Origin of the sequence: Lacticigenium naphthae DSM 19658, assembly GCF_000425865.1 — a bacterium.
Lineage (GTDB): Bacteria > Bacillota > Bacilli > Lactobacillales > Carnobacteriaceae_A > Lacticigenium > Lacticigenium naphthae.
Genome location: NZ_AUEG01000010.1, coordinates 1 through 57671 on the forward strand (window position 1 = coordinate 1; position 57671 = coordinate 57671).

Below are 57671 nucleotides of genomic sequence, written 5' to 3' on the forward strand. Positions count from 1 at the left end.
CTTCTCGCCATTCGTTGTTACTACTAAGCGCTGACGAGACCTCCCCGGGTAAGAACGACAACCTTCTGCTCATGTCACTGCTCCATTTACTGTACAGGATTCGGGCAGTATCGGACTTCGCTTTGTTTGGCAAGCTCATCCGTCCTGATTCAGCCTTTGTATGAAGTTTCTGTTCGTCAGTGCAAGCATTTGCGTCCGTCTTCCTTCAGATTCCGCCTCACGGCGGACACCCTTGACTTTCGCTAACAGTTCCTACTGCCAAGTCTGTAGTGGACTTTCACCACCAAGTTGTCGCCCATGCCGGGCGCACCAAATAATGCCGACTTCTCTTTTTGAGAAATCGGCATCTTCTTTATTCATTCTAAGCTATCAGCTTAGCGTGATTCTTTTGGTGGTTGGCACACATCGCATTTGCGTTGGTTTTTATTTTTAAATTTTGTAAATGTTTTTTCGAACTTGTTTCCACAGGCACATTCAAATTCTAACTTTTGAGAAAAGCCATGATATTCAGTGGATAATAACTTACTGTCTGAATTTTTCTCTACAAAATCATTGATTTTTTCGATCGTCCAGCGTTTGTTCATTCTCTTACACCTCCATATTTAGCAAAAAGCGGAGACTTGTTGGCATCCGTCCTTATTTCAAATCTCATTTCTCTTAAGTTCTTCATTATAGCACGAGCTAGCATACAATTAAACAGATAGAATGTGTCAATTCGCACACTGCTCTATTTAAGAACAGTAGCTTAGTCTCTATATCTCAAGGCTAATCCTTTAAGGAAGTTCCGTGCATATCTGTCACCGCATTCTTGATAATTGCGGTGATTTTCTTTTCTCAGTACAGCACTTAACTCTCCTTTTGATAGATTTACGTCGACTTCATTCAGAATATCTAACACGTCTTCATTTTTAAGAAGTAAGGCTATTTTAACTTTTTTCAGCAAAATGTTATTGACATCTTTATGGTTTTTCAGCGAAAAAGTCATTGGCATCGGTTCACCAGTTTTTGATTTTTGATGCCCTCTTTTATAGACAATCAATCCATTCAAAAAAGATTCCAGCATTTTATCTGTTAAATCCTTATTGTAAATATTTTCGGAGAATTCATCCTCTTCCTTCTCTTGCTTTTCCTGTTGTTTAGAAAAGAGCTGACGAACTTCATCTAGCGAAATATCCATTTCCCCTAATTTAAAAATATCTACCACTTCTGAATCCTTTAAATCTAGCGCATAGCGCAGACGTAGCAATCGGTCATTATTATTCATTATGTTTAACACCTTCCTGACATACAGTTTATCAATTGTATGATTTCTTTATACATTATACCGATAATATACTTCAATATAAAATGAATTCTGCATTGATTAAATATTTACCCCTACTTTTTTCTTTTTAATTACCTCTAGCATTTTCTCATTTGTATTCACTTTACTCACCACCATTATCATAAAAATTTCACTCTAAGTTAGTAAGGAGGTGCACTTGATCGCTCCATTTCAATCCATTCAACTTGACAATATCAGCTTGAATCGATGATAAAAAAAGAACCCTCTCTAAAATGTTTACTTTAGAGGGGATTCTTTTATATGTGGATTTTAATGTGTCATGTATCCATTATCGATTACCAACTGTTCACCAGTAATCGTTCTTGCTTTATCACTGGCTAAGAAGACTACTCCATTTGCAATATCTTCTGCGTCAGAGATATGATTTGGTAAAGGCGAATTTTCTTTGTTTTTCTCCCAAAGTTCTGGATTAGCATCAAAAACTTCTTGAAGCATGTCAGTCTGGATGCCACCTGGGTGAACCGAATTCGCTCTAATATTATCTTTGGCAAAATAATGAGCAACATGTCGTGTTAACGCGGTTACACTTCCTTTAGAAGCACCATAAGCTGCGTCTCCCCCATCTGCTGCACCTGAAGCCAAAGCTCCAATTGAAGAAATGTTAACAATTGAACCTGAGCCATTTTCTTGCATCTTAGGAATTGCATATTTAATCCCTAAGAAAGTCCCAAGCGAATTTACAGAATGAACATTCATGTATTCTTCGCCACTCAATTCTAGAATACCTTTTCTTGACATGATTGAAGCATTATTGACCAAGATATCTAATTTCCCGAATTCCTCTACTGTTTCGTTGATCAATTCTTGCCAGGCTCCATCATTAGAAATGTCTAATACCTTTCCTCTGGCATTGTCGCCAAATTGCTCCATTGCTTGCTTTATTTTATCTTCTTGAATGTCTATACCAACAACCGTAGCTCCTTCATTGATAAATAATTCGACGATTTTAGTGCCCAGACCTTGAGCAGCTCCTGTAACTATTGCTACTTTGTTTTGTAATGATCCCATATCTCCACACCTTTCGTATATGATAACTATAGCTTAGCATACAAAGCAAACATTTAAAATAAAACGTTTTCAATTAGAACGGATAATAATCTGGTCAGGTCTCGCTAGTTCTTCTCATTTATTTTTTACACCATCAATCATATCTTTTATTGGGAGGTTGACGAAAAGAAATATTCTTTTGTCTTTTCATTTAGTTAGGAGCGTATTTTACTTAAAGTAGAAAATAGCATTCTTCTTTAAGATTTTGCTGACAATTTTCACTATTAAGTTACCTTGTTCAAAAAAATGTGTGTATTCCATAGTCAATAAATTTACAGTGCTGATACTAAAAAAGAATCGAAGTAGTAATATTATACTTATATTGCTTTTAAAAAAGGGTCCTTCAATTTACAAATTTTAACCCTAGGTGTTGATCTATAAAAAAGGGAGTAAAAAAAGAAAGTCAGTGAGAAAAACTCACTGACTCTCTTTTCATTATGGTTCATGCTGTTTTTAGATTCGTGGTGCTTTACGGGCTTTTTTTCAAACCTGGCTATTTACGTTCTCTCGTACGCGAGCCATGTGTTAAAAGAGCTCCTTCTTACAAAACTCTACGAAATTCTATTTATTGAGAATTTTTTCAAATCGGCTTACTTGATATAAATATGTGGACCTTTTCGCATGTTCTTGCGGTCATTTTTCGGCGTGTCGGTTTGTATAGATTTTCCGCCGCCAACTTTTTTCTTTTTAATTATCTCTAGCATTTTTTCTTTTGAATTCATTTCTCATTCCACCTTTACGAGCCACTTTCTTTGCATAGTGTACCATATGAAATTGTTTCTAGCTATTCTTTCAAAAAAGAAAATATTTCTACTATATATTTTAAAATATATAGTGCAATCCAGTATATATTTTTTGCGTGTTGAAAGCTACTTTTTTAGATAACACTTTTAATACTATTGACACATCTATGTACGACCACAGATATTGGACCTTTCTGGAAACAGTAAAATTACACTGCTATGACTCACTATTATTCAAAATTATAGTTCCTTCTTAATGAAAGATTAGGCGCATAACCCTACTCGAATCCTTATCAGATCTTATTCCTGATTCTTTTCATTGATTTAGCTGAGGTTGGTCCTATTTAGCATCACTCATTATTATTTTCTCTTGAGCTAGCCAATCTTTGCTGCATTTATCACTACCCACTGATATATTTCATGAAAATGGATTAGCATCGTTAGATAAATATAACTAAAAAAAGAAATCCTTTATCCTATAACAGAACAAAAAATTGCGTGTTAAAATAGAATAGTAAAGTAAAGCAATTTAATGAAAGAAGGATGAATACATGAAGCAAGTTAAACTAACTACTCTGACTACAAAAGGCGGCTGCGGTTGCAAGATCGGCCCGACGGAATTACATGAGGTCCTTCATGCTCTTCCAACACAGAAAAAAAACCCCAATTTGCTAGTCGGTTTAGATACCGGGGATGATGCAGGCGTCTATAAATTAACAAATGACCTTGCTATTGTTCAGACGCTCGATTTCTTCACTCCAATCGTTGATGATCCATATGATTTTGGTCAGATTGCAGCCGCGAATGCCCTAAGTGATGTATACGCAATGGGGGGCACACCGATCACAGCACTGAACATCGTTGCTTTTCCCATTTTCAACTTGGATAAAGCAATCTTGACAGAAATCTTACGCGGCGCTAGCGACAAAGTGCAGGAAGCAAACTGTAGCCTCGTCGGTGGTCACTCAATCGATGACCAGGAACCTAAATTCGGTCTTTCCGTCACTGGAACGATTCATCCAGATCGTATCTTGACCAATGCCGGCGCAGAAAAAGGTGATAAACTGATTCTCACAAAACCTATTGGTGTAGGGATTTCAACGACCGCAATCAAAAACGGTTTACTATCTGAAGAAGAAATAAACCGCGTCACAAAAGTCATGGCCTTCTTAAATAAAAAAGCGGCAGAAGTTATGAAAGACTTTGACGTGCATGCTTGTACAGATATTACCGGCTTTGGTCTTTTGGGTCACTTGACTGAAATGGCAACCGAAAGCCATCAAGCGATTACTATTAACATAGACGCTGTCCCCATCTTGCCGCGTGTCAGAGAATTGGCTGAGCAAGGCGTTATTCCCGGAGGTTCCAGAAACAATCTGAAACATGTGCAAGAATCTGTTCATTTTGATGAACACTTGGATGATATCTCCCGGATCATTCTAGCAGATGCTGTAACTTCCGGCGGTCTGCTACTGTCTATTGGAAAAAAGGATTCCTCAGCACTGCTCGAATCACTTAATGCTGAAGGCATCGATGCGAAAATGATCGGAGAAGTTACAGTCGGCGATACTGGTCACATATACGTTAAGTAAGAAAGGACTCGATTATGTTTACAGATGTCACACCAGCTACTCTCTTTCAACTGAAACAAAAGGGCCACACCATTGTCGATGTGCGTTCACCAAAAGAATTTGAAGAAGCAACGATTCCCGGAGCAATCAACATTCCTCTTTTTTCAAATAACGAGCGGGCGACTGTCGGAACAGCCTATAAGCATGAAGGACAGGAAATGGCAAAGAATGTTGGGCTAGAAATTTTCTCCAAAAAGCTCCCTGCCTTCATCGAAGAATTTAGCCAATTAAAGACTCCTATCACTGTGTTCTGCTGGCGTGGTGGTATGCGAAGTAAAACAGCGGCATCAGTTGTGGATTTAATGGATATTCCGATTAGCCGTTTAACTGGCGGCATCAAAGCTTATCATGAATGGAATATAGAACAGCTTAATACACTCTATTTGCCACCCCTGATTGTCTTAAACGGACATACAGGAAACGGGAAGACACATATTCTTCACCAGCTGAAGGAAGAAGGCTATCCTGTCATTGATTTGGAGGGCATGGCCAATCATCGCGGTTCGATTTTTGGTCATATTGGTCTCGAACCAAGCAATCAACGAACGTTCGATCTGCTGCTAGGTGAAGCTTTGATAAAATATAAAGATGAACCATTCATACTCCTTGAGGGAGAAAGCTCACGAATCGGCAAAGTCATCATTCCCGATCGCTTCTATCAACATAAAGAAACAAGTCCTCAGTTGTTTCTTAACCTTCCTATAGCTGAGAGGGTACGGAATATTTTAGTGGATTATTCGCCTCAAGACTATCACAATCAGTTCGTTGAATCATTTAGATTGATCAAGCGTCGTATCCACACACCTGTGGCGCACGCGACGGAACAGGCACTTGTAAACAGAGATTATCCTGCCGTTGTCGAGAACCTGTTACTATATTATTATGATCCGCGGTACACTTATTCGACCACTTGTTCAGAAAACCTGATTACACCAATTGATGCACTCTCAGTAGAAGACGCGAAAGAAAAAGTAAAACAATTTCTTTCGTCTAAACATTCAATTCATAATAGGCTCCTTTATTAAGACCATCCCTAGTGTTTCTGTGCTTATATTTAATTGTCTCGGTTCGCAAAACAGCTCATTCCTCAATCATACTGGGAAACTAAAGGTTTTACAATTAGGGACGTTAGCGAGACAAAATCTCACTAACGTCCTTTTGTTACTATTAGAAAACAAGTGAAGAACGACAGACCACTTTTACTGGCCTAATTGTAGTTGGCTTAGAAACAGGTATAAAGAATTAGATAATTACAGTGTTAAAAATAAAACCCAGAGAGATTCGAATTCAAACCTCTAGTGATCGTAACCTCTTGATAGCCTTTTTTTCTGATGGATAACCAGGATGTTATTTAAAAGTGGTGAATCGTTCTGCATCTAGTCGCACGGTTTCTTCCACTGTTTCCGCTGCCTTACCAACGGATAGAATAAGGACTGGCACATAGCGTTCTTTGTCTAAATCGAACGCCTCTGCTAACTGATCGTATTCAAATCCACCGATTGGATTTGTATCATAGCCGTGGCTTCGTGCAATTAACATGAACTGCATAGCGGCTAAATTAGAATCAAGTCTCACTGCCTTTTTCATCTTCTCTTTATTGAAACTTTTATATTGAGGGATGATTTCAGCCAGCTGCTCATCTCTCTCTTGTTTTGACATTTTTCCTTCTTCCACTGCTTTATCATAGATTTCTTCTCCGTATTCATAACACTGCAAATCCCCGAATATTAAAATCATCGCTGATGACGTATCGTTTTGTCTCGTATTCCATCGAACCAAAGGCCGTAACTTTGCTTTCCCTTCCACACTGTCCACCACGACAAACCGCCAAGGCTGCAAATTCAATGATGACGGAGCTCTTGTTGCTTTTTGAATCATTTCAAGCATCTCTTCACGGGGGATTTTAACATCCTCATTGTACACTCGTATAGTTCTTCGCCCTAAAGTGACATCTGAAAAATCGTTATTTTTTAACATAGTATATCTCCTCGTTAAATAGACTTAGTCAATATTTTTATGTTGTCTTTTGAAGTTCATTCTATCATAAATAATAGTTTGTAACTCCTTATGCAATCCATATCTTCTCAATCCGTGAGCTTTTGCATCAGAGATCCTTTAGATTCCTTCTCACAACGGACACCCTTGTCATTCACTAACAGTCCCTATCGCCAAGACTGTAGTGGAGTTTCACTACCAAGTTATCACGATGTCGGATACACTAAAAAAAGACACCTTCCAAAAAGGAAAGTGTCTTGAAATATTGATAGAATAACAAATTAACGTTTTGAGAATTGTGGTGCTTTACGAGCTTTTTTAAGACCTGGTTTTTTACGTTCTTTCATACGTGGGTCACGTGTTAAGAGACCTGCTTCTTTCAAAGCGCCACGGAATTCTGGATCTACTTGTAATAAAGCACGAGCGATACCATGACGAGCTGCTCCAGCTTGTCCTGTAAATCCGCCACCTTGTACGTTTACGCGGATGTCGTAGCTTTCTAAAGTATCTGTAGCTGCTAAAGGTTGTTTAACCACTACATGTAAATAAGGGAATGGAATATATTCTGTGATATCTTTTCCATTCATAACGATTTTACCAGTTCCTGGTGTTAAGATTACGCGAGCTGATGAGTTTTTACGACGGCCTGTGCCGAAATATTGTACTTTAGCCAATGAATTTCCCTCCTTAAATCAAGTTTGTGATGTCTAAGACTTCTGGTTGCTGAGCTTGGTGATTGTGTTCAGGTCCAGCAAATACGTGTAATTTCATGCCTTGAGCACGACCTAAAGTGTTTTTAGGTAACATGCCTTTAGTAGACATTTCGATTAATCTCTCAGGTTTTTGAGCACGTAAAGTACCAGCTGATACTTGTTTCAAACCGCCTGGGAATCCAGTGTGATGAGAATAGATCTTATCACTAGCTTTTTTACCTGTTAATTTGATTTTTTCAGCATTGATAACAATTACATTGTCACCAGTGTCAATATGTGGTGTGAACATTGGTTTATTTTTACCACGTAAGATAGATGCAACGACAGTTGATAAACGTCCCATTGGGATGTCAGTAGCGTCTACTACATACCATTTACGTTCGATTTCGCTAGGTTTAGCCATATAAGTTGTACGCACGATGTTTTCCTCCATTACTTTTTATCTGTTTGTTTGTTACACAACAAGTTTCCGGGGCTTATCATGGTGGCAAACAATACCATTTACCATGTTACCTCGAATAGGTCAAAAAGTCAATAATTGATTTCTCTTTTTTTATAAAACACTGATTCTCCAAAAGTGCCCGCTTAAAGTGAGAGGATTAAATATTCTCTCTATCTTCCACTTAATGGATTGCGCGATATTTTATTGAAATCTGCATGGACAAAGGAGTTCGTCGCCAAGGATAAAAACAAAGCGCCAAAAGCTGTCATGATGAGTCCACTCATCCAAGGTGTTACTATGAAGCCATTGAAATCGAAAGCCAAGCCCAGTTCTATCCATTCAGTTTGACTCAATCCGCCCTTTTCCAGCATGATGGTTCTAAAAAAAGCAGTTGTATATGTCATGGGATTGAAGTACGCAACCATACGTAGAACTTCCGGCAAAAGAGCAAGCGGAATATACGCTCCGGATAAGAAAGTAAAAGGCAGCACGACAGCCTGTTGGACGACTTGAAATGTGGAAGAGCTTTTCACCATCGAAGCTAAGAATAATCCTAGCCCAGAAAAAACCAAGCCGACCAGCATCAATGCCAGTAAGACATAAATAAGAGTATACCAATAGTCAAAGCTCAAGCCGGTGAAGAAACCGAGGATCAAAATCAAAATGCCTTGTGTGGTCGCTATTGTGGCAGCTGACAAAATTTGTCCTAGGGCCACTTGGAAACGGCTAGTCGGACTCACCAGGATCTCTTTCATATACCCTGAAACAGTATCATCGATCGTTGAGGTGGCAATATTCAAAGAGGTTTGGAACACCGTTGCTACAATGATTCCTGCAAGTAGAAAAGCGATGGGATCTTCTACTTGATCTGTTTTAAAAATGGAGTTGAAAACGTAAAGAAAGAAGAATGGAATGACCAAAGACGTGACGAGTTTCACCCGGTCACGAACGAATCCTCTGATATTTCTTAGCCATAGGGCAGTGATCGTTCTCATTCTGAGACCTCCTCTCTTATTTCTTTACCTGTGATTTCTAGGAAAACATCATTCAGTGTCCCTTTTTTGATCTCCAAATCGTTTATTTTATTTTTGAATTGTTCAATAAACTTCAGAAACTCTTGAATAGCATCGCTAGCGATAGCGATATGAAAAGTCCCTTTTTCTTTTTTATATGAATAGTCTGCTCTTTTCAACGCTGCTTCAAAAGTATCCGGATTGCTTACTTTCACGATGGCTTTATCTTTTGTGTACCGCCGTTTCAAGTTCTCCGGTGTATCGTTTACCCTGATCTTCCCATTATCCATGATGGCCACGTGATCACAAATTTCTGCTTCATCCATATAATGTGTCGTCAAAAATATGGTGATGTTTTTTTCTTTTTGGAGTCTGGTAATGTATTCCCACATCCTATTTCGTGTTTGCGGATCTAAACCGCTCGTCGGTTCGTCTAAAAAGAGAACTTTTGGATAATGCAACAGCGCGCGAGCAATTTCAACGCGTCTCTTCATCCCACCTGACAGACTGGACACGCTTTTGTGTTGCCAATCAAGCAGATCGACAAGGGTCAATACAAAACTGATCCGCTCTTTGACCTCTTGTTTGGGGACGCTGTAGAACACACAATGCATCTTCAAGTTTTCATTCACCGTCATTTTTTCATCTAGTGTCTGTGACTGAAAAACTACCCCGATGGCTTTGCGGACTTCATCTTTTTCTTTTGAAACATCTTTCCCATCGATCAACAAGGTGCCGGCTGTCTTCTCCATCATCGTGCACAATGTATTGATCGTCGTGCTTTTGCCCGCTCCATTCGGTCCCAGAAAGGCAAAGATACTGCCTTCTGCAACTTCAAAAGAGATAGCATCTACTGCTGTAAACTCACCATATTTTTTAGTATAGTTCTTCACTTCAATAATCGGGTCCATGATCTCTTCTCCTCTTTGTTGTGCGCATCAACCTAGTCACTGTGATCCATCAGCTGCTCATTCAAAAAAATCTATGCAATGTATCCTCTGAGTTTTTTGACAAGCGGATTCTCTTTGGGTTGTTTTAGAATAATATAAGTATAGCGAATCTTATTGTTTTTTGGAATTTCCCTGTTTGTTCCGTGTTGCGTGCTTCAAAAAATCGGGGGCTCGTTAAAAAACACGAACATTTAACAAAAAAATGGGTAAATCATCCTTATTTATTTTACACGGTATCATCCTGTAGGTATACTAGATTAGTGGTTTTCATATATGTTAACCAAAAGAATGAGCGATAAAAATGATATATATAGGAGAGATCAATTTGGAAAGAGTAGTAGGAACAGTCACACGTGGATTACGTAGCCCGATAATCAATGAAGGGGATTCGATTGAAGAAATCGTAGTCGATACCGTCCTCCGTGCAGCAGAAGTCGATGGATTTTCCATTCAGGATCGGGATATTGTAACCATCACGGAATCTATTGTGGCACGCGCTCAAGGGAACTATGCTTCTCTAGACGCCATCGCAAAAGATGTTCAGGCAAAATATCCAGACGGTACTGTTGGGGTCATTTTCCCCGTACTCAGTCGAAACCGTTTTTCAAATATTCTTAGCGGCATCGCACGTGGGGCTAAACATGTTGTCTTGATGTTGAGTTATCCGGCTGATGAAGTGGGCAATCAATTGGTCACTTTAGATGAATTGGATGAAAAAGGCATCAATCCTTGGATAGATACCTTAACGGAAGCCGATTTCCGGAAGCATTTCGGTTATCAAAAACATACGTTCACGGGCGTGGATTACATTGAATTCTATAAAGAACTGATCGAGGGCGAAGGCGCTACTTGTGAAGTGATCTTTTCTAATCAAGCCACAACGATTTTAGACTATACTTCCCATGTCTTGACTTCTGATATCCATTCACGGCATCGTACAAAACGAATCTTGAAAAAAGCAGGCGCAGAGACTGTTTATGGTTTAGATGACATCTTATCTGCATCTATAGACGGAAGCGGCCACAACAAAGATTTCGGCCTCTTGGGATCAAACAAGGCAACAGAAGAAACAATCAAACTCTTTCCGAATGAATGTCAGCCGATGGTGGATGCGATCCAAAAAACATTGTTTGAAAAAACAGGAAAAGTTGTGGATGTCATGGTCTATGGTGACGGTGCATTCAAAGATCCTGTCGGTCAGATTTGGGAGCTTGCTGATCCAGTTGTTTCTCCTGCCTATACTATTGGACTAGAAGGAACACCGAATGAAGTAAAACTGAAATATTTAGCCGATAATAATTTCGCTGCTTTACGTGGCGAAGAATTGAAACAAGCAATTTATTCTCATATTCAAAACAAGGATGCCGATTTAGTGGGCCATATGGAAGCGCAAGGAACTACACCGCGTAAATTGACTGACTTGATCGGTTCATTGTCCGATTTAACTTCTGGGAGTGGCGACAAAGGGACACCCATCATTTATATCCAAGGATACTTTGACAACTTCACCCATTAATGAAAAGAAAAGCAGGGTCAGACCGGTCTGATCTCTGTAGAAACAAAGTACAGCCTACCCATTGCACAATGGGTAGGCTGTACTTTGTTCTGCACTTAGGAACTCGGATTAGTACGTTCTATCGGATGCATCGATACGTTTTAGTCTAGAATCTTCAGGAGTTGAACAGGATTTAGACAAAACTCCTTTAGATCAGCTATGAATCTAAAGGAGTTTTTCCAAAAACACTGGTTACTTCTGAAGTTACGTACGTTATCATCAGAAGGTTCCGGATATATTCACTAAACTTCTGATGATAAATCGAGTCGATCTTTTGATCGATTAAAAAAGACAGCCCCAGCCAGAAAATGGGCTGGGGTTGTCTTTTTTTCTTCTATTTTTTCGACAAAGTCACAGTGAAGGTGGCGCCTTTTCCTTCTTGGCTTTCTACTGTGATCCTACCACCATGTGCCAGCACAATGCTTTGGGCAACTGCGAGCCCGATGCCCTGTCCCTCTTGTGTGCTATTACGCGAAGGATCGGATTGGTAGAAGCGTTCAAAAATCTTTTTCTGATCGCTCGGGTTGATGCCTACGCCCGTATCTGTTACCTGTACCTGCACTTCGGATGCTTTATCCACTACAGCCACTTGGATTTTCCCACCGCTGCCGGTAAACTTCAGGGCATTGTTCACGAGGTTGGTCAAGACTTGACTCAGTTTATCTGCATCACCAGGCACTGTGACCGGCGGACCCGTGGCCGTCAACTGGACACCTTTTTGCTCCGCTTGAATACTGAATAGTTCAACGGTTTTTTTCGCCAGTTCAAATAGATCGGTCGCTTCTAATTGTAACGCCTCGCGCTCCTGTTCCACATCATCCAGTTGATCAATGGTCTGGATCAGACGGGCAAGTCGCTGTACTTCCCGGTTCAGAATTGCTAACCGGTCCGGCGTCACTTCCCATACGCCATCTATCATCGCTTCGATAGTACCTTGCAGCGTGGTCAAGGGGGTACGCACCTCATGAGCCAGATCCGAAGTCAATTGATTGCGGATCGCTTTTTGGAGTGCCAGTTGTTCTGCTAGTTGATTGACATTTTCTTTCAGCACCGCTAGTTCCCTGATGGATTCATTTTCAGCTAACCGCTGCTCGTAGTGTCCATCAGCGATGGATTGCGTGATGCGGCTGGTCTCTATAAGCGGCTGACTGATGCGCTTAGACATTTGATAAGCTACGATGCCAGCAATCCCTAAAGCTACGACACTCATTCCCACAAGAATGAATAGTAAGTCGTCGAGAAACTGTTCTTCTTCTTGGCTATAATTGATGACACCGGGGTAGCGAAGAGCTACAGTCCCGATCGTTTCACCGTCCACTGTCAGTGGGATCTCTTCTTCTAACCAGTCTTCACTTGTTGCGAGACGATTGCTGCCTTGCATCATGCCCATTCCGCGTCCGTTCATCATACTTTCGGTCTGATCATAGATTTCTTCGCCTGCTGGGGAGTACAGGGTGAACAGCACTTGTGCTTGCATCCCGCCCCAATTCATCGCTTCGAGTGTGTCTTCGTTCCATTCATCATTTTCTAAGTAAGCTGCTTCCAGTTCTTGTATCAACGTATCCCGTTCGCTGGCCATCCGCTCGGTCAGATAGGTATCAAAGCGGTTTTCCGTTAAGGTCAACGTGACGAAGCTAAATAAAAAAAGGAGGAGAGCCACTCCTCCTAAGAAAAGAGTAAAAAGCGTTTGAAATAAAGTACGCTGCTTTTTCATTGGTCTCCTCCAAATCGATAACCTGTTCCGTGAACGGTTAGTATATAGTGTGGCTTTTTCGGATTTTTTTCTAGTTTCGCCCGCATGTTTTTGATATGCGAATCGATCACACGGTCCAAGGCACTGGCTTCCAATCCTTTAATGGATTCCAGCAGTTGTTCGCGTGTGAATACTTGCTGAGGGTGAGAAGCCATCGTTTTGAGGAGGCGGAACTCTGTTGTGGTTAAGGAAACAGCGTCGCCCTCGACTTTCACTTCCTGTGTCTTGGGAAAAATAATTAATTTATCATTGTGAAATGACCATTTTTCTACGCCATTTGCTGGATTAAATCGACGCGAAACGGTTTCGATCCGAGCCATTAATTCTTTGGGACTGAAGGGTTTGACGATATAATCATCGGCGCCCATTTTTAAGCCTTTGACAACATCTGCTTCTGTCGATTTTGCCGTCAACAATATGATCGGTACAGTGGAGGACAGGCGGATTTTTTCGCAAATTTCCCAACCCGATAAATCTGGAAGCATGATGTCCAAGACAACAAAATCAATGTCTTGAAAATAAAACTGCTCCAGTGCTGCTTCTCCATTCTCTGCCCGTATGACTTCATGGCCACTTTTCTCCAGATAAGCAGCCACAATATCCAAAATCGATCGTTCATCGTCTACCGCCAAAACTTTCATGTGCATCCCTTCTGACTGACTAAAATTTCAGCTCACTTCCGCGCTGATCGATACTTTTAGTTTACTACACATGCAACGAAAAATCTTCGCCGCGCTTTCTATTGCCCATATCCATTTCCTTTTGTGTTTCTCTTATTCGTTCGTATCTTCTTCTACCGCTTCTTCTTCAAGTGGATTCCAATCAGGGTGAACTTCCTGTATTCTTTCTTGTCTGAATGCATCTCTTTCTTCGATCCATTCTTCATAGTCTTCCTCGCTCATCTCAGGAGATTCACCATCAGCAAAACGACCACCCATCATTCCACCAAATTGACCATCTTCTCCAAAGCGCGGACCATTAGCAGAACCTTTTCCTTCTTCGCTTCCTCTAAATCCACGACCGCCCTGCATCATGCCATTTCCTTGACGCGTAGTCATTCTTTCTTGCCATTCTTCTTCTGAAATATTATTTTCTTCCATCAATTGTTGACGTTCTTGATCTGTGATCTGTTGACCGCCTCTAGCAAATCCAGCTCCAAATTCTTGGATACAGTCCCCGGGGTTAAACCCTGTTGCATCTGCCTCATCAGCCAATACAGAATCATCCATGCGCAATGCGAAAGCACCGACTGCAGTTAAACCGAGAATACTCAATACCGTTGCTTTTCTTTTATTATTGTTTTTCATTTAAATCTCCTCCTTCTATCTTATCTACAGTATAGAAAACAAATATGGAGAAATAATGGATTTTAGAAAAAACTTCTACATAAAGTAAAAAGAGTAGAACTCATCGATCGAGTCCCACTCCTTTTTTCACTTAGATTCAGTTGTGTAATAAACTTCTTCCATGCGCAAGCCTTTTGGCGATCCCGTAGGCCCGGCTAGATTCCGATCTTTCGCTTCTAATATACGCGGGATATCTTCCAGCGGCCGTCTCCCATCGCTCACTTGCAAAACCGTTCCCATAATGATACGGATCATATTGTAGAGAAAGCCATTTCCTCTAAAAGTAAAGATCCATTCATTTGTGTCTTCATCGATCCGACACTTTGCTTCATAAATCGTTCGCACACGATTATCCGTTTCTGCCCGTGTAGAAGAGAACGTGGTGAAGTCATGTTCGCCCACAAAATAGCTCAACGCTTTATCCACTTGTTCTTTGTCCATCTGGTAAGGATGATGATGTGTATACCGCTGTGTGAATGGATTAGCTACAAGGGAGTTATCTACCCGGTAGACATATTGCTTTCCTTTCGCACAAAATCGAGCATGAAAAGAAGGATCCACTATTTCCCCCGCAAAAAAAGCCAACGCATCACTCGTTAACGTATTCAATGCCCGTTGCATCGCATCCACAGCTAAATATTGCGGATAATCAAAGTGGATCACCTGCGCTCTAGCGTGTACACCCGCATCTGTTCGTCCAGCTCCATGGATCCGCACAAAAATCCCTTTTGTCATTTTCATCAAGGCCGCTTCGATCTCACCTTGAATCGTGTAGCGATCCGGCTGAAACTGGAAACCAGAAAATTCAGTGCCATCGTAACTCAGTAAAAATTTGTACCGTACAGTTTCCATGTATTTCTCCTTCCAAAATAAACCAGCGGGTCACGTTCGAACTGCTGAACACTCCCCTGAATTGAAAAAGGCAGCAGCAGAGTGGCTACAGCCTTTGTATTTAAGCTTTTAAGATATAGAGCATTACAGCCAACAAACCAAACGAAACCATCACGAGCGTGTCTTTTTGGGTCCATAAGAGCTGACGATAGCGTGAACGTCCCTCGCCACCTTTATAGCCTCTGGCTTCCATAGCCGTAGCTAGTTCTTCTGCTCGATTAAATGAACTGACGAACAATGGGATCAGCAGCGGAACAATGGACTTCATTTGTTCAAAAACATTTCCTTGACCAAAATCGATCCCGCGGGCGCGTTGGGCATTCATGATTTTTTCCGTTTCATCCATTAGCGTTGGGACAAAGCGTAACGCTATCGACAACATCAACGCGATTTCATGTACCGGCATTTTCATGGCTGCAAATGGACGCAATAAAAATTCAATAGCATCCGTTAAAGACAACGGCATAGTTGTCAGTGTCAATAACGTAGACATAAAGATGATCAATATAAACCGGACAAAAATATAGACCCCATTGATCAATCCTTCTTTAGAAATCACTAACGGGCCCCAGTCCACATAAACGGTCTCTCCTCCAGTAAAGAGCACTTGCAACACTACCGTAAATAAAATCAGCCAAATCAAAGGGCGAACTCCATTCACAAAAAAATTCCGGTCGATTCCAGATAAATAAATAGCCAGTAACGTAAATAAAGCTAAAACACCATACGTAAGCCAATTATTCGCGAGGAAAATAATCACAATAAAACTGATTGCCCCCAGAAGTTTTGTGCGTGGATCTAAGCGGTGAACAAAGGAATCCCCTGGGATATAGCGTCCAAAAATCAGCTTTTCCATCATAAGGAATCACCTTCCGCTCTTCCCTTTGACCCTTTTTGCTTGTGGGTTTTCATAAATACGGCAATTTCTTTTGCCAATTCATCAGTTGTCAGGGGTAATTGCTTGAATTCCCACCCGAATTTTTTTTGAATCGTATTGGCAAATTTCACAGCAGCAGGTACTCCGAGTTGTTTCGATTCTAACCATTCGGCTTGTTGAAATATCTCTCTTGGGTGTCCTTCTTTTTTAACGGTCCCCGATTCCAAAACGATCATGTGATCAGCATAATCCGCTACGTCATCCATCTGATGTGTCACGAGGACGATCGTAAGCCCCTGGTCTTTGTGTAAGCGATAGAACACGTCCATGATATCTTTTCGTCCCTGGGGATCTAATCCTGCCGTTGGTTCATCTAAAACCAGGACCTCCGGCTCCAATGCCAATACACCAGCAATAGCGACTCTTCGCATTTGTCCGCCTGATAAATCGAACGGCGAGCGGTCTAAAAACGTTTCGTCCAATCCGACTAGTGGCAGTATCCGTTTGGTGATGGCTTCCGCTTCCGCTTCACCCACGCCAAAATTCTTCGGACCAAAAGCAATATCTTTTCCAACGGTTTCTTCAAACAACTGGGCTTCTGGGAACTGAAATACGATCCCGACCTTTTTCCTTAATCCTTTTAGATTCTTGTTGTCTGTTGTTGGCGTAATCGTACGATCCCCAATTTGAACGCTACCTTCTGTAGGTTTCCTCAGGGCATTGAGGTGTTGCAAGATAGTGGACTTTCCACTTCCCGTATGACCGACAATAGCAGTATAACTTCCGTCTTTGATAGACAACTGAATATCGTATAGGGCTTTACTTTCAAAGGGAGTCCCTTTTTGGTACGTATAGCCTACATCTCGGAATGTAATGTCCATAAAAAGTCAACCATCCCTTCTTCAGTCAAATACTCGTTCGGGACATCTAAGCCCTCTTTTTTCAACGAAGCTTTTAGTCTCTCTGGGAAAGGTAAATCCAATCCCATTTCAATCAATTGTTCGCCATAAGAAAAAATTTCTTCAGGCGTTCCTTCACGGACTACTTTTCCTTCTTGTATCACTAAGACACGATTAGCCGCTGCGGCTTCATCTATATCATGCGTGATAGACAAGACAGACAAATTTTCCCGTTTCTTGACGTCTTTGACTGTGCTTAATACTTCATTTCTTCCTTTGGGATCCAGCATACTCGTTGCTTCATCTAAAATAATGATTTCAGGTTGCAAAGCAACAATTCCAGCTATCGCGACGCGTTGCTTTTGGCCACCCGAAAGGCGAGCCGGTTCTCTATCTGCAAAATCGGTCATTTGGACTTTATCCAATGCATAACGAATTCGTCTTTGCATTTCTTCACGAGGAATTCCCTGATTCTCTAATCCGAATGCGACATCGTCTTCCACAGTGGAGCCTACAAACTGATTGTCAGGATTTTGAAAGACCATCCCTACTTTTGCCCGTATGTCCCATATATTTTCTTCATTCAAAAGCAAGCCACTCACAGTGACTTCCCCAGTATCTGGTTCGATCAATCCATTGATTGTTTTCGCTAATGTAGATTTCCCGGAACCATTGGGACCAATGATGGCTACCCATTCTCCCCGTTCAATAGACAAAGAGATCCCGTTTAGAGCAGGACGCTCTTCTTCTTCCAAATAACGAAACATAATATTATTTAATGTAATTATATTATCCATTAGACATTCCTCTATTTTATAGTATTCAATCGTTACTAGACTACCAAAAAAACCGTGAAAGAACAATAGAAAGAGAATAGATTGCCCTTCCTATGTATTTGCTCTATTGACACATCTGTTGTTACTTAAGAAAATAGCATATGAATCTATAAAAAAGCACCCCTATCACAATCGGATAAAGGTGCACGGAAACTGTGTATTCTTACGAATAAAAAAACACCTTGTAATGAATTAGCTCTCCCCAAAAAGCTTTGCTTTTAGGGAGAGTTAGAGCTAGACTCGGTCGTCAGACCAACATCATAACACTCTTTCATTCAAAAAGTGATTCACATTGTTGCTATTTATATTATTTTTGCGAAGTTTTTACGCTTCAGTAGAAGCAAGTGGTCCATCAACAAACTCTAATACAGCCATTGGTGCGCCATCTCCACGACGAGGTCCAGTTTTCAACACGCGAGTGTATCCGCCTTTACGTTCGTTAAAACGTGGTCCTAAGTCATTGAATAACTTTTGTAAAACAGTTTGTACGATGATTTCTTCATCATTTTCTTCAACAGTTGCTAATTCATTACGAACAAATTGTGCAGCTTGACGACGTGCATGTAAATCTCCACGTTTAGCAAGTGTGACCATTTTGTCAGCAAGTGAACTAACTTCTTTCGCACGTGTTACGGTCGTAATAATGCGTTCGTTGATGATCAAATCAGAAGTTAAATCACGAAGCATCGCTTTACGTTGTGAGCTTGTGCGTCCTAATTTACGGTAACCCATTGTACATATCCTCCCTTGTTCTCGAAATTAGTCTTCTTGACTTAAACCTAAATCGAGTTCAGCCAACTTGAGTTTTACTTCTTCCAAAGACTTGCGTCCTAAATTACGAACTTTCATCATCTCTGGTTCTGTTTTATTTGTCAATTCTTGAACCGTATTAATTCCAGCACGCTTCAAGCAGTTGTATGAACGTACGGAAAGATCAAGTTCTTCGATTGTCATTTCAAGCATTTTTTCTTTTTGCGTTTCTTCTTTTTCAACCATGATTTCAGCATCTCGTGCTTGTTCGGTCAAATTAACGAAGATATTCAAATGTTCAGTCATGATTTTAGCAGCCAAGCTGACTCCTTCTTCAGGAGCGATAGAACCATCTGTCCATACATCTAATGTAAGTTTATCAAACTGTTGTTTTTCCCCTACAAGAGTGTTTTCTACTTGATAATTCACGCGACTAACTGGTGTATAGATAGAATCAATTGGTAGAACACCAATTGGCATATCATCATGTTTGTTGTGTTCAGCGCGTACATATCCTCTGCCTTTTTTAGCAGTCATGCGGGCATGGAAATGTCCACCTTCGGAAACTGTACAGATATATAAATCAGGATTCATGATTTCTACATCACTATCGTAGATTATATCAGCCGCTGTAACTACAGCCGGACCTTCAATATCGATTTCAATAGTTTTTTCATCTTCTGAATACAATTTGAGTGCTAATTTTTTTAGATTTAGAATAATCGCAGTCACATCTTCAACTACTCCATCAATGGCAGTAAATTCATGCAATACACCATCGATTTGTAAAGTCGTGACAGCAGCACCCGGCAGGGATGATAGTAGAATACGACGAAGAGAATTCCCCAACGTAGTTCCATATCCGCGTTCAAGCGGTTCGACAACAAACTTGCCATATTTGGCATCTTTACTGATCTCAACTGTATCTATATTTGGTTTTTCAATTTCGATCATCCTGTCAATTTACCCCTTTCAAAAACGTGTACTCACGCGGTGGCATGCAAGCCTGCAACAATATTAAAATGGTTCGTTCTCTTTTAAACGCGACGACGTTTAGGAGGACGGCAGCCATTATGCGGAACAGGAGTTACGTCACGAATAGCTGTAACTTCTAAACCAGTTGCTTGAAGTGAACGAATTGCAGCTTCACGTCCAGAACCTGGTCCTTTAACAGCAACTTCTACAGATTTCATGCCGTTTTCCATTCCGCCTTTAGCAGCAGCTTCAGCAGCCATCTGGGCAGCAAATGGAGTGGATTTTCTTGAACCTCTGAATCCTAATGATCCAGCTGAAGACCAAGAAATAGCGTTTCCGTGCACATCGGTAATCATAACGATTGTATTATTGAACGTTGAACGAATATGAGCAACACCGTGTTCAATATTCTTCTTTACTCGACGTTTACGAGTTTGACCTTTTTTTACCATGAAGGTTTACCTCCCTACTTAATTAGTTTTAATTATTTTTTCTTACCAGCGATTGCTGTTGGTCTACCTTTACGAGTACGCGCATTGTTCTTGGTATTTTGACCACGAACCGGTAATCCGCGACGGTGACGTAAACCTCTGTAAGATCCGATTTCGATTAAGCGTTTAACGTTTTGGTTCACTTCACGACGAAGATCTCCTTCAACTTTTAGCTTATCTACTTCAGAACGAATAGCATCTAATTGATCGTTAGTTAATTCGCGAACACGCGTTTCTTCTTCAACTCCCGCTCTATTTAAAATTTCTTGAGCGCTTGTTTTACCGATACCATAGATGTAGGTTAATGAAATGACGATATGTTTGTCACGTGGAATATCCACACCTGCTATACGAGCCATATTTTTTGCACCTCCTGTTAATTAATTACTCAAGTTAACCTTGACGTTGTTTATGCTTGGGATTTTCGCAAATCACCATAACGCGGCCTTTACGGCGGATAACTTTACATTTGTCACACATTTTTTTAACTGATGGTCTTACTTTCATGAAAATTCCCCTCCTCATTCATTAGCGGAGTCAAGTGTTATTTGAAACGGTAAGTGATACGTCCGCGAGTTAAATCATAAGGTGATAACTCTACAGTCACTTTATCTCCAGGTAAAATACGTATATAGTTCATGCGAATCTTTCCGGAAACGTGTGCGAGGACTTCATGCCCGTTTTCAAGTTCAACTCGAAACATTGCATTTGGCAAAGTTTCCAAGACTTTTCCCTCAATCTCAATTACATCGTCTTTAGCCACTCTTGGTCTCCTCCTTTTTCACTGCTTTTCTTTACGCAATAAATCGTGAGCGCTAGTGCCCTCACATACTATTTTTTTTATTGTACGTTCGGCGACCATAAAACTGGCGCTCGAAAAATTGTACCACACACGTTTAAAAATAGCAAATTTCGATTAAAACAGCCTATGGAAGTATAGATAAACCGAAGAATTATTTTTCTGTAGCCAAGATGTTTTGGATATTAGTATAAACGTCTTCTGGATCTTCTTCACCATCCACCGTGTGCACTATTCCGCGTTCAGAATAAAATGACAACAATTTTTGTGTCAATTCTTCGTTGACTTTAATTCTATTCTCAACAGTTTCTGGTTTGTCATCGTCTCTTTGATAGAAATCAGTTCCACCACAACGGTCACATACACCTTCAACTTTTGTTGTTTGATTGATTTTGTGATACGTTGCTCCACAATTTGAGCAAATATAACGGCCAGTTAAACGTTCCATTAAAATATCTTTACTTACTTCAATGTAGATAACTGCGTCCAGAGATTTGTTCAAGCTAGCAAGATTTGTTTCCAATGCATTGGCTTGGTTCAATGTGCGCGGATATCCGTCTAAAAGAAATCCATTTTTTGTATCAGCTTCTTGAAGCCGTTCTTTAACAATTCCATTTGTGACTTCATCTGGAACTAATTCACCGGCATCCATGAATTTTTTTGCTTCGAGTCCTAAAGCTGTTTCGTTTTTAATTGCTGCACGGAACATATCTCCAGTAGAAATATGAGGAATAGAATATTCATCAACAATTCGTGCGGCTTGTGTCCCTTTACCAGCTCCGGGTAATCCCATTAAAATAAGGTTCATTTGAGTTCCTCCCTTAAATTGGCAGAATGCACGTGCTGAGGCGTTCCTCAACACTGCCTTCTTATTGAATAAAGCCTTGGTAACTTTTCTTACTCAATAATCCTTCTAATTGTCTCATCGAATCAAGTGCGACACCGACAACGATAAGTAGACTTGTACCACCTAAAGCAACAGATGATGGAAGATTCCATATATTTGATGCAATGATGGGGATCAGAGAGATACTACTTAAGTAAATCGCTCCAACCGTGCTTAAACGTACAAGTAACTTACTGACGAAATCTTCCGTTGGTTTCCCAGGACGGACACTTGGTATATATCCACCTTGTTTTTGCAAGTTCTCAGCAACTTTTTCAGGATTGACCTGAATAAATGCGTAGAAGTAAGTGAATACAACAATTAAAACAGTATAAAATACGGCCCCTAGAGGCTCTTCTAAATTAAAGACTGAATTAAGTAATTGATACCAAGCAGTATCAGCACTCCCTTGAGCAAAATACCCAAGAATAATTTGAGGTGTCATTAAAAATGAACTAGCAAAGATGACCGGAATCACCCCAGCAGAATTCACTTTCAAAGGTAATAAAGCTCCCTGCTTAGAACTAGCAACACGTTTTGTATACTGAACAGGAATGTTCCGACGTGCATTTTCCACGTACGTTACTAAAACTACAAGAAGCACGACTCCAATTACAATAACAATTGAGAAAAGGATAGCTCCTAATAATTCATCACCCGCATTACGGATCTGTGTACTATAAAAAGTCATAATATCAGAAGGCAAACGTGCAATTATTCCTGAAAAGATAATTAATGATGTCCCATTTCCAAATCCGTGGACAGTAATTTGTTCTCCGAGCCACACTACAAACATCGTTCCAGCTGTTAAAACAACTGCAATGGATAAGTAAGTGCTAACTCCCGGATCACGAACTAAGCCAAGACCTGTTAAAGCATTAAAACCATAGGATATCCCAATTGCCTGAACAAATGCTAATACAATTGTCAGGTAACGGGTTGCTTGATTCAGTTTTCTACGACCAACTTCACCTTGTTCAGCCCATTCTTTAAACTTCGGAATAATATCCATCTGTAAAAGTTGGACAACAATGGAAGAAGTGATATATGGCGAAACACCAAGAGCAAATATAGAATAACTACTCAGTGCACCACCACCAAAAGTATCAAGCAAATTGAACAGACCAGTTCCGGACAAATTTTCTAAAGCACTAGCATCAACACCAGGAACAGTAACATGAGTACCTAATCGAAAGACAACTAAAATGCCTAAGGTAAACAAGATCCTGCTTCTAATATCTGTTTCTTTAAAAGCGTCCTTCAACAGTCTGATCATTAAATCACCTCGGTAGTTCCACCAGCAGCTTCAATTGCTTCTTTTGCTGCTTGAGAGAATTTATGAGCTTTAACCGTTAATTTACGATCAACTTTTCCTCTTGCAAGGACTTTGATTCCAGATTTTTCGTTCTTAATGATTCCTTGTTCAACAAGTAAAGCAGGAGTCACTTCAGAACTTTCTTCAAAGCGATTCAATGTATCTAAATTAATGATCGAATATTCTTTGCGGTTAATGTTAGTAAACCCACGTTTAGGTAAAGTTTGGAACAATGGTGTTTGTCCACCTTCAAATCCTAAGCGTACGCCACCACCTGAACGGGCTTTTTGACCTTTTTGTCCACGTCCAGAAGTTTTTCCGTTACCAGAAGAAGTTCCGCGACCAACACGGTTACGTTTTTTACGAGAACCTTCTGCAGGTTTTAATTCATGGAGTTTCATAAGCTTGGCACCTCCTTAAAATAATCTTAATACTATTAAACTTCTTTTACGTTTACTAAATGTGAAACTTTGTTGATCATACCTCTCACTGCTTCGTTGTCTGGTTGTACAGCTTTAGAATTGATTTTTCTCAATCCTAAATTTGTAACCACATCGCGTTGAGACTGAGTACGACCGATCAGACTACGTTTTAAAGTAATTTCTAAATTAGCCATTTTTTTCGATCTCCTTATCCAAGTAATTCTTCAACAGTTTTCCCGCGAAGTTTTGCAATGTCTTCCGCACGTTTTAATTGGCTGATACCATTAAATGTTGCGCGGATCATGTTAATTGGAGAGCTAGAACCGATAGATTTACTGGATATATCTTGAACACCAGCTAATTCTAGTACGGCACGAACTGGTCCACCAGCAGAAACTCCAGAACCGGCTACAGCAGGTTTCATGATGATTCTTCCGCCACCATGACGTCCGATTGCTTCATGCGGAATAGATGTTCCGACCATAGGTACTTGAACAAGATTTTTCTTAGCTGCTTCGATAGCTTTACGAATAGCTTCAGGAACTTCTTGGGCTTTACCTGTTCCAAATCCAACGTGTCCATTTTTGTCTCCAACCACAACTAGTGCTGCGAAACGTAGACGACGTCCACCTTTAACAACTTTAGTAACACGGTTGATAGTAACCACACGATCTTCTAAGTCAAGTCTTGATGGGTCAATATAAGTCATGTAAAGATTCTCCTCCTTTTCTTAAAAGTCTAATCCATTTTCACGAGCAGCTTCAGCTAAAGCTTTCACTCTCCCGTGGTATTGATAGCCTCCACGATCGAAAACTACTTTAATGATTTTGTTTCCTTTTGCACGTTCTGCAACTAAATTACCTACAGCACTTGCTTGGTCCACTTTAGACTCACCTGAAACTTCTTTATCTAATGTAGATGCACTTGCGAGCGTCACACCCGCTACGTCATCAATCAATTGAGCGTAGATATGTTTATTTGAACGAAATACATTCAAGCGTGGGCACTCAGCAGTACCAGAAAGATTTTTACGTACACGACCATGTCTTTTTTGACGCAGTTTGTTTTTATCTGGTTTTGAAATCACAATTGTCACCTCTTTTATTTGATTGTTAGGCAACTAGGCGTTTATTTCCCAGTTTTACCTTCTTTACGACGTACATATTCACCTTCATAACGAATTCCTTTACCTTTATAAGGTTCAGGTGGACGAACAGCACGAATGTTAGCAGCTAATGCGCCAACGCTTTCTTTGTTTGCACCTTTAATAGTAATACGAGTATTAGAAGGTACTTCAACAGTTAATCCTTCTTCAGCTTCAAACTCAACTTGGTGAGAAAGACCTACGTTCAAGATTAATTTTTGACCTTGTAATTGGGCACGGTACCCAACCCCGTTTAACTCTAGTGCTTTGGTGAATCCAACAGTTACACCTTCGACCATATTGTTTACGACCGCACGAGTTGTTCCGTGGATAGTTTTAGCTTGTTTTGATTCATTTGGACGAGTGAATGCGAGCTCATTGTCTCCAACATTCATCGTGATTAATGGACTAATTGAACGAGATAATTCTCCATTAGGTCCTTTAACCGTTACGTTTTCGCCGTTTTGTGTAACAGTAACTCCTTCAGGAATTGTAATTACTTTATTTCCGATACGACTCACAGTAAGGCACCTCCTTCATTTTGTTCTATTTTTACCAAACGTATGCGAGGATTTCTCCGCCGACATTTTTAGCTCTTGCTGTTTTATCTGTAACGACACCATTTGATGTTGAAACGATAGCAATACCTAAGCCATTTAATACTTTCGGTATTTCTTCTGCATTCACGTATACACGCAAACCAGGTTTAGAAATACGTTTTAAGCCAGAAATAACACGTTCATTATTTTGACCATATTTTAAGAAAATACGGATAACACCTTGTTTATCATCTTCTAGGAATTCGACATCTTTGACGAATCCTTCGTTTTTCAAGATGTTGGCCATCTCTCTTTTCAATTTTGAAGCAGGTATTTCTACTGTCGTATGACGTGCTGAATTTGCATTACGTATACGAGTCAGGAAATCTGCAATAGGATCTGTCATGACCATTCGTTATAAGCCTCCCTTGTACAAGTTTTCTTCTGTTTACCAGCTTGCTTTTTTCATTCCAGGAATTTGCCCTTTGTAAGCAAGTTCGCGTAAGCAAATGCGGCAAAGTTTAAATTTTTTATAGACTGAGTGTGGACGTCCGCAACGTTCACAGCGGGTATATTCCTGAGTTGAAAATTTGGCTGGTTTCTTGTTTTTTTCAATCATTGCTTTTTTAGCCATTTCTACAGTACCCTCCTTGTTTTATTTTTGGAATGGCATTCCCATTTGACTGAGCATTTCACGTGCTTCTTCGTCAGTTTGTGCAGTTGTTACAATAACGATATCCATTCCGCGGACTTTGTCAACTGTGTCATAGTCAATTTCTGGGAAAATCAATTGTTCTTTTACTCCTAAAGTGTAGTTTCCACGTCCGTCAAAAGCATTTTTGCTAATACCACGGAAGTCACGCACACGAGGAAGAGATACATTAACTAATTTATCTAAGAAATCATACATGCGTTCTCCACGTAAAGTTACTTTAGTACCGATCGGCATTCCTTCACGTAAACGGAAAGCAGCAATAGATTTTTTTGCTTTAGTTATGATAGGTTTTTGACCAGCAATCAATGTTAATTCGTCGACAGCCTTATCAAGATTTTTAGCGTTTGATACTGCATCACCAACACCCATGTTTAAAACAATTTTATCAACTTTAGGTGCTTGCATGATAGATGAATATCCAAATTTTTCCACCATTGATGGACGTACTTCGTTCGTATATTTTTCTCTGAGGCGGTTCATTCGGTAATTACCTCCTTCCTAATTTCATTAATTATAAAGCTTCACCAGTTTTTTTGGCGTAGCGAACTTTCTTACCATCTTCAAATTTATAACCTACACGTGTAGCTTCATTATTTGATGGGTCAATAAGCATAACATTTGAAACATGAATAGGTGCTTCAGTTTCTAAAATGCCGCCTTGTGGGCTTGTATTGCTCGGTTTGTTATGTTTCTTCATGATGTTGAGACCTTCAACGATCACTTTATCTTTTTTAGGAAAAGTTTTAATTACTGTTCCTTCTTTGCCTTTATCTTTACCAGTTATAAGTTTTACTTTATCTCCTGTTTTAATGAACATGTTTACTCGTACCTCCTTACGCCGGATGTTTTTATTAAAGAACTTCTGGAGCTAATGAAACAATTCTCATGAAGTCATTGTCGCGCAATTCGCGGGCAACTGGTCCGAAGATACGTGTACCACGTGGTGCTTTATCATCACGAATAATTACACAGGCATTTTCATCAAATTTGATGTAAGAACCGTCTGCACGGCGTTTTCCTGATTTTGTACGAACAATAACTGCACGAACGACTTCACCTTTTTTGACAACGCCATTTGGTGTTGCATGTTTCACTGTTACGACGACCTGGTCGCCAATGTTTGCTGATTTGCGGCCTGAACCACCCAATACTTTCACGACTAAGACTTCGCGTGCACCTGAGTTGTCAGCCACTTTCATACGACTTTCTGTTTGAATCACGTTGGGATCCTCCTCTCGTACTCAAAAAATTATACTCTTTTTTTTTTGAAAATCAAAGAACGATTGCTTCTTCTACAACTTCTAGTAGACGGAAACGTTTGTCTTTTGACAATGGACGTGTTTCCATTATTTTGACGATGTCGCCTATTTTAGCGGTATTGTCTTCGTCATGTGCTTTAAATTTAGTTGAATATTTCATGCGTTTACCATACATCTTGTGTTGTTTTTGAGTAGAAATTTCTACTACGATGGTTTTATCCATTTTGTCAGAAACAACGCGACCTTGATAAACTTTACGATTATTACGTTCTGCACTCATTGGGCTTTGTCCTCCTTTTACATTCATTCAAAGTCATGCAACTTATTTTTGCAATTCTGCTTGACGCAGTGCAGTTTTGATGCGTGCAATCGATTTGCGGACTTCATTAATGCGTGCGGTGTTTTCTAATTGACCAGTTGCTAATTGAAAACGTAAGTTAAATAATTCTTCTTTGAATTCATTTTCTTTTTCAATCATTTCAGCAGTGGATAAATTTTGGATTTCTTTAGCCTTCATTCGATTCACCACTTTCTTCGCGTTTTACTACCTTAGTTTTCATAGGTAGTTTGTGTGAAGCCAAACGCAACGCTTCACGAGCTACTTCTTCAGATACGCCCGCAATTTCAAACATGATTTTACCACGTTTTACTGGTGCGACCCATCCATCAGGAGCTCCTTTACCAGAACCCATACGGACTCCGATTGCTTTGGCTGTCACTGGTTTATGAGGGAAAATTTTAATCCATACTTTCCCACCACGTTTCATGTAACGATTCATTGCAACACGAGCTGCTTCTATTTGACGATTGGTTACCCAATGCGATTCAATAGCTTGCAAGCCATATTGACCGTAAGCAATTTCTTTTCCGCCTTTAGCTTCGCCTTTCATGCGACCTCTAAATTCACGACGAAATTTTACACGTTTAGGTACTAACATGTTTATTTCCCTCCTTTCTTATCATACTTTTCTGGCAATACTTCGCCTTTATAGATCCATACTTTAACGCCGATTTTACCATAAGTAGTATCAGCTTCTTCGTTTGCGTAATCAATATCTGCACGAATTGTGTGTAGAGGTACTGAACCTTCAGCGAAACTCTCACTACGAGCGATATCTGCTCCATTCAAGCGGCCAGCAACCATTGTTCTAACACCTTTAGCTCCTGAACGCATTGTGCGTTGCAGTACTTGTTTTTGAGCACGACGGAATGAGACGCGGTTTTCAAGTTGTTCAGCAATGCTTCGAGCTACTAAAGTAGCATCTAAGTCAGGGCGTTTAATTTCAATGATGTTCACATGAACACGTTTGCCTGTCATATCATTCAGTTTACGACGAAGTGTATCAACTTCTGATCCACCTTTACCGATAACCATACCCGGCTTAGCTGTGTGAAGAGAAAGATTGATACGGTTTGCCGCACGTTCAATTTCTATTCTAGATACTGATGCATCACTCAAGTTCTTATCAATATATTTGCGTATTGCTAAGTCTTCGTGTAAGTTGTCAGCAAAATCTTTTTCTGCGTACCATTTAGCGTCCCAGTCTTGAATGACGCCAACACGCATACCATGAGGATTTATTTTTTGTCCCACAGATTACCCCTCCTTCTTCTCTGTTACCACGATCGTAATGTGGCTTGTCCGTTTGTTAATGGGTGATGCTGAGCCTTTGGCACGAGGACGGAACCGTTTCAAGGTAGGTCCTTCATTGACATAAGCTTCGCTAACTACCAATTCTTCAATATCCATATCATAATTGTGTTCAGCATTTGCAATTGCCGACATGAGAACTTTTTCTACTGCTTCAGTAGCGCCTCGTGTTGTAAAACGTAAAATGGAAATAGCTTCTCCAACTTTTTTTCCTCTAATCAAATCAACGACCAGACGAGTTTTGCGTGGAGCAATACGAACCATTCTCGCAGTAGCAGTTGCTGCTGTATTTTGTTCTGCCATGAATTAATCCTCCCCTCACTATCAGCGTTTAGCTGTTTTTCTATCGTCTTTGGAATGGCCTCGGTACGTTCTTGTTGGTGAAAATTCACCTAATTTATGTCCAACCATGTCTTCTTGCACATATACAGGAACGTGTTTGCGTCCGTTATATACTGCAATAGTATGACCCACAAAATTTGGGAAAATGGTAGAACGGCGTGACCATGTTTTAATTACAGTCTTTTTTTCGTTTGCTTCCATCGCTTCCACTTTTTTCATTAAGTGATCATCGACGAAAGGTCCTTTTTTTAAGCTGCGACTCATGGATAAACCTCCTTCCAGGTTTTAAAGAGAATAGGTTGGCTTCCCAACCCTGTTACTTATTTTTTACGACCGCGAACGATCATCTTGCTTGATTGTTTTTTAACATTACGAGTCTTATAACCAAGTGCAGGTTTACCCCAAGGAGTTAATGGTCCTGGGCGACCGATTGGTGCTTTACCTTCACCACCACCGTGTGGGTGATCGTTCGGGTTCATTACAGACCCACGTACAGTTGGTCTTTTACCTTTCCAACGGTTACGTCCTGCTTTACCAATATTGATTAATTCGTGTTGTTCATTACCAACAGAACCAATAGTTGCTCGACAAGTTGCAAGGATCAAACGGCTCTCGCCTGAAGCTAAACGTACTAATACGTATTTTCCTTCTTTACCTTGAACTTGAGCGCTTGTTCCAGCTGAACGAACTAATTGTCCGCCTTTACCAGGTTTCATTTCAATATTATGAACAAATGAACCAACTGGGATATCTTTTAACTCCAAAGCATTACCTGATTTGATATCAGCATCTGGGCCAGACATGACTTCTTGTCCAACTTCGATTCCTTTAGGTGCTAAAATATATGTTTTTACCCCATCTTCGTATTGCACTAACGCAATGTTAGCTGAACGATTTGGATCATATTCAACTGTCTTAATAATACCTCTAATACCGTCTTTATTACGTTTAAAGTCAATTATACGGTATTGACGTTTGTGGCCTCCGCCTTGATGACGAACGGTGATTCTACCATTGTTATTACGGCCGGCACGTTTAGGGTTAGATTGCATCAAAGTTTTTTCTGGTGTTGTTGAAGTGATTTCAGCAAAATCAGAACCCGTCATGTTACGACGACCATTTGTGGTAGCTTTATACTTTTTAATCGCCACGTTAGTCCCTCCTTTTAATGTGTTTCAAGCTTAAATGCTTGAATGATTATTCGCTTTTTTCGAACAATGTGATGTCATTAGATTCATCAGTTAAAGAAACAATTGCTTTCCGACGTTTTTTTGTATAGCCAGAATATTTTCCCATACGTTTTAATTTACGAGGAGTGTTCACAATGTTTACTTTTTTTACTTTCACGCCGAATAATTTTTCGACGGCTTGTCTTACTTCTGTTTTATTTGCGCGTAGATCCACCTCAAAGGTATATTTCTTATCTTCCATAGCAAACATGGAAGCCTCAGTGATGATTGGGCGCTTTACAACGTCGCGTGCATCCATTATTGAAGTGCCTCCTCTACCTTAGTCAGAGCAGTTTGCGTCAAAATCATTTTGTTAGCAGATATTACATCTAACACATTTACGTTAGATGGGTTAATTACTTTAACTCCACCTAAGTTGCGTGCAGATAATGCTGCAAATTCATTACCGTCTTCAATGACGAATAACACTTTTTTGCCTGCTTCAAGATTTATTAGCATCTCTCTAAACTCTTTAGTTTTTGGTTTATCAAAGTTCAATACATCGACTACAAATAAATCATCACTTGCCACTTTAGCGGAAAGGACAGATTTAATAGCTAGACGACGAACTTTCTTAGGTAATTTATAGCTATATGAACGAGGTGTCGGTCCGAAAACAACTCCGCCTCCACGCCATTGTGGTGAACGGATCGAACCTTGACGTGCACGTCCAGTTCCTTTTTGTGCCCATGGTTTGCGTCCACCACCACGAACAGCGCTACGGTTTTTAACCGAATGTGTTCCTTGTCTCAAAGATGCGCGTTGCATAGTGACTGCATCAAAGATTACATTATTATTAGGTTCAATTCCGAAAATTGTATCATTTAAGGTAACTTCGCCTTTTTTAGTTCCATCTTGTTTAAATAAAGTTACGTTTGGCATTCTATTGCTCCTCCTTCCCTATACTTATTTAGCAGCCTTAGTAGCTGTTTTGATTTGTATCAAGGATTTTTTAGCTCCAGGTACATTTCCTCTTACGAGGATTACATTGCGTTCAGTATCTACACGTACAATTTCTAAGTTTTGAATTGTTACGCGATCTCCGCCCATACGTCCAGGTAATAACTTGCGTTTGAATACGCGGTTTGGATCAACGGGACCCATTGAACCAGGACGACGATGGTAACGAGATCCGTGTGTCATTGGTCCGCGGCTTTGGCCGTGACGTTTAATAACACCTTGGAAACCTTTACCTTTTGAAGTCCCCGTTACGTCGACGATGTCTCCAGCTTCGAACGCATCTACTTTTATTTCTTGTCCTACTTTATAATCTCCTAGCTCAACATCGACGATTTCACGTATGAAGCGCTTAGGAGTTGTTCCTGCTTTTTTAACATGACCTTGTGCGGGCCGATTAGACAATACTTCACGTTTGTCCTGAAAACCAACTTGTATTGCTTCGTAGCCATCATTATCCATTGTCTTCAATTGAAGAACAACGTTTGGAGTAGCTTCGATCACAGTTACTGGTACAAATTCTCCACTTTCGTTGAAAATTTGAGTCATCCCCACTTTTTTTCCTAAGATTCCTTTGGTCATGAGTACACCTCCATTATTTTTATAGTTTAAATTTTATTCCAATAAATTAAAGTTTGATTTGGATATCTACGCCACTTGGTAAATCAAGTTTCGTTAACGCATCAACAGTTTTTGGTGTTGGGTTAATGATATCAACTAAGCGTTTGTGCGTGCGAATTTCAAATTGCTCACGAGAATCTTTATATTTGTGCGGTGCACGAATAACTGTATATAAAGATCTTTCAGTTGGCAATGGTATTGGTCCTGAAACTTCAGCACCAGTTCTCTTTGCTGTTTCAACAATTTTCTCTGCAGATTGATCAAGCAGACGGTGTTCATATGCTTTCAAACGGATACGAATCTTTTGTTTTGCCATTTTATTCCCTCCTTCGCCTATTTTAAAAATGAGACATTGCTCCACGAAAATTTCCAACACACTCTTCCGTGACAAAGCGGCCGGGTGTGTCGCAACCTCTCGCTTCTTAGCCTTGGGTCCTTTAAGGAGACCCTCCCTGTGCGTTTTATATTCATAAACCGACACCTTTAACAGTATACAAAAAACCAGAAGATAAAGCAAGTTATTTTTGCTATGTTTTAATTTTTTTTATGTCGGCTACTGATATACTTTTTCTACTATATATATAGTAGAAAAAATATGCAACTATTTTATTCTTAAAAGAGAATAAATCGATTCCTTGCTTTTAACGAAAAAAAGAAGACCGGACTATAGTCCGGTCTTCTTCTCGTTATTCATTCAATCATTTAAGAAATGATTTATTTTACAACTTTAGATACAACACCAGCGCCGACAGTACGTCCGCCTTCACGAACTGTGAATTTAGTACCTTCGTCGATAGCGATTGGAGCGATCAATGTAACTTTAATTGATACGTTATCTCCAGGCATAACCATTTCTGTACCTTCTGGCAATTCAATTACTCCAGTAACGTCTGTTGTACGGAAGTAGAATTGTGGACGGTAGTTTGTGAAGAAAGGAGTATGACGTCCGCCTTCTTCTTTTGAAAGGATATAAACTTCTCCTTCAAATTCTGTATGCGGTGTAATTGAACCTGGTTTTGCTAAAACTTGTCCACGTTCAATATCTTCACGTGACATACCACGTAATAAAGCACCAATGTTATCTCCAGCTTCAGCATAGTCGAGTAATTTACGGAACATTTCGACACCAGTAACTGTTGTTTTCTTAGTATCGTGTATACCAACGATTTCAATTTCGTCACCAACGCGAACTTTTCCAGTTTCAACACGACCAGTAGCAACTGTTCCACGTCCAGTAATTGAGAATACATCCTCAACTGGCATCATGAATGGTTTTTCTGTGTCACGTTCTGGTGTTGGGATATATTCGTCAACAGCATCCATTAATTCTTGGATTTTAGCTTCATAGCCAGCGTCGCCTTCAAGAGCTTTCAAAGCAGAACCAGCGATTACAGGAACATCGTCACCAGGATATTCGTATTCTGTTAATAAGTCACGAACTTCCATTTCAACTAATTCTAGTAATTCTTCGTCATCTACCATATCAACTTTGTTTAAGAATACAACGATACTTGGAACACCAACTTGACGTGAAAGTAAGATATGTTCACGTGTTTGTGGCATAGGACCATCAGCAGCAGATACTACTAAGATAGCTCCATCCATTTGTGCAGCACCGGTGATCATGTTTTTAACATAGTCAGCATGTCCTGGGCAGTCTACGTGAGCATAGTGACGTTGTTCAGTTTGGTATTCAACGTGAGAAGTTGAGATTGTGATACCACGTTCGCGCTCTTCTGGAGCACCATCGATTGAGTCGTATCCGCGATTTTCAGCAAATCCCTTTTTAGATAATACGTAAGTGATTGCTGCTGTTAAAGTAGTTTTACCATGGTCAACGTGTCCAATAGTACCAACATTGACATGTGGTTTTGAACGGTCGAATTTTTCTTTTGCCATTTTATAATTTCCTCCTCTTAAGTGGGTGTTGATTTTTAATAGACATAAAGCATTCTATCTCTATTATTATGATAAAAAGTATATCGATTTCCTTTTAGAAAATCAATTATTTCAAATTATTCGGCAACTGTTCCGCCATTTTTTTTGATAATTTCTGCTGCAATACTTTTCGGTACTGCTTCGTAATGATCAAATGTCATAGTGAACGTTCCGCGTCCTTGAGTTGCTGAACGTAATGCAGTCGCATAGCCAAACATTTCAGATAAAGGAATCGATCCTTTAACGATTGTTGTAGGTCCACGAACTTCACTGCCTTCAATGCTTCCGCGACGAGCAGATATATGTCCCATAATGTCTCCAAGATAATCTTCTGGAATAGTAACTTCCACAGCCATCATTGGTTCTAAGATTACAGCACCTGCTTTTTTCGCAGCATTTTTCAAAGCAAGAGAAGCAGCAACTTTAAATGCTGTTTCATTTGAGTCGACATCATGATATGAACCATCATAAAGTTTAGCTTTAATGTCAACTAATGGATAACCAGCTAACACACCATTTTGCAATGATGCTTCTAAACCAGATTTAACAGCTGGGATATATTCACGAGGAACTACACCACCAACGATTGCATCTTCAAATTCAAATCCTGCGCCTTCTTCGTTTGGTCCAAATTCAACCCAAACGTGTCCATATTGTCCTTTACCACCGGACTGACGAACAAATTTACCTTCAGCTTGTACTTCTTTCGTGAATGTTTCACGGTAAGATACTTGCGGAGCTCCAACAGAAGCATCAACTTTAAATTCACGTCTTAAACGGTCAACGATGATATCTAAGTGTAATTCACCCATACCAGCAATGATTGTTTCGCCTGTTTCAGGATCAGTTTCTGCACGGAAAGTTGGATCTTCTTCTGAAAGTTTTTGCAAAGCATTAGACATTTTGTCTTGGTCAGCTTTTGTTTTTGGTTCGATAGCAACTTGGATAACAGGTTCTGGGAATACCATTGATTCTAAGATAACAGGGTTATCTTGAGCACACAATGTGTCTCCTGTAGTTGTATCTTTCAAACCAACTGCAGCTGCAATATCTCCAGAAAATACTTCAGGTATTTCTTGACGAGAGTTTGCGTGCATTTGTAAGATACGCCCTACACGTTCACGTTTATCTTTTGTTGCATTTAATACATAAGAACCAGCTTGTAATGTACCAGAGTACACACGGAAGAATGTTAAACGACCAACATAAGGGTCTGTTGCAACTTTAAATGCTAAAGCAGCGAACGGTTCATCATCTCCTGCATGACGTTCAACAACGGTTTCATCGTCGCCTTGTAAATGTCCTTTGATTGCAGGAACATCTAAAGGTGATGGTAGGTAATCAACCACTGCATCAAGCAATAATTGAACACCTTTGTTTTTGAACGCTGATCCACATACTACGGGGAAGAATTCTACATCTAATGTAGCTTTACGAATACCTTTTTTTAGTTGTTCTTGAGAAATTTCTTCTCCTTCAAGATATTGCATCATTAATTCTTCATCTAATTCAGCAACAGCTTCAACTAATTTAGTATGCCATGTATTAGCTAACTCTCTGTATTCTTCAGGGATTTCTTCTTCATCAACACGTGTACCTAAATCATCTTCATAGAAGTATGCTTTCATCTTAACTAAGTCGATAATTCCTTCAAAATCATCCTCTGCACCGATCGCTAATTGGATTGGGTGAGCATTTGCATGAAGACGGTCGTGTAAAGTGTGATTTGCATATAAGAAATCTGCACCAATTTTATCCATTTTATTTACAAATACGACACGTGGCACACCATAAGTTGTAGCTTGACGCCAAACAGTTTCTGTTTGAGGCTCTACTCCAGATTGTGCATCAAGGACTGCAACTGCACCATCTAATACACGCAATGAACGTTCAACTTCAACTGTGAAATCTACGTGTCCGGGTGTATCGATAATGTTAACGCGGTGATCATTCCATTCAGCTGTTGTAGCAGCAGAAGTAATAGTGATTCCACGTTCTTGCTCTTGCTCCATCCAGTCCATTTGTGAAGCTCCTTCATGAGTTTCACCAATTTTATGAATACGGCCAGTGTAATAAAGGATACGCTCAGTTGTTGTGGTTTTACCCGCATCAATATGCGCCATGATTCCGATATTACGTGTATCTTGTAACGGGAATTTTCTTTTGGCCATCTAGTTTGTACACCTCTCTTTTGTAGTTTAAACTGGGTAGATTAAGGTGTAATCTACCCGTTCGGAAAAATATTTTACCAACGGTAATGAGCGAAAGCTTTGTTAGCTTCTGCCATTCTATGTGTTTCTTCACGTTTTCTTACAGAAGCACCAGTGTTATTTGCTGCATCCATAATTTCTTTTGCAAAACGTTGTTCCATAGTAGATTCTCCACGAAGACGTGAATAATTTATCAACCAACGCAATGCTAAAGCAGTACGGCGTTCTGGACGAACTTCTACAGGTACTTGATAGTTCGAACCTCCCACACGGCGAGCTTTAACTTCAAGAACTGGCATGATATTGTTTAACGCTTCTTCAAAAACTTCCATTGGATCATTTCCTGTTTCTTCTTTTACAGTTTCCAACGCATTATATAAGATTGTTGCAGCTTTACCACGTTTACCATCAACCATAAGGCGGTTGATCGTACGAGTAACCAATTTTGAATTATAAATTGGATCTGGCAACACGTCGCGCTTAACGACAGGACCTTTACGAGGCATTAGGGATCCCCCTTTCAATTATATTTAGATTCAATTTTAAAATGTATTTATTTAGGTCTTTTAGTTCCGTATTTAGAACGACCTTGTCTACGGTCTGATACTCCAGCCGTATCTAAAGCACCACGAACGATATGGTAACGTACCCCTGGCAAGTCTTTAACACGTCCGCCACGAATAAGTACGACACTATGCTCTTGCAAGTTATGGCCTTCACCTGGAATATACGCAGTTACTTCAATTAAGTTAGATAAACGTACACGAGCGTACTTACGTAACGCTGAGTTAGGTTTTTTAGGAGTCATTGTTCCGACACGAGTACATACCCCACGTTTTTGTGGTGAAAATACTGTAGTTTGTTTTCTCTTTTTACTGTTATACCCTTTGTTCAAAGCTGGAGATTCAGATTTTTCTCCTTTTGATTTACGAGGTTTGCGCACCAATTGATTAATTGTAGGCATGAATTGTTTCCTCCTCCCTTAAATTATTGAAACTAGGTCCACACATCCAGGCGGTTCTTTTTTTCGCAAAAAATTATTTGCTGCATTTGAACAGCTCATGAATCGTGTGATATCAGCCTTTGTGCCACAGTCAGCATGACTGCTTGTTACAGGTATCTGCACACAAAAGCACCTATGAAATAATACCACGTATATTTTTCGATGTCAACCACTCTTAAAAAATATTCCTTATTTCTTTGCGTATCTTATATTCATAAGAATATGGAAAGGAGCTTTTCAAATGGCAAACCTCATTTATTTGCTCATAGGAAGTGTTTTTGGATCATTTTGTACAGTTGTAGGTTACCGTATTCCGTTGAAACAGTCAATAGCTTCTCCTCGGTCACATTGTTCCTCTTGTGGAAAAACTCTACAGGCAATGGATTTGATTCCTGTTTTTTCTTACCTGTTTCGTAGAGGGAAATGCCACTATTGTCACAGTCGGATCCAGCCAATTCACTTTTGGATCGAGCTTTTTGCAGCTTTTGCATTTTATTACTCTCTACAACAAGTATCTTTCCCTCCGCTGGTCCTTCTGGTTTTTTTCTTTTTTGCTTTTATTTTATCGGTTTCTGATTATTTATATTTCCTTTTGCCCAATCTGCTCTTATTCTTTTTTCTATTGAGTTTGACGATCCTTAAATTTTACTATTCACTTGGTGATCCCTTGATCGATTTGTTGAGTGCGAGCCTTCTCTTTTTATTTTGTTATCTTTTATTCAAAATATTTCCCCATTCTTTTGGCGGTGGAGACATCAAACTACTCGTTTTACTCACTTGGATATTTGGCTTCTCGATTAGTCTAGTCAGTCTCTTCATTGCCTCCGTTACTGCTTTGCTCTTCATCATGGGTATTTCCATAAAAAGAAATAAACTGTGGGCTGATCCTATCCCTTTTGCTCCTTTTATTTTTTTAGGCTACACTATTGGATTGTTGTTTCCTGATATCCAATCGCTTTACTTCTACTTTTAAGCACAAAAAAAAGCTGAGAGGATTCCTCTCAGCTTTTTTTGTGCTTATTTCGGATCATTTGAAAGTGATTCATTAGATGAAGCTGACATTTCATCATTAATGCTATAGACGTTTTCGCTTACTACGCCCACACCTTTAGGTTTCATTTTACGGTAACGCGGCATTCCGGTACCAGCTGGAATAGCCTTACCAATAATTACATTCTCTTTCAATCCAATTAATGGATCGTTTTTCCCTCTGATTGCAGCATCAGTCAAGACACGCGTGGTCTCTTGGAAGGATGCGGCAGACAAGAAGCTATTTGTTTCGAGAGATGCTTTTGTGATACCCAATAGAACTGGACGAGCAGTAGCAGGTAATCCGCCGGTTGACAATGATTTTTTATTTGATTCTGAAAAATCATCGATATCGAGCAATGCTCCTGGCAATACATCTGTGTCACCCGGATCCAACACCCTTACTTTTCGTAACATTTGTCGTGTCATAACTTCAATATGTTTATCCCCAATCTCTACTCCCTGACTGCGGTATGCATATTGAACTTCACGTAATAAATAGTTTTCAACTGTAAGAACATCACTAACGCCAAGTAGCTGTTTCGGATCGATCGACCCTTCTGTCAAGGCTTCTCCACGTTTAATGAAGCTACCTTCTTTAACTTTCATCCGTGCATTTGCAGCAACAGAGTAGCTTCTCGTATCGGTAGCACCTTTTATCGTTATTTCTTTAGCGTATTCAGCAGGATTTTCTTCGATAGAGATAACTTCACCAGTTACTTCTGTGATGACCGCCTGTCCTTTTGGATGACGAGCTTCAAATATTTCTTGAACACGAGGTAACCCTTGAGTAATATCATCTCCAGCAACCCCACCTGTATGGAATGTACGCATTGTTAACTGTGTTCCTGGTTCTCCGATTGATTGAGCAGCAATCGTTCCGACTGCTTCCCCAACTTCTACTTCACGACCAGTAGCTAAGTTACGTCCGTAACATTTCTTACATACACCATGACGAGTGTTACAGTTAAATACGGACCGGATCGTTACTTCTTCGATACCGGCTTCAATGATTTCTTTTGTAATATCTTCGGTAATCAATTCATTTTCACGAACGAGTACTGCACCAGTTTCTGGATGAATAACAGTTTTACGTGTATACCGTCCAATAATACGGTCTTCGAGCGGTTCAATAATTTCTTTACCTTCTGTAATAGAACGAGCAGCAAGCCCACGTTTTGTTCCACAGTCATCTTCACGGATTATAACATCCTGTGCAACGTCTACTAAACGACGAGTCAAATAACCTGAATCGGCAGTTTTCAAGGCTGTATCAGTCATCCCTTTACGAGCCCCATGGGTAGAAATAAACATTTCTAACACTGACAATCCTTCACGGAAGTTGGATGTGATAGGCAATTCCATGATTTGACCATTCGGAGCAGCCATCAATCCACGCATACCAGCTAACTGAGTAAAGTTAGAGATATTCCCACGCGCACCAGAATCACTCATCATGAAGATATTGTTGTGATCATCTAAACTTTTCATCAAGTGATTTTGGATGGTATCTTTGGTTTTATTCCAGATATCAATAACGTTTTCGTAACGCTCTTCATCTGTAATCAACCCACGACGGAATGTCTTATTTACACTATCCACTTTTTCATGCGCTTCTTCAAGGATCTCATCTTTTTCTTCTAGTCGCGCGATATCCGCAATTCCTACTGTGATACCAGAGCGAGTAGAATATTTATAGCCTAAGTTTTTCATTGCATCCAACATTTTTGAAGTTTCTGTAACTTTGAAACGTTTAAACACTTCTGCAATAATATTTCCTAAATCTTTTTTCTTAAATGGCTTGATAATATCTCGCTCTTTTATATAAGCAGGAATATCTGTACCGTAAGGAACGAAGTAATCATCTGGAGTTTGTTTCTCCAAATTGGTTTGAGTTGGTTCATTTAAATAGGGAAATTCATTCGGCATAATTTCATTGAAAATCATTTTCCCGACTGTAGTTATCAAATATTTATTTTCTTGTTCCGGTGTAAAATGTTTTCTTGGTAAATCGCTTGTACGGACCGCAACACGTGTATGCAAATGAACGTCACCATTTTGATAGGCTTGTTCAGCTTCATCTACACCTGTGAAGATCGCACCTTCACCAATTTTCCCAGCGACTTCCATCGTTAGATAATAGTTACCTAAAACCATATCTTGAGAGGGTGTAACTACTGGTTTACCATCTTTCGGATTAAGAATATTTTGTGCACCGAGCATGAGGATCCTTGCTTCAGCTTGAGCTTCGTCGCTTAAAGGAACGTGGACAGCCATTTGGTCTCCATCGAAATCAGCGTTGTATGCTTCACATACCAATGGGTGCAATCGGATTGCTTTCCCATCTACTAAAATCGGCTCGAAAGCTTGGATACCCAAACGGTGTAATGTCGGTGCCCGGTTAAGCATTACGGGGTGTTCACGAATGACTTCTTCTAAAACACTCCAAATTTCAACATCATGTGTTTCAATTTTACGTTTAGCTGCCTTGATATTATTGGCAATTCCTCGTTTAACTAATTCATGCATCACAAAAGGTTTGAATAATTCAATAGCCATTTCTTTAGGCAATCCACATTGATACATTTTCAATGTCGGACCAACCACGATAACAGAACGACCTGAATAATCCACACGTTTTCCTAATAAGTTTTGACGGAAACGACCTTGTTTCCCTTTCAACATATGAGAAAGAGATTTCAACGGACGATTTCCCGGTCCAGCAACTGGACGACCACGGCGACCATTGTCGATCAACGCATCTACAGCTTCTTGTAACATACGTTTTTCGTTTTGAACAATAATATTTGGTGCATGTAAATCTAATAATCGTTTCAAACGATTATTACGGTTGATTACACGACGGTACAAATCGTTTAAGTCACTCGTTGCAAAACGTCCACCTTCTAATTGAACCATAGGGCGCAACTCTGGCGGGATAACGGGTACAGCATCCATGACCATCCAAGCAGGATTATTGCCAGAATTTCGGAATGCTTCCAGGATGTCCAAGCGACGAATTGCACGTGTACGTTTTTGTCCTGTTGCTGATTGAAGAAGTTCTTTCAATTCAATAACTTCCTCACCCATGTCAACATTTTCAAGCAATGATTTTATCGCATCTGCACCAATTTCAGCACGGAAATCCGTACCATATTGTGCACGTTTTTCACGGTATTCACGTTCAGTCATTAATTGTTTTTTCTCTAAAGAGGTACTACCTGGATCAATTACAACATAAGAAGCAAAATAAATGATTTCTTCCAATGCACGCGGACTCATATCTAACACAAGTCCCATACGACTAGGAATTCCTTTAAAGTACCAAATATGTGTTACGGGAGCTGCTAATTCAATGTGTCCCATACGTTCGCGACGTACTTTTGAACGTGTTACTTCTACGCCACAACGGTCACACACAATTCCTTTGTAATGAATTCTTTTGTATTTACCGCAAGAACATTCCCAATCTTTCGTAGGTCCGAAAATACGTTCACAAAACAATCCATCTCTCTCTGGTTTCAACGTCCGGTAATTAATCGTTTCTGGTTTCTTAACTTCACCGTAAGACCAACTGCGCATCTTATCTGAAGAAGCTAAGCCTATTTGAATGCTTTCAAAATTATTAACATCTATCAAGGGGCCGACCTCCCTTTTGATTGTTGAGCTGCCCATGCTCATAGAGTAAACAGAGAAGGTTCCAAAAATGTTAGAACCTTCCTATTTCAATCTCTTTACTTGTTACTCTTCAGCATTTGTTTCTTCTGCTGCTTCCTTTTTTTGTGCAGTTAATTTAGCTTCTTTTTCAGCTTCATCCGCACGTCTTTCATCTTGTTCTTTTTGCATTTGGCTTAAGGAATCAACGCGTGACATGTTGTCGTCATCATCATCTGTGTCTTCTAAATCAATTGCGTTATGCTCTCCATCTAATACTTTCAGATCAAGACCCAATGCTTGTAATTCTTTAACAAGCACGCGGAATGATTCAGGTACACCTGGACTTGGAATTGGTTCGCCCTTAACAATAGCCTCATAAGTTTTCACACGACCGACAACATCATCTGATTTGTAAGTCAGGATTTCTTGTAAGGCATATGACGCACCATAAGCTTCTAACGCCCATACTTCCATTTCACCGAAACGTTGTCCACCAAATTGTGCTTTACCACCAAGTGGTTGCTGCGTAACTAGGGAATAAGGTCCAGTAGAACGAGCATGTAATTTATCATCGACCATATGAGCCAATTTAACGAAGTACATAACTCCTACAGAAATTTTATTATCAAATTTTTCACCCGTACGGCCATCATAAAGAACAGTTTTCGCATCATCATCCATGCCTGCTTCTTTGATCATAGCCCACACATCATCATCGCTGGCCCCATCAAAAACAGGTGTAGCAATGTGAATACCTAATATCCGAGCAGCCATCCCCATGTGTAGTTCAAGGACTTGACCGATGTTCATCCGCGAAGGAACGCCTAATGGATTCAACATGATATCAACAGGTGTACCGTCGGGAAGATATGGCATATCTTCTTCAGGAAGAATAAGAGAAATAACCCCTTTGTTTCCGTGACGTCCGGCCATTTTATCTCCGACATTGATTTTACGTTTTTGAACAATAAATACGCGAACGAGCATGTTCACTCCAGGAGATAGTTCATCCCCTGCTTCACGTGTAAAGATTTTAACATCATGAACGATTCCGCCGCCACCATGGGAAACGCGTAAAGATGTGTCTCTTACTTCTCTAGCTTTTTCACCGAAAATAGCATGAAGAAGTTTTTCTTCTGCAGATAGTTCGGATACCCCTTTAGGAGTAACTTTCCCTACGAGGATATCTCCATCGGTCACTTCAGCACCGATGCGAATAATTCCCATTTCATCCAAGTTTTTCAATGCATCGTCACCGACGTTCGGAAGTTCACGAGTGATCTCTTCCGGTCCAAGTTTGGTATCACGTGCTTCTGATTCAAATTCTTCAATATGGATCGAAGTGTAGACATCATCTTTGACGAGACGTTCGCTCATGATAACTGCATCTTCAAAGTTGTACCCTTCCCATGTAGTGAACGCGACTAAAGGATTTTTCCCTAGAGCCATTTCCCCTTTTTCCATAGAAGGTCCATCTGCTAAGACGTCGCCTTTGACTACAGTTTCTCCATGTACAACGATTGGAGTTTGATTATAAGATGTTCCAGCATTGGAACGTTTAAATTTCGCTAGAGCGTATTTGTCTAAAGTTCCATTTTCTTGACGAATACGTACTTGTTTCGCATCAACATATTCTACGATCCCAGGATTCTTACAAATCAAAGCTGCTCCTGAGTCATGTGCTGCCAAATACTCCATACCTGTTCCCACTAAAGGTGCTTCAGGTTTGAGCAAGGGAACTGACTGACGCTGCATGTTCGCACCCATCAACGCACGGTTTGAGTCATCGTTTTCTAAGAAAGGAATACTTGCTGTCGCAACAGAAACAACTTGTTTCGGCGATACATCCATATAATCGATACGATCTATAGCTACTTCTAAGTTTTCATCCACAAAACGCGCAAGGACCAAATCTGATTTAAAGGATCCATCTTCGTTTAATGGCGCATTTGCTTGGGCTACAACATATTGATCTTCTTCATCAGCTGTTAAATAATCAATGTGGTCTGTAACGATCTGATTTTTACGATCGATTCTGCGATACGGTGTTTCGATAAATCCATATTCATTGATTTTTGCATAAGTTGACAAACTATTGATCAATCCAATGTTTGGTCCCTCAGGAGTTTCGATCGGACACATACGACCATAGTGAGAATAGTGCACATCACGAACTTCATACCCTGCACGGTCTCTTGTTAATCCGCCGGGTCCTAAAGCTGAAAGACGGCGTTTATGTGTCAACTCACCCAATGGATTCGTTTGGTCCATAAATTGAGACAATTGAGATGATCCAAAAAATTCTTTAAGGGATGCAACAACGGGTCTGATATTGACTAATTGTTGCGGAGTTGTTGTGGTAGTATCTTGAATCGACATTCTCTCGCGCACAACTCTTTCCATTCTGGAAAGACCGATACGGAATTGATTTTGTAATAATTCACCTACGGAACGAATTCGACGATTTCCTAAGTGGTCAATGTCATCCGTTTTGCCTATTCCTTCTTGCAAGTTAAAGAAATAACTCATAGAAGCCAATATGTCAGCTGGACGAATATATTTTATATCTTTTTCGATAATGCCATTTCCGATCACATTGATCACACGTTCAGGATCGATTGGAGAAAATACTTTCACCACTTGAACTTCAACTGGTTCTGGTACTACACCTTCTTGTGACGGATAGTACGTGACGCTGTTCAATCCTTTGTCTAAATAAGGTGCTAGCGTATCGATTTTATCACGGTCTAGAACATCACCTTTTTCAGCTAGGACTTCCCCAGTTTCTTCATCTACTAATGTTTCTGCTAACGTTTGATTAAACAAGCGTGTTTTTAAGTTTAATTTTTTATTGATTTTATACCGACCGACATAAGCTAAGTCGTAACGTTTAGGATCAAAGAAACGAGCTGTCAATAAACTTCTTGAACTGTCTGCAGTTTTGGGTTCACCTGGACGTAAGCGTTCATATACATCTTTTAAAGCTTCTTCTGTTCTTGATTCGCTCATGTTTTTATGGACATCTTTTTCAATTGTTGCGCGAAGACTGTCGTTCTCACCAAAGATTTGTAAAATTTCATCATCTGATCCAAATCCTAGTGCGCGAACTAAAACAGTCAACGGGATTTTTCTAGTACGGTCAATACGTACATTTGAGAGAGCTTTAGAATCTGTTTCATACTCTAACCAAGCTCCTCGGTTCGGAATAACGGTAGATCCAAAACCTTCTCTACCATTTTTTTCGACTTTCGGATGAAAATACACACCCGGGGAACGAACCAATTGAGATACAATAACTCGTTCTGCTCCGTTAATGATAAATGTTCCTTGTTCAGTCATTAAAGGGAAATCTCCAAAGAATACTTCTTGCTCTTTTACTTCGCCAGTATCTTTATTTAAGAGACGTAATTTAACATATAATGGTGCAGAATAGTTTGCGTCATGCGCATGCGCTTCATCAACTGTATACTTCGGTTCTTGTAGTTTGTAATCCGTAAATTCTAAAGAAAGATTTCCAGAAAAGTCTTCAATCGGTGAAATGTCTTTAAACATTTCACGTAATCCATCTTTTAAAAACCAATCATACGAATTTGTTTGTATTTCGATTAAATTAGGTAACTCTAATACCTCATTAATACGCGAATAACTTCTACGTGTACGGAGTTTGCCGTAATTAACATTATGCCCTGCCAAGCTTTTCACCCCTCAATTATTGTTAATGTATAAGCTGTCTAATCGGACCATTACAATCCTGTAACAATTATTAAGAAAATGTTACAATCAGCCGCTTTTTGCTGTTTTAGACCAAAAAAAATACAAAAGATCGTGAATTCATCTAGCATTTCATTCACAATTTCTTTTGTTTTCTTTAAAAAACCGCGCCCGGACAATATTTCGGACGAAATCTTCACTCATTACATTAATAGCGTTTATTAAGTCTACACGAGATAACTATTTTTGTCAATAATTTATATTGTTAAAAAGGCCTTTAGCGTAGAGACTCCTAAAGGCCTAGACAGCACTGTTTTCAACACAGTGATCAACAATCTTATTTTGTGCTCTTTAAAATCCAATATCCAGCATCTAACGCGATCCGCTCTACATTCCCAAAGATCTCTGCCATTTTTTCCTGTGCGCTTGGTGCGCCTTGTTTTCTTTGGATAACAATATAAAGAGAACCTGTTCCTTTCAAATGCTCCTTTGCTTCCGTCAAAATCTGATGCACTACTTTTTTCCCTGCTCGAATAGGTGGATTTGAAATGACAGCAGCATAATCCGTTTTACTCACATTCTCATAAATATCGGATGAAAAAATCGAACAATTAGAAACATTGTTCATCTGGGCATTTTCCTTGGCTAATTCTATAGCTCGATGATTTACGTCCACCATATCAATCATTTTTTCAGGAAAAGCCTTTGCTAAAGCTATGCCGATTGGACCGTAACCACAGCCCACATCCAGAAGATCACCTTCGGGCATGTTCTCGTTCACTACCGTTTCAATCAACAATTGTGAACCGAAATCAATTTTATCTTTTGAAAAAACTCCTGAATCTGAGGTAAAACGAAAGGTTTGTCCAGTCAACTCATATTCCCATGTGTGCGGATTGCTTTTCGAATTGGGATCGTTTGTATAATAATGGTCGCTCATAGCTATCTCCTTTATTCTTTCGATTACTTTTATATTAGCTTAGGAAAAGGTGAGACGCAACCTTTCTTTGATGTAAACAACAGCACGCACCACACGTGATCATGTTAAAGTTGAACTGTTATAGATAGAAGAACGGATGATTATGGACGAGTTACTATTTTCCTCAGTATTGAACTTGTAGCGGGGATCAAGAATATATTTATTTGTTTTTACAATCGCACTATTACGAAAGTCGACACAGATAAGCGGACCCCATTCATTCTAAGAAAACCAAAAAGTCGTTCCGTCTGTTCCTTAACCGGAACGATCAGCATACTATCGTTTTTTCCATCCGATTCGGGACTTGATTTACTAATTATTCCCCGTAAAAAAACCTTGGTTTGATCTCTTTTGTAACATCAAAAAAAGTGAAGAGGCTGGGACAAAAGTCCCAGCCTCTAATCATTTTTCAAACATTACTTTCTAAAACGTGCTCCAAAAAACAGACCCGACAGCCACTTCACGAACACTCTTCGATAGTCTGCGACTATCTTTCGAGTATCCGCTCCAGTTGCTGTATCTGTTGACACTTTAGTGGCTTACGGATACAGTATGCGGAGCTCTATTCGGGTCTGAACGTTTTTTGTCCCACTCTCCTCACTTTTATCTAGTTTTAAGCTTGATTGTTTACTGAAGATTCAGCTATTTTTGCCTTTTTTTCTTTTGCGATCTCCTCTTGAAAAACTTCCTCTTCCGGAAGGAGCAAGTTTAATAGGATACCTGCTATGGCACTTAACGCTGTCCCTGATATAGAGACGATCGACCCTATATCTAGCATTGCACCACCAAGTCCAAGCACAAGCATACTACTTGCGATAACCAGATTTCGAGACTGATTGAAATCAATTTGGGCGTCGATCAAGACTTTTAAACCGTTACTGGCAATCACACCATAAAGCAAGATCGCCATACCTCCGATTACTGCTGTCGGAATCGTCGAGATGAGTGCAGTGAACTTTCCGAAGAAACTTAAACTGATAGCGATAAAAGCAGCGTTCCGTATTACAGAAACAGATGCGATTCGCGTCATCCCAATGACACCTGTATTTTCACCATACGTGGTATTGGCTGGTCCGCCGATCAACGCTGAGAAAGCAGTTGCTGCTCCATCTCCAATCAACGTTCTTGCTAGTCCTGGATCTTTTAAGAATTTTCGATTACACACTTTGCCTAACACGGTGTGATCTCCGATATGTTCAGAAATCGTAACTAAGGCTACAGGTAAAATAGCTAGAGCTTCCGGCCCAAAGTAAAGCGTGTACGAGTCAAATGTTGAAGTTTTAAATGGAAGATACAATTCTGGCAGCTGCAACCAGTTAGCTTGCAGCACCGGAGAGAAATCTACTAACCCTAAAACTAAGGCGAGTAAATAGCCTCCTATTATTCCAACAAGGAACGGAATGATTTTAAGAAAGCCAGTAGCTTTTGTGTTAACAAAAGCCGTTAACAAGAAAGTAAACAGTGCTACGAGAATGATCCTTCCGTCTCCACCCGATACTAGCCCTGCATTTTGTACTGCTGTACCAGCCAGACCTAACCCAATGACCATGATCATTGGCCCTATGACAATAGGGGGTAACAATCTATCTATCCACTTTGTGCCAATTACACGTATGACACCCGATATAAGCAGATAAGTTAACCCTACTAAAAGAATGCCCGTCTGAGCTGCTCCAATGCTTCCATCCATTTGTTCCATTGCCACCGACATTGCCGTAATATATGCAAAAGAAGACCCCAGATAGACAGGAACCTTTGCTTTGGTTGCCAGTTGATAGATCAACGTTCCTACCCCACTCGCAAATAAAGCTACCGAAATGGGCATTCCTAACAAAATAGGCACTAATATCGTCGCTCCAAACATGGCAAAAACATGCTGAAAACTCAGAAACAAGCCTTTCACCCGTGTCGGTTTATCCTCCACATCTAAAATAAGCGGTCTTTGATTAATCGCCATACCAATCTTCCTTTCTGGGCACAAAAAAATGCCCCTTCGTTTTTTTGCAAAAGGACCTTCGGTAGGTATCATAATGTTCGATTCTACCCTTCTTAACCTCTCAGGATTAAATTAAAGGACTTTGCTTTGGTCATCATAGCAAGAATCGACAGAATATTCAAGTGAATTCTATCAATCAGTGCCCAATATAAAAAAAGAGCCGGGGACAATTCCCAGACTCTTCATTTTCCACAAATACCATTTCCTAAAAAAGTGTTCCAAAAGTCAGAAAAAGCATCCTCTTCACGATGCTAACGTCGTTACTTTAGCAGTTTACAGCTACCATCCGACGAGGATCTGGCACCTTTCCGATAAAGTATACAGCCTTTTTGCCTGAGGGCTTGTTTTCTTTGGTTTTACATAAAGTTGTTCATATTTTGGATAGCTTTTTCTAGAATTCCAATTTGTTCAATCGTTTCTTCGTCTTTCACTATTTTTTCTTTGCCTGATACAATCGAATCGTGTACGCCTTTATATATTCGCCCGTAACTCCCCACTTCAGAAATCACTTTTTCCTCATGGTATTTTCCTTCAGCATCTTTATAATAGAGAGTGCCGTAATGTTCCGGTAAATCGATCCCAAAATCATCATTTTCAGGTGTATAGAATAATTTGAGGTGTTCTTCTTGACGGTCCTTCGTTTCTTTTATAAATGCTCCTTTTGTTCCATAAACGGTGAAACTTGGTCTTTCTTTCAAACGAAAGTAACTAGATTTAACAGAAACTTTCAGATTGTTCTTATAATTAAAATCTAAGTCGAAATAGTCGTTCATCCGATTCTCCCCTAATAACTGGCGGACGTCATAATGAATGGCTCGGGGACTTCCAAAGTAAGAGAGCACCTGATCGATCGTGTGACAAGCATGCCCGTACACAAAGCTTTCCAAACGATGGAACTCTTGCACACCTTCAGGAACTTCTGGTCTGAAGTAATCGAAATGCATTTCCACCTCTTTGATTTCACCTAAAATGCCTGAATCGATTACTTTTTGGGCCGTTAAGAAATCAGAATCAAATCGCCTATTCTGATAAGCTTGAATAAACAATCCTTTTTCTTTTGCCAACTGAAACAATTCTGTTGCCTGTTTTACCGTTTCGGTAAAGGGCTTCTCTACAAGAACATGTTTTCCGTTCACTAGCGCTTCTTTTGCAAGTGAGTAGTGCGCCTGAGGAGGCGTCGTGATGACAACTAAATCAACTTCATCATCTTGCCAAATCTTTTCAATCGTTTTGACGTAGTTGACTCCCGGTATTTCTTCCCATGCAGAGGGACGCCGTGATAAAATCGTTTTGATATGGATGAAATCCAGTTGACTGGAATAGGGGATATGATACCGATTAGTGCTCTTGCCATTACCGATATATGCAATTGTCAGCATGCTTTTCGCCTCTTTCTTGTTCTATTTTCTATTTTTTGTGCACTTTTTACGTGCGTTAACCTTATTTAATCACGTTAGCGTTTGTATGTAAATGAGTACGCCGAAAAGAGTAACAATGTTCCAAAAGAAAAATTAAAATCCTTCAGTATACGGAATAATTTATTAATTATTCACATCGATTAAGAGGAGTAACTACTATGTCTATTTTAACCGACTTAAAAGAAAAAAAGCGGTTCAATGAATCAGAAAAACAACTTGCTGATTTTGTTATCCAGAACAAAAATGATATGATCTATTTTTCTATTCAAGAACTTGCTCAAAAAAACTATACTTCAACTTCCACTATTGTGCGATTGTGCAGAAAAATCGGGTTAAAAGGATACAAAGATTTTAAGATCAAATTAGCTGTTGAACTTCAAAAAGAATACAACATCCCTGCCACAGTTGACCCTGATTTTCCTTTTAACGAAGACCTTACTTATCAAGAAATACAAAAAATCATTTTAGATTTGACTACTCGTTCTTTGCATGAAACGTATGCAAGTCTATCTGCTGAATTAGTCGAAGAAGCTGTAAACATGATCAGCGGAGCGCATCAACTAGCCATCTTTGGTTATGGAGATGCCTTTTTACCCGCGCTAAATTTTCAAAATAAAATGATGAAGATTGGCGAATACGTCCAGCACACTTTATTACCTGGTGAGAATAGACATCTAGCTAATAATTTAACTAAAGAAGATTGTGCCATTGTTCTATCTTATAGTGGCGAAAGTAAAGATACCTATTTTCTTACAAAGATTTTGCATCAACGAGGTGTGAAGATCATCGTTGTTTCCGCTCATCGCACTTCTCATATCGCCCAATTAAGTAGCCTGTTATTGCCCATTACCAAAAGCGAGAGTTCTTCTGTTAAATTAACGACTTTTTCTTCCCAGGCCGCTATTGATTATGTGTTGAATACAGTATATGGTTGTATCTTTGTCTCAAATTATGATAAAAATCAGATGAAACGAATAGATGCTGAGAAGCTTTTACTTGATACTCGTTTTCAAAAATAACAGAAGATTCCTTTCTAGCAATTCAAAGAATTCAGTAGATTTCTTATCTTCTAGTTCGATTTCAGTTATAGTATAGAAAGGGAAAGGAAGATTTATATGGAGTTTAACAATCCGTTGCATTTCACACAAACTCAAACCCAAAAGCAATCCTATGTACCTAATTTAGTACAAGGAGTGCAGCTATTACAATTTAATAGATTGGAGTTATCATCTTACTTAAATCAAACGATCCTAGATAACCCTTTCATAAAAATACCTGAAGAAGAAAACCAACTTATCAACAATTCACTCAGCGAAACGACTAACATCATTGAACAAACTGCTTCGTACCAACAGTCGATTTATGATTTTTTAATGGAACAAGCTTTTTTATTTTATCGAAAAGGCGAATTACGTAATTTAGTTTTTTGGTGGATAAATAACTTGGATGATAAAGGCTTCGTGACCGCATCAATGGAAGAAGCTCAACAAATTACTCAAGCTTTACAGACTCAATTGTTGGATTCCCTAACGTTGCTTCACCAATTAGACCCACCTGGAATAGGCGCTCGAAACATTCAAGAATGTCTAATGTTACAGACTGAACGCCTTGAATTTTCACCGCCTATTGCCTATTTGATTTTGGAAGAACATTTTGATGATCTATTTCACAAACGGTGGAGTCTGATTGCAGAAGATTATCGCATCTCTTTAGAACAAGTAGAAGAAGTGTACCAGTTCGTTCAGCGCTTATCTCTTTCTCCGATTGAAATGTATAATGCCCGCTCTGAAACAGTTCCTTTCATCATTCCCGAATTAGTCGTCTCCTTATCTGATGGCAATTTGACTATCGAAGAAACGCGTTACAAAACACCTTTATTATCCTTTGATCTGAACTACTTTAACGAGATGAAAACCATTGAAGACAGTGAAGTATCTAGCTTCTTAAAAGAAAAACGCCAAGAATTCGAGCAGTTACAAACCAGTCTTAAACGTCGGGGAGAAACGATTCTTCAAGTGGGAACAGCTATCGTTCTGCATCAACAGAACTTCTTTTCCCAAAAAGAACGATCGCTCGTCCCATTACAATTAACTGATCTGGCTCAAATCTGTAAACTGGATGTTTCGACGATCAGTCGGGCGGTTCGAGAAACTTATATCCAAACACCTCAAGGGGTGTTTGAGTTAAAATCATTTCTATCCCGAAGAACGCCAAATGGTGACCAATCCAAAGATACAATCACGCGACTGATTCAAGAGTGGATCCGCACTGAAGACAAACAACGTCCGCTTTCAGATCAAAAGTTGGTTGAGCTACTCAGCGAGAAGGAAATCAAACTTTCCAGACGGGCAATTACAAAATACCGTAAACAATTGAACATCGCTTCCTCTGTTAAAAGAAAAATCAAATAAAAAAACTTCCTCTGCTCATTTGCAAAGGAAGTTTTTTTAATAAATATTATCCAAAGATACCTAAAACATAACCAAGAATACCGATAACAAATAATCCGAAGATAATTGTGATAGGGCTAACTTTTTTACGTAATAACCATACACAGCCTAATGTTAGGAGTAATGGAGCAAGACCAGGAAGTAATTGATCTAAAGTATTTTGTAGAGTTGTAACTTGTTCTGGTTCGATACTCATTCCAGATTGGATTTGAGCAACAACACCACGTAGCATGTCTCCTGAGATCACACCTTCGTTAGCTGCTTCAGCGATACCACTAAAGTCGACCATCTCTTCAGCCGGGACATCCATACGACTTAATACCATTGGGAAATGCATACTGGTCCATCTTGGAACAAGTACCCCCATGATAAACATACCTAAAACAGATGCTCCTTGAGTCAATTTCTGCATCAACCCACCGGATAAGTTTTTAGTGATATTTCCTCCTTGAACATATCCAAGCTCTTGTGTATACCATAAGAAAGCCATACGGATAATATTCCAAACGAAGAAGAAGATGATGGGGCCTAACCAGCTTTCACTCAAAGCGAGCGAAGCAGCAAAAGCACCCAATACTGGACGAAGCGTTCCCCAGAAAACGGGATCACCTACACCAGCCAAAGGTCCCATCATACCGATTTTTACTCCTTGAATTGCTGCGTCATCAATATCTTTTCCGGCAGCTCTCTCTTCTTCAAGTGTCAATGTCACCCCGAAAACAGGTGAGGCTAAATATGGATGAGTATTGAAGAATTCTAAATGTCTTTTCAATGCTGCGGCACGATCTTCTTCAGTTGTATATAATTTTTTCAAAGCTGGAATCATTGCATAAGCCCAACCTACATTTTGCATACGTTCAAAGTTCCATGATGCTTGGAGGAATTGACTTCTCCAAAAAACGTTAAAACGATCACGTTTAGTTAATTTATAATTATTATTTTCAGCCATTATTCTTCATCGCTCCTTCATTAATAGTCATTTAAGATATCATTAAGTGGGTCTCCGCTGCCGGAGTTTCCGCCGCCACCGCCGCCTTGATTGAATTCAGGAGAAAATTGTAGGAAAAGTAATGCTAATACCACACCAATAATTCCCATTGCAATCAAGTTTAAATCTCCAACAGCTGATAAAGCGAAACCTAAAGCAAAGAATACCCATAATTTAGGAGTAGCCATCATATTGATAACCATTGCATAACCAACAGCAACGATGAATCCACCAGCAACAGCTAAACCACCTGTTAACCATGCAGGAATCGAATTCAATGCATCTGTCACAACGCCAGCTGGAACTGCTAAAATAATACCTGCGGGAATTGCAATACGCAATCCTTGTAACATCAAAGCACCGATATGGTACATTTCCACGCCTCTAAATGAACCTTCTTTTGCTTTTCTGTCGGCACCGTGAGCGATCCCCACTGTAATTGTCCGTACAAACATAGTCAATACTTGTCCAGCAATTGCTAATGGAATAGCAAGTGCGATCCCTTCGGAAATGCTTGCGCCATTAATAGTAACTAAAATAGCTGATGCAATTGAAGCTAAAGCTGCATCGGGAGCAACTGCTGCTCCGATATTCATCCATCCTAGTGCGATCAATTGTAGTGTTCCGCCTAATAATAGCCCTTGCAAAGGATTTCCTGTTACGATCCCGATTAAAGAAGCGGCTATGATTGGTTGATGAAATTGAAATTCATCCAAGATTCCTTCCATACCTGCTAAGAAGGCTACTAGAAGAACTAAAATAACTGTAAAAATACTCATAATTTATATTCCCTCCTCAAAAAATTATACTTAATTGACATACTCTGTTTTTTTCAATAAGTCCCACAAGTTTTTGCTTTGATCTGAAGGGACTTTACGAACGTCAAACTTCACACCCTGGTCTTTTAACTTTTTAAATGCGTCGACATCTGTTTTATTTACAGACAATACGTTATTGATCATCACTTTTCCTTCAGAGTGAGCCATTGATCCGATGTTCACTTCTGGCAATTCAACTCCACCCTCAACAACACGTAAAACGTCTGTTGGATTTTCAAATAACAATAAAGCTTTTGTTTTTCCAAAACGCGGGTCACTCCATATTTCGATCATCTTGTCGATCGGAATAACATTTGCTTTAACTCCGGGAGGTGCTGCTTGTGTGATCAACGATTTGCGCAATTCATCTTTTGCCACATCGTCAGATACAACAATGATCCGTGTTGGATTTACATCTTTTGACCACGCTGTTGCTACTTGACCATGCAATAAACGAGAATCCACACGCGCTAAGCCGATATCGATTTTACCATCTCCTACCACTGTTCCTTTAGGAAGTGGTTGACTTGGCTCTGTTTTAGCAACGGCTTCAGCTTCGGCCGGTTGCAAGCTTTCTGGTCTAACTTTCACACTATCTTTTGCTACTTCAAGAATGGTCGAAGCAATTTCATGCGCATTTTCACTTGAAAAACGTGCTGTCAATGATTCGATCAACATGGGTAAGCTTAGTCCTGCTACGATTGCCCATGTATCTTTGTGCTCTTCAAACAATGTATTTGCCTGATTAAAAGGAGTCCCACCCCATAAATCTACTAAGATGAGTATTTCATCTGTATTGAAAGATGCAATAGCACTTTCCATCTTGTTGCGGATATCGTCTGGTCCTTCACTTGGTTTTAATGTTACAGCTTTAATATTTTCTTGTTCGCCCACAATCATTGTTGCTGATTGTAAGATCCCTTCAGCAAACTCACCATGGCTTGCTAAAATAATTCCTACCATTTATGTCCCTCCTGTTTCTGGCATCTTGCCATGTATTTTCCTTTAAAGAAAATTGCCTTTTTTTAGTACATCCATCAACGATTGTTTTCGATCACTCGGAACTTTCCTTATTTCTAATTCAATTCCTTCAGAATCTAGATATTGAAAGGCATCTATATCCTCCTGATCAACAGACACAAAATGTGTGATCATTTTTTTTCCTTCAGTAAATTTCATCCCACCAATATTGATTTGTTTAAAATAAATTCCACTTTTATAGATGTGTGCTACATCCATCGGATTTGTAAATAAGAGCAAAGCTTTCACATTTATTAGTTGGGGATGATCAATCACTTGGATCAATTTATTTATCGTCACAACATGTGCTTTTATTTCAGGTGGGGCTGCTTGTATCAATAATAATTTCTGAATGGGGTTTTCTGCCACTTCATTACTTACGACAATGATCCGGTTTATTCCCAGTGTCTTTGCCCAAGTTGTAGCAACCTGCCCATGTATCAAACGATCGTCGATTCGTATTAAACGGATGTCCATATCCAAAGTCCTCCTTTTCTTCTGCACTCCCTTCTTCGTTTTTAGCAAAACAATACATTTCCTATTATTTTGCCTTCACTTATATATAAGCAAGAAGTGTGCCAACTTTTTCCGCGGGAAACCTTGCAAGAACACGTATCCTAGACAACACACTAAAAAGATACACTAAAACACAGTGTCTTTAGTGTATCTTTTTTGTTTATTCTTCTAACAGTGTATCGATATCTTCCACAGTTCCTTGTTTTTTCCGAATAAAATAATCAATATAACTGTATTCTGCTGACGGGATGGTTATCGCTAAAGCCCGCTCAAATTTCTCGATGGCTTCTCTTACTTTCAGGGTCCAATCAGCTTCAGCCATTGATTCGCTTTGAGTTTCTTCAGACAAAGGATCGTGATGGACCAATCTTTCGATCACACCGGCCATATGGAGAGAAAGATTGATATGAAAAGCAAACCCCTTCTCAGGATGGGGTTGCAATGTGGCACACTCTTCAACAAATTCCCATAAAGGATTCAGTACTTTTTTTGGATTTAAAAATGTGTACTGTTTTTCTAAAAAGGAACGGACCAATTCTTTCGCTTGCTGTCCATGAGTGATTCCCTCTTGCGGTGCAGGCATAGTCAATTGATTGATTTTATCCAATAAAATTTCTGCATCTTCTTCAATGAAATTTTCTAAAGGGATAAATGGAGCAGTCAACTTAGGATTGATGACTCCAGTTGTCGCTACGATAGTGTACTTCCTTTGCCAGTTTTGAATATTTTCATTTAAATCAGCTATCGAACTCGTTAACACTTTTAATGGATTGTTTTTCTGTTTTGCTAAAGGTTTTTCTATGATCTCCTTCAATTTTTGAGCCGTTCCTTCACCACTGGCGCAAATCGCCACCATGATCGGTGTTTTATTCGTTTCTTCTGTAAGGAGTTCCCTTGGTTTTTTAACAACCGTGCTCCCATAGCCGTTGAACCGTGCCAAAGATTCATACAACATTTCTATATCTGCCTCCACCAAAGAAGCTTTTCGAGTGGCTTCCAATAACATAGCGGTAGAAACCATATCGATCGACCTCACATGAATTCCTGTTTCTTTGCGTAATTTCCCTTCAAAAGTAGCCAACGAACCCATGTCTACCAATAGGAAAACTCCACTTCCTTCATTGGCATCAATAACTGCTTGTTTCACACGATCATACACTACCGTTGGAGACATATCCAAGGGCATATCTACTGCTTTGATTCCAGAGGTGTCTAGTAATTCTTCTACCACTCGAGCCATACTACTCGCAGTCGAATTTCCGTGTGTAGCAATTACAACTCCGATCCTTCCCGTTATTTGTTCTACTTTTAATGAAACAAGAAGTACCGTTAAATAATACACTTCACTTTGGGGCACAGCTACAGAAAACTCTTTGGAAATTTTTTCGGTCACAACCCTTGCGATCTCAAATTCCTTTGTATACGTAACGGCCATTTCTTTGATACGACTATTTAGTTGCCGAATTTCTCCTACGTGTATTTTGCTGAGCAGCGAACTAATGTGCAGACTGATTGCATAAATGAAATTGTGTTTAAACAACGTTTCCAAAGCTGCTTCTATTTCCGGAGCTATTTCATGAACGAATTGGATGACTTCTTTCGAGACCACTTCACCTAATTTAGATTCTGTTTGTAAGGAGAATCCATGATTTCGATAAAACGATTTTAAGTGAACGTTAATGTCTGTTGAAATATATTGATTGATCGAATCGCGATCCAATCCCTCCGCTTCTAATAAAGTTGCTTTATCCCCTATAATGTCATATAAATTGTATGGCAATTCGTACGCATCGATTTCCATACGATA

General features: G+C 39.7%; 65 protein-coding genes (1 of these 65 running past the window's edge). 6 read left to right on the forward strand and 59 right to left on the reverse strand.

What is annotated here, in order from left to right; translation table 11 throughout:
* Positions 1–374: 374 nt before the first annotated feature.
* The 4 genes from H626_RS0106980 to H626_RS11710 form a co-directional block, all read right to left on the reverse strand.
* Complete coding sequence (locus H626_RS0106980; RefSeq protein ID WP_027108716.1) at positions 375–584, reverse strand: hypothetical protein; 210 nt, start codon at positions 582–584, stop codon at positions 375–377.
* A gap of 161 nt (positions 585–745) precedes the next feature.
* A complete protein-coding gene (locus H626_RS0106985) occupies positions 746–1264 on the reverse strand; it encodes a YehS family protein (protein WP_027108717.1) in 519 nt (172 codons plus the stop codon).
* A 330-nt stretch (positions 1265–1594) separates the two neighbouring features.
* Positions 1595–2353: an SDR family NAD(P)-dependent oxidoreductase gene (locus tag H626_RS0106990; protein ID WP_027108718.1), complete on the reverse strand. Its 759-nt coding sequence runs from the start codon at positions 2351–2353 to the stop codon at positions 1595–1597.
* Positions 2354–2982: 629 nt separating this feature from the next.
* Positions 2983–3114 carry a hypothetical protein gene (locus tag H626_RS11710; protein ID WP_035618905.1) on the reverse strand — a complete coding sequence of 44 codons (132 nt, stop codon included), beginning with the start codon at positions 3112–3114 and terminating at the stop codon, positions 2983–2985.
* A 572-nt stretch (positions 3115–3686) separates the two neighbouring features.
* Between H626_RS11710 and selD the strand changes: the two genes are divergently transcribed.
* Together selD and mnmH are read left to right on the forward strand one after the other, a co-directional pair.
* Positions 3687–4727 (forward strand): selenide, water dikinase SelD, encoded by a 1041-nt coding sequence (gene selD, locus H626_RS0107000; RefSeq protein WP_027108719.1) that lies wholly within the window; start codon positions 3687–3689, stop codon positions 4725–4727.
* A gap of 14 nt (positions 4728–4741) precedes the next feature.
* A complete protein-coding gene (gene mnmH / locus H626_RS10875) occupies positions 4742–5791 on the forward strand; it encodes a tRNA 2-selenouridine(34) synthase MnmH (protein WP_035618908.1) in 1050 nt (349 codons plus the stop codon).
* A gap of 322 nt (positions 5792–6113) precedes the next feature.
* Here the strand turns inward: mnmH and H626_RS0107010 are convergent, their stop codons facing one another.
* The 5 genes from H626_RS0107010 to H626_RS0107030 all read right to left on the reverse strand — a co-directional run bounded on the left by H626_RS0107010 (position 6114) and on the right by H626_RS0107030 (position 9840).
* On the reverse strand, positions 6114–6743 hold the full coding sequence (locus tag H626_RS0107010; RefSeq protein WP_027108720.1) for a nitroreductase family protein: 630 nt from the start codon (positions 6741–6743) through the stop codon (positions 6114–6116).
* A gap of 299 nt (positions 6744–7042) precedes the next feature.
* A complete protein-coding gene (gene rpsI / locus H626_RS0107015) occupies positions 7043–7435 on the reverse strand; it encodes a 30S ribosomal protein S9 (RefSeq protein ID WP_027108721.1) in 393 nt (130 codons plus the stop codon).
* A gap of 13 nt (positions 7436–7448) precedes the next feature.
* Entirely contained in the window at positions 7449–7892 is a 444-nt protein-coding gene (gene rplM, locus H626_RS0107020) for a 50S ribosomal protein L13 (RefSeq protein ID WP_027108722.1), read from the reverse strand.
* A gap of 194 nt (positions 7893–8086) precedes the next feature.
* Positions 8087–8911 carry an ABC transporter permease gene (locus H626_RS0107025; RefSeq protein WP_027108723.1) on the reverse strand — a complete coding sequence of 275 codons (825 nt, stop codon included), beginning with the start codon at positions 8909–8911 and terminating at the stop codon, positions 8087–8089.
* The gene (locus H626_RS0107030) at positions 8908–9840 is read right to left on the reverse strand and encodes an ABC transporter ATP-binding protein (protein ID WP_027108724.1); all 933 of its coding nucleotides are present in this window, start codon (positions 9838–9840) and stop codon (positions 8908–8910) included. Before H626_RS0107030 ends, H626_RS0107025 begins: the two co-directional genes overlap by 4 nt.
* Positions 9841–10204: 364 nt before the next feature.
* Here H626_RS0107030 and H626_RS0107035 point away from each other — a divergent pair, with 364 nt between their 5' ends.
* Positions 10205–11395 (forward strand): coenzyme F420-0:L-glutamate ligase, encoded by a 1191-nt coding sequence (locus tag H626_RS0107035; RefSeq protein WP_027108725.1) that lies wholly within the window; start codon positions 10205–10207, stop codon positions 11393–11395.
* Between the two features lie 373 nt (positions 11396–11768).
* On the opposite strand, the gene H626_RS0107040 is transcribed toward H626_RS0107035, so the two are convergent.
* The 40 genes from H626_RS0107040 to rpsL all read right to left on the reverse strand — a co-directional run bounded on the left by H626_RS0107040 (position 11769) and on the right by rpsL (position 37243).
* Entirely contained in the window at positions 11769–13148 is a 1380-nt protein-coding gene (locus H626_RS0107040; protein ID WP_027108726.1) for a sensor histidine kinase, read from the reverse strand.
* Positions 13145–13828, reverse strand: coding sequence for a response regulator transcription factor (locus H626_RS0107045; RefSeq protein ID WP_027108727.1), 684 nt, complete (start codon positions 13826–13828; stop codon positions 13145–13147). The genes H626_RS0107040 and H626_RS0107045 overlap by 4 nt, the downstream gene beginning before the upstream one ends.
* Before the next feature lie 132 nt (positions 13829–13960).
* Positions 13961–14494, reverse strand: a complete 534-nt coding sequence (locus H626_RS0107050) for a hypothetical protein (protein WP_027108728.1) — start codon at positions 14492–14494, stop codon at positions 13961–13963.
* 126 nt (positions 14495–14620) lie between these two features.
* Positions 14621–15385 carry a tRNA pseudouridine(38-40) synthase TruA gene (gene truA / locus H626_RS0107055; protein WP_027108729.1) on the reverse strand — a complete coding sequence of 255 codons (765 nt, stop codon included), beginning with the start codon at positions 15383–15385 and terminating at the stop codon, positions 14621–14623.
* Between the two features lie 100 nt (positions 15386–15485).
* On the reverse strand, positions 15486–16283 hold the full coding sequence (locus tag H626_RS0107060; RefSeq protein ID WP_027108730.1) for an energy-coupling factor transporter transmembrane component T family protein: 798 nt from the start codon (positions 16281–16283) through the stop codon (positions 15486–15488).
* Complete coding sequence (locus tag H626_RS0107065) at positions 16280–17182, reverse strand: energy-coupling factor ABC transporter ATP-binding protein (RefSeq protein WP_027108731.1); 903 nt, start codon at positions 17180–17182, stop codon at positions 16280–16282. Before H626_RS0107065 ends, H626_RS0107060 begins: the two co-directional genes overlap by 4 nt.
* Positions 17158–17997, reverse strand: coding sequence for an energy-coupling factor ABC transporter ATP-binding protein (locus tag H626_RS0107070; protein ID WP_027108732.1), 840 nt, complete (start codon positions 17995–17997; stop codon positions 17158–17160). Before H626_RS0107070 ends, H626_RS0107065 begins: the two co-directional genes overlap by 25 nt.
* Positions 17998–18360: 363 nt before the next feature.
* Positions 18361–18768 carry a 50S ribosomal protein L17 gene (rplQ, locus tag H626_RS0107075; protein ID WP_027108733.1) on the reverse strand — a complete coding sequence of 136 codons (408 nt, stop codon included), beginning with the start codon at positions 18766–18768 and terminating at the stop codon, positions 18361–18363.
* A gap of 27 nt (positions 18769–18795) precedes the next feature.
* Positions 18796–19740: a DNA-directed RNA polymerase subunit alpha gene (locus tag H626_RS0107080; protein ID WP_027108734.1), complete on the reverse strand. Its 945-nt coding sequence runs from the start codon at positions 19738–19740 to the stop codon at positions 18796–18798.
* A gap of 83 nt (positions 19741–19823) precedes the next feature.
* Positions 19824–20213: a 30S ribosomal protein S11 gene (gene rpsK, locus H626_RS0107085; protein WP_027108735.1), complete on the reverse strand. Its 390-nt coding sequence runs from the start codon at positions 20211–20213 to the stop codon at positions 19824–19826.
* 32 nt (positions 20214–20245) lie between these two features.
* Complete coding sequence (rpsM, locus tag H626_RS0107090; RefSeq protein ID WP_027108736.1) at positions 20246–20611, reverse strand: 30S ribosomal protein S13; 366 nt, start codon at positions 20609–20611, stop codon at positions 20246–20248.
* Positions 20612–20645: 34 nt separating this feature from the next.
* Complete coding sequence (rpmJ, locus tag H626_RS0107095; protein WP_027108737.1) at positions 20646–20759, reverse strand: 50S ribosomal protein L36; 114 nt, start codon at positions 20757–20759, stop codon at positions 20646–20648.
* 37 nt (positions 20760–20796) lie between these two features.
* Positions 20797–21015, reverse strand: coding sequence for a translation initiation factor IF-1 (gene infA / locus H626_RS0107100; protein WP_027108738.1), 219 nt, complete (start codon positions 21013–21015; stop codon positions 20797–20799).
* 190 nt (positions 21016–21205) lie between these two features.
* Positions 21206–21859 carry an adenylate kinase gene (locus tag H626_RS0107105; protein ID WP_027108739.1) on the reverse strand — a complete coding sequence of 218 codons (654 nt, stop codon included), beginning with the start codon at positions 21857–21859 and terminating at the stop codon, positions 21206–21208.
* Positions 21860–21920: 61 nt separating this feature from the next.
* Positions 21921–23213 carry a preprotein translocase subunit SecY gene (gene secY, locus H626_RS0107110; RefSeq protein ID WP_027108740.1) on the reverse strand — a complete coding sequence of 431 codons (1293 nt, stop codon included), beginning with the start codon at positions 23211–23213 and terminating at the stop codon, positions 21921–21923.
* Entirely contained in the window at positions 23213–23653 is a 441-nt protein-coding gene (rplO, locus tag H626_RS0107115) for a 50S ribosomal protein L15 (protein WP_027108741.1), read from the reverse strand. The genes secY and rplO overlap by 1 nt, the downstream gene beginning before the upstream one ends.
* A gap of 35 nt (positions 23654–23688) precedes the next feature.
* Positions 23689–23868, reverse strand: coding sequence for a 50S ribosomal protein L30 (gene rpmD / locus H626_RS0107120; RefSeq protein WP_027108742.1), 180 nt, complete (start codon positions 23866–23868; stop codon positions 23689–23691).
* 14 nt (positions 23869–23882) lie between these two features.
* The gene (gene rpsE, locus H626_RS0107125) at positions 23883–24383 is read right to left on the reverse strand and encodes a 30S ribosomal protein S5 (protein WP_027108743.1); all 501 of its coding nucleotides are present in this window, start codon (positions 24381–24383) and stop codon (positions 23883–23885) included.
* 21 nt (positions 24384–24404) lie between these two features.
* Entirely contained in the window at positions 24405–24761 is a 357-nt protein-coding gene (rplR, locus tag H626_RS0107130; RefSeq protein ID WP_027108744.1) for a 50S ribosomal protein L18, read from the reverse strand.
* Positions 24762–24802: 41 nt separating this feature from the next.
* Positions 24803–25339 carry a 50S ribosomal protein L6 gene (gene rplF, locus H626_RS0107135; RefSeq protein ID WP_027108745.1) on the reverse strand — a complete coding sequence of 179 codons (537 nt, stop codon included), beginning with the start codon at positions 25337–25339 and terminating at the stop codon, positions 24803–24805.
* A 31-nt stretch (positions 25340–25370) separates the two neighbouring features.
* Positions 25371–25769, reverse strand: a complete 399-nt coding sequence (gene rpsH, locus H626_RS0107140; protein WP_027108746.1) for a 30S ribosomal protein S8 — start codon at positions 25767–25769, stop codon at positions 25371–25373.
* A 36-nt stretch (positions 25770–25805) separates the two neighbouring features.
* Complete coding sequence (locus H626_RS0107145; RefSeq protein ID WP_027108747.1) at positions 25806–25991, reverse strand: type Z 30S ribosomal protein S14; 186 nt, start codon at positions 25989–25991, stop codon at positions 25806–25808.
* A 21-nt stretch (positions 25992–26012) separates the two neighbouring features.
* Positions 26013–26552: a 50S ribosomal protein L5 gene (gene rplE / locus H626_RS0107150; RefSeq protein ID WP_027108748.1), complete on the reverse strand. Its 540-nt coding sequence runs from the start codon at positions 26550–26552 to the stop codon at positions 26013–26015.
* A 31-nt stretch (positions 26553–26583) separates the two neighbouring features.
* Complete coding sequence (gene rplX, locus H626_RS0107155) at positions 26584–26889, reverse strand: 50S ribosomal protein L24 (protein WP_027108749.1); 306 nt, start codon at positions 26887–26889, stop codon at positions 26584–26586.
* Positions 26890–26923: 34 nt separating this feature from the next.
* Positions 26924–27292 (reverse strand): 50S ribosomal protein L14, encoded by a 369-nt coding sequence (rplN, locus tag H626_RS0107160; protein WP_027108750.1) that lies wholly within the window; start codon positions 27290–27292, stop codon positions 26924–26926.
* Between the two features lie 52 nt (positions 27293–27344).
* Positions 27345–27611: a 30S ribosomal protein S17 gene (gene rpsQ / locus H626_RS0107165; protein ID WP_027108751.1), complete on the reverse strand. Its 267-nt coding sequence runs from the start codon at positions 27609–27611 to the stop codon at positions 27345–27347.
* Positions 27612–27653: 42 nt separating this feature from the next.
* A complete protein-coding gene (gene rpmC, locus H626_RS0107170; RefSeq protein ID WP_027108752.1) occupies positions 27654–27848 on the reverse strand; it encodes a 50S ribosomal protein L29 in 195 nt (64 codons plus the stop codon).
* The gene (gene rplP / locus H626_RS0107175; RefSeq protein WP_027108753.1) at positions 27838–28269 is read right to left on the reverse strand and encodes a 50S ribosomal protein L16; all 432 of its coding nucleotides are present in this window, start codon (positions 28267–28269) and stop codon (positions 27838–27840) included. The genes rpmC and rplP overlap by 11 nt, the downstream gene beginning before the upstream one ends.
* 2 nt (positions 28270–28271) lie before the next feature.
* Positions 28272–28925, reverse strand: a complete 654-nt coding sequence (gene rpsC / locus H626_RS0107180) for a 30S ribosomal protein S3 (protein WP_027108754.1) — start codon at positions 28923–28925, stop codon at positions 28272–28274.
* A 3-nt stretch (positions 28926–28928) separates the two neighbouring features.
* Positions 28929–29285: a 50S ribosomal protein L22 gene (gene rplV, locus H626_RS0107185; RefSeq protein WP_027108755.1), complete on the reverse strand. Its 357-nt coding sequence runs from the start codon at positions 29283–29285 to the stop codon at positions 28929–28931.
* A gap of 21 nt (positions 29286–29306) precedes the next feature.
* On the reverse strand, positions 29307–29588 hold the full coding sequence (gene rpsS / locus H626_RS0107190) for a 30S ribosomal protein S19 (RefSeq protein WP_027108756.1): 282 nt from the start codon (positions 29586–29588) through the stop codon (positions 29307–29309).
* Positions 29589–29644: 56 nt separating this feature from the next.
* Positions 29645–30475: a 50S ribosomal protein L2 gene (gene rplB, locus H626_RS0107195; RefSeq protein ID WP_027108757.1), complete on the reverse strand. Its 831-nt coding sequence runs from the start codon at positions 30473–30475 to the stop codon at positions 29645–29647.
* 46 nt (positions 30476–30521) lie between these two features.
* Positions 30522–30812, reverse strand: a complete 291-nt coding sequence (gene rplW, locus H626_RS0107200; protein ID WP_027108758.1) for a 50S ribosomal protein L23 — start codon at positions 30810–30812, stop codon at positions 30522–30524.
* Positions 30812–31435, reverse strand: coding sequence for a 50S ribosomal protein L4 (rplD, locus tag H626_RS0107205; RefSeq protein WP_027108759.1), 624 nt, complete (start codon positions 31433–31435; stop codon positions 30812–30814). The genes rplW and rplD overlap by 1 nt, the downstream gene beginning before the upstream one ends.
* 24 nt (positions 31436–31459) lie before the next feature.
* The gene (gene rplC / locus H626_RS0107210) at positions 31460–32092 is read right to left on the reverse strand and encodes a 50S ribosomal protein L3 (RefSeq protein WP_027108760.1); all 633 of its coding nucleotides are present in this window, start codon (positions 32090–32092) and stop codon (positions 31460–31462) included.
* 46 nt (positions 32093–32138) lie between these two features.
* Entirely contained in the window at positions 32139–32447 is a 309-nt protein-coding gene (gene rpsJ, locus H626_RS0107215; RefSeq protein WP_027108761.1) for a 30S ribosomal protein S10, read from the reverse strand.
* 398 nt (positions 32448–32845) lie between these two features.
* Complete coding sequence (tuf, locus tag H626_RS0107220; RefSeq protein WP_027108762.1) at positions 32846–34030, reverse strand: elongation factor Tu; 1185 nt, start codon at positions 34028–34030, stop codon at positions 32846–32848.
* Between the two features lie 116 nt (positions 34031–34146).
* Complete coding sequence (gene fusA, locus H626_RS0107225; RefSeq protein ID WP_027108763.1) at positions 34147–36240, reverse strand: elongation factor G; 2094 nt, start codon at positions 36238–36240, stop codon at positions 34147–34149.
* A gap of 74 nt (positions 36241–36314) precedes the next feature.
* Complete coding sequence (rpsG, locus tag H626_RS0107230) at positions 36315–36785, reverse strand: 30S ribosomal protein S7 (protein ID WP_027108764.1); 471 nt, start codon at positions 36783–36785, stop codon at positions 36315–36317.
* A gap of 47 nt (positions 36786–36832) precedes the next feature.
* Positions 36833–37243, reverse strand: a complete 411-nt coding sequence (gene rpsL / locus H626_RS0107235; RefSeq protein ID WP_027108765.1) for a 30S ribosomal protein S12 — start codon at positions 37241–37243, stop codon at positions 36833–36835.
* A 280-nt stretch (positions 37244–37523) separates the two neighbouring features.
* Between rpsL and H626_RS10880 the strand changes: the two genes are divergently transcribed.
* Positions 37524–38255 (forward strand): prepilin peptidase, encoded by a 732-nt coding sequence (locus H626_RS10880; protein WP_051237895.1) that lies wholly within the window; start codon positions 37524–37526, stop codon positions 38253–38255.
* Between the two features lie 44 nt (positions 38256–38299).
* On the opposite strand, the gene rpoC is transcribed toward H626_RS10880, so the two are convergent.
* The 5 genes from rpoC to H626_RS0107265 all read right to left on the reverse strand — a co-directional run bounded on the left by rpoC (position 38300) and on the right by H626_RS0107265 (position 50033).
* Entirely contained in the window at positions 38300–41950 is a 3651-nt protein-coding gene (rpoC, locus tag H626_RS0107245) for a DNA-directed RNA polymerase subunit beta' (protein WP_027108766.1), read from the reverse strand.
* A gap of 102 nt (positions 41951–42052) precedes the next feature.
* Positions 42053–45670 (reverse strand): DNA-directed RNA polymerase subunit beta, encoded by a 3618-nt coding sequence (gene rpoB / locus H626_RS0107250; RefSeq protein ID WP_156883272.1) that lies wholly within the window; start codon positions 45668–45670, stop codon positions 42053–42055.
* 346 nt (positions 45671–46016) lie between these two features.
* Entirely contained in the window at positions 46017–46619 is a 603-nt protein-coding gene (locus tag H626_RS0107255; RefSeq protein WP_027108768.1) for a class I SAM-dependent methyltransferase, read from the reverse strand.
* Positions 46620–47271: 652 nt separating this feature from the next.
* On the reverse strand, positions 47272–48615 hold the full coding sequence (locus tag H626_RS10885; RefSeq protein ID WP_051237896.1) for a uracil-xanthine permease family protein: 1344 nt from the start codon (positions 48613–48615) through the stop codon (positions 47272–47274).
* 395 nt (positions 48616–49010) lie between these two features.
* Positions 49011–50033, reverse strand: a complete 1023-nt coding sequence (locus H626_RS0107265) for a Gfo/Idh/MocA family oxidoreductase (RefSeq protein WP_027108769.1) — start codon at positions 50031–50033, stop codon at positions 49011–49013.
* A gap of 197 nt (positions 50034–50230) precedes the next feature.
* On the opposite strand from H626_RS0107265, the gene H626_RS0107270 reads away from it, so the two are divergent.
* The gene (locus tag H626_RS0107270) at positions 50231–51091 is read left to right on the forward strand and encodes a MurR/RpiR family transcriptional regulator (RefSeq protein ID WP_027108770.1); all 861 of its coding nucleotides are present in this window, start codon (positions 50231–50233) and stop codon (positions 51089–51091) included.
* A 96-nt stretch (positions 51092–51187) separates the two neighbouring features.
* Positions 51188–52483 carry an RNA polymerase factor sigma-54 gene (gene rpoN / locus H626_RS0107275; protein WP_027108771.1) on the forward strand — a complete coding sequence of 432 codons (1296 nt, stop codon included), beginning with the start codon at positions 51188–51190 and terminating at the stop codon, positions 52481–52483.
* Between the two features lie 46 nt (positions 52484–52529).
* Here the strand turns inward: rpoN and H626_RS0107280 are convergent, their stop codons facing one another.
* From H626_RS0107280 to H626_RS0107300, 5 genes are all read right to left on the reverse strand, one after another.
* Entirely contained in the window at positions 52530–53471 is a 942-nt protein-coding gene (locus H626_RS0107280) for a PTS system mannose/fructose/sorbose family transporter subunit IID (RefSeq protein WP_027108772.1), read from the reverse strand.
* Between the two features lie 20 nt (positions 53472–53491).
* The gene (locus H626_RS0107285; protein ID WP_027108773.1) at positions 53492–54289 is read right to left on the reverse strand and encodes a PTS mannose/fructose/sorbose transporter subunit IIC; all 798 of its coding nucleotides are present in this window, start codon (positions 54287–54289) and stop codon (positions 53492–53494) included.
* 30 nt (positions 54290–54319) lie between these two features.
* Positions 54320–55291, reverse strand: a complete 972-nt coding sequence (locus H626_RS0107290) for a mannose/fructose/sorbose PTS transporter subunit IIB (RefSeq protein WP_027108774.1) — start codon at positions 55289–55291, stop codon at positions 54320–54322.
* A gap of 42 nt (positions 55292–55333) precedes the next feature.
* Positions 55334–55825, reverse strand: a complete 492-nt coding sequence (locus H626_RS0107295; protein WP_027108775.1) for a PTS sugar transporter subunit IIB — start codon at positions 55823–55825, stop codon at positions 55334–55336.
* Positions 55826–56024: 199 nt separating this feature from the next.
* Positions 56025–57671, reverse strand: partial view of a sigma-54-dependent transcriptional regulator gene (locus H626_RS0107300; RefSeq protein WP_027108776.1) — the 3' portion only. The gene runs 1212 nt beyond the window's last position; 1647 of the gene's 2859 nt are visible here — the last part of the coding sequence; its start codon lies beyond the right edge, outside the window — the gene reads right to left on this strand; its stop codon occupies positions 56025–56027.

Bases quoted from the DNA above. Each gene is read 5' to 3' on its own strand.
- selD (WP_027108719.1), top strand. From the start codon at position 3,687: ATGAAGCAAGTTAAACTAACTACTCTGACTACAAAAGGCGGCTGCGGT.
- rplE (WP_027108748.1), bottom strand. From the start codon at position 26,552: ATGAACCGCCTCAGAGAAAAATATACGAACGAAGTACGTCCATCAATG.
- H626_RS0107255 (WP_027108768.1), bottom strand. From the start codon at position 46,619: ATGAGCGACCATTATTATACAAACGATCCCAATTCGAAAAGCAATCCG.
- rplX (WP_027108749.1), bottom strand. From the start codon at position 26,889: ATGTTCATTAAAACAGGAGATAAAGTAAAACTTATAACTGGTAAAGAT.
- secY (WP_027108740.1), bottom strand. From the start codon at position 23,213: ATGATCAGACTGTTGAAGGACGCTTTTAAAGAAACAGATATTAGAAGC.
- rpmJ (WP_027108737.1), bottom strand. From the start codon at position 20,759: ATGAAAGTAAGACCATCAGTTAAAAAAATGTGTGACAAATGTAAAGTT.
- rpsS (WP_027108756.1), bottom strand. From the start codon at position 29,588: ATGAGTCGCAGCTTAAAAAAAGGACCTTTCGTCGATGATCACTTAATG.
- rpsQ (WP_027108751.1), bottom strand. From the start codon at position 27,611: ATGAGTGCAGAACGTAATAATCGTAAAGTTTATCAAGGTCGCGTTGTT.
- rpsH (WP_027108746.1), bottom strand. From the start codon at position 25,769: ATGGTCATGACAGATCCTATTGCAGATTTCCTGACTCGTATACGTAAT.
- rpmD (WP_027108742.1), bottom strand. From the start codon at position 23,868: ATGGCTAATTTAGAAATTACTTTAAAACGTAGTCTGATCGGTCGTACT.
- fusA (WP_027108763.1), bottom strand. From the start codon at position 36,240: ATGGCCAAAAGAAAATTCCCGTTACAAGATACACGTAATATCGGAATC.
- H626_RS11710 (WP_035618905.1), bottom strand. From the start codon at position 3,114: ATGAATTCAAAAGAAAAAATGCTAGAGATAATTAAAAAGAAAAAAGTT.
- H626_RS0107010 (WP_027108720.1), bottom strand. From the start codon at position 6,743: ATGTTAAAAAATAACGATTTTTCAGATGTCACTTTAGGGCGAAGAACT.
- rplW (WP_027108758.1), bottom strand. From the start codon at position 30,812: ATGGATGCACGCGACGTTGTAAAGCGCCCAATCATCACTGAGGCTTCC.
- H626_RS0107290 (WP_027108774.1), bottom strand. From the start codon at position 55,291: ATGGTAGGAATTATTTTAGCAAGCCATGGTGAGTTTGCTGAAGGGATC.
- H626_RS10880 (WP_051237895.1), top strand. From the start codon at position 37,524: ATGGCAAACCTCATTTATTTGCTCATAGGAAGTGTTTTTGGATCATTT.
- H626_RS0107045 (WP_027108727.1), bottom strand. From the start codon at position 13,828: ATGAAAGTTTTGGCGGTAGACGATGAACGATCGATTTTGGATATTGTG.
- H626_RS0107295 (WP_027108775.1), bottom strand. From the start codon at position 55,825: ATGGACATCCGTTTAATACGAATCGACGATCGTTTGATACATGGGCAG.
- tuf (WP_027108762.1), bottom strand. From the start codon at position 34,030: ATGGCAAAAGAAAAATTCGACCGTTCAAAACCACATGTCAATGTTGGT.
- truA (WP_027108729.1), bottom strand. From the start codon at position 15,385: ATGGAAACTGTACGGTACAAATTTTTACTGAGTTACGATGGCACTGAA.
- H626_RS0106990 (WP_027108718.1), bottom strand. From the start codon at position 2,353: ATGGGATCATTACAAAACAAAGTAGCAATAGTTACAGGAGCTGCTCAA.
- rpsM (WP_027108736.1), bottom strand. From the start codon at position 20,611: ATGGCTCGTATAGCAGGTGTGGATATTCCACGTGACAAACATATCGTC.
- H626_RS0107030 (WP_027108724.1), bottom strand. From the start codon at position 9,840: ATGGACCCGATTATTGAAGTGAAGAACTATACTAAAAAATATGGTGAG.
- H626_RS0107145 (WP_027108747.1), bottom strand. From the start codon at position 25,991: ATGGCTAAAAAAGCAATGATTGAAAAAAACAAGAAACCAGCCAAATTT.
- mnmH (WP_035618908.1), top strand. From the start codon at position 4,742: ATGTTTACAGATGTCACACCAGCTACTCTCTTTCAACTGAAACAAAAG.
- H626_RS0107040 (WP_027108726.1), bottom strand. From the start codon at position 13,148: ATGAAAAAGCAGCGTACTTTATTTCAAACGCTTTTTACTCTTTTCTTA.
- H626_RS0107270 (WP_027108770.1), top strand. From the start codon at position 50,231: ATGTCTATTTTAACCGACTTAAAAGAAAAAAAGCGGTTCAATGAATCA.
- rplV (WP_027108755.1), bottom strand. From the start codon at position 29,285: ATGGCAGAACAAAATACAGCAGCAACTGCTACTGCGAGAATGGTTCGT.
- rpsJ (WP_027108761.1), bottom strand. From the start codon at position 32,447: ATGGCAAAACAAAAGATTCGTATCCGTTTGAAAGCATATGAACACCGT.
- rplD (WP_027108759.1), bottom strand. From the start codon at position 31,435: ATGCCAAACGTAACTTTATTTAAACAAGATGGAACTAAAAAAGGCGAA.
- rplC (WP_027108760.1), bottom strand. From the start codon at position 32,092: ATGACCAAAGGAATCTTAGGAAAAAAAGTGGGGATGACTCAAATTTTC.
- H626_RS0107285 (WP_027108773.1), bottom strand. From the start codon at position 54,289: ATGAGTATTTTTACAGTTATTTTAGTTCTTCTAGTAGCCTTCTTAGCA.
- H626_RS0107070 (WP_027108732.1), bottom strand. From the start codon at position 17,997: ATGGATAATATAATTACATTAAATAATATTATGTTTCGTTATTTGGAA.
- H626_RS10885 (WP_051237896.1), bottom strand. From the start codon at position 48,615: ATGGCGATTAATCAAAGACCGCTTATTTTAGATGTGGAGGATAAACCG.
- rpmC (WP_027108752.1), bottom strand. From the start codon at position 27,848: ATGAAGGCTAAAGAAATCCAAAATTTATCCACTGCTGAAATGATTGAA.
- rpsG (WP_027108764.1), bottom strand. From the start codon at position 36,785: ATGCCTCGTAAAGGTCCTGTCGTTAAGCGCGACGTGTTGCCAGATCCA.
- rpsE (WP_027108743.1), bottom strand. From the start codon at position 24,383: ATGACTTATATTGACCCATCAAGACTTGACTTAGAAGATCGTGTGGTT.
- H626_RS0106985 (WP_027108717.1), bottom strand. From the start codon at position 1,264: ATGAATAATAATGACCGATTGCTACGTCTGCGCTATGCGCTAGATTTA.
- H626_RS0107105 (WP_027108739.1), bottom strand. From the start codon at position 21,859: ATGAACCTTATTTTAATGGGATTACCCGGAGCTGGTAAAGGGACACAA.
- H626_RS0107080 (WP_027108734.1), bottom strand. From the start codon at position 19,740: ATGATCGAAATTGAAAAACCAAATATAGATACAGTTGAGATCAGTAAA.
- H626_RS0107050 (WP_027108728.1), bottom strand. From the start codon at position 14,494: ATGAAAAACAATAATAAAAGAAAAGCAACGGTATTGAGTATTCTCGGT.
- H626_RS0107065 (WP_027108731.1), bottom strand. From the start codon at position 17,182: ATGGACATTACATTCCGAGATGTAGGCTATACGTACCAAAAAGGGACT.
- rpsK (WP_027108735.1), bottom strand. From the start codon at position 20,213: ATGGTAAAAAAAGGTCAAACTCGTAAACGTCGAGTAAAGAAGAATATT.
- rpsL (WP_027108765.1), bottom strand. From the start codon at position 37,243: ATGCCTACAATTAATCAATTGGTGCGCAAACCTCGTAAATCAAAAGGA.
- H626_RS0107280 (WP_027108772.1), bottom strand. From the start codon at position 53,471: ATGGCTGAAAATAATAATTATAAATTAACTAAACGTGATCGTTTTAAC.
- rplP (WP_027108753.1), bottom strand. From the start codon at position 28,269: ATGTTAGTACCTAAACGTGTAAAATTTCGTCGTGAATTTAGAGGTCGC.
- rplQ (WP_027108733.1), bottom strand. From the start codon at position 18,768: ATGGGTTACCGTAAATTAGGACGCACAAGCTCACAACGTAAAGCGATG.
- H626_RS0106980 (WP_027108716.1), bottom strand. From the start codon at position 584: ATGAACAAACGCTGGACGATCGAAAAAATCAATGATTTTGTAGAGAAA.
- rplO (WP_027108741.1), bottom strand. From the start codon at position 23,653: ATGAAACTCCATGAATTAAAACCTGCAGAAGGTTCTCGTAAAAAACGT.
- H626_RS0107060 (WP_027108730.1), bottom strand. From the start codon at position 16,283: ATGATGGAAAAGCTGATTTTTGGACGCTATATCCCAGGGGATTCCTTT.
- H626_RS0107025 (WP_027108723.1), bottom strand. From the start codon at position 8,911: ATGAGAACGATCACTGCCCTATGGCTAAGAAATATCAGAGGATTCGTT.
- H626_RS0107265 (WP_027108769.1), bottom strand. From the start codon at position 50,033: ATGCTGACAATTGCATATATCGGTAATGGCAAGAGCACTAATCGGTAT.
- rpoN (WP_027108771.1), top strand. From the start codon at position 51,188: ATGGAGTTTAACAATCCGTTGCATTTCACACAAACTCAAACCCAAAAG.